This window comes from Nostoc sp. DedQUE02, from assembly GCF_034531035.1.
Lineage (GTDB): Bacteria > Cyanobacteriota > Cyanobacteriia > Cyanobacteriales > Nostocaceae > Nostoc.
Genome location: NZ_JAVRBY020000005.1, coordinates 115344 through 173014 on the forward strand (window position 1 = coordinate 115344; position 57671 = coordinate 173014).

Sequence of the window (57671 nt, forward strand, 5' to 3'; positions counted from 1 at the left end):
TGACGAGCAAGATTCGTCCAAGAACTCTTCATTAGTTAGAGGCGTTCCTCCCTCCAGCGCTCAATCTGCAATGGCGATCGCTGGTGACATTGTCAAAATTGAATTAGTTATCCATGAATTATTGGTTACTGCTTGTAACCGTTCTCAAACCGGTAGCAGAATTGATATTTGGTGTCGCCGTTTAGATGCGTCAAAACCCTTAGATATAAAATATTCTTCTTCTACAACTGGAGGGGCTGAACATCAGACATCCCTAGAATTATCGATCACATATAACGGTGCGATCGAACCACAGCTACTCACAGAACTACATGATAATACACCCAAGGATATACTTGTTCCCTCCAACCTTAATCAACCACCAGCTTTGCATCTGCTGATATGTCAAAACCTCATGCAGGAACTAGGAGGTGAGTTGAATTTCTATCAATTACCAGATAATCGGGTAGTCAGTCGCTTGCTGTTGCCGTTAGCTGTTCATGATTCTTAGTGTATTTTTCAAAATATTAGGACTCATATTTGATTTTTGAAAAATTTCAGTACAACTAAGAAGCCTTCTTTCCCATTACAAGAGTGCCTATTCCCTATTGCCTACTATTGCCTATCTACGCAAATCACTATGGCTACGCTCCCGTGAGGGATACAGAAATCAAAGCAGATTCGTATAAGTGTCTGAAAGTCAGCTTGAGTTAACAACAGACAGATAACTTAGGAATAAGTCTCTGGAGAGATTGACAACACATTTGTTCGCCGAAAGTAGCCTCCCTTTATAGCAAACTGGTTATAATTATCTTCCATCTCTTTCAGAAATCAAATTATCGTATAGACAGTATTTATATGGGACGTGTTCGTTCTAAATCTGACCTACCGACAAAAATTTGCCCGGTATGTCAACGTCCTTTCACATGGCGTAAAAAGTGGCAAGATTGTTGGGACGATGTGAAATACTGCTCAGAACGTTGTCGTCGTCGCCGTTCTGAAGCTCAAAATGAAACTAACTGCAACACAGACGCAAATAGCGCAAGAGATTAATGGAGTTACAGGTGCAACCTAAATTAATTATTCATGGCGGGGCTGGTAGTTCTCTCCACGGTAAAGGAGGATTGGAGGCGGTGCGCCGATCGCTCCATACAGTAATAGAAGAAGTCTATTCTCTGCTATTGTCAGGAGCAGCTGCCTCAGAGGCGGTGGTGCATGGTTGCCAAATGCTCGAAGATAATCCCCGCTTTAATGCTGGTACTGGTTCAGTATTGCAATCTGATGGGCAAATCCGTATGAGTGCTTCTTTGATGAATGGCGCGTTAGGGCGGTTTAGTGGTGTAATTAATATCTCGCGGGTGAAAAATCCCATTGAGTTGGCACAATTTTTACAAAACTCGCCAGACCGAGTGCTATCAGATTTCGGCTCGGCTGAGTTGGCACGGGAAATGCAACTTCCCAGCTATAACGCTTTAACTGATTTGCGGTTACAAGAGTGGATACAAGAGCGCCAGGATAATTTTAAAAGCGCAATGGCTGGCGTGGTAGCAGAACCCGAACTCGTAGAAACCAGCAATGCCGGACGCGGCACTATCGGTGTGGTAGCTTTAGATGCATCCGGTAAGCTAGCTGCTGGCACTTCTACTGGTGGTAAGGGCTTTGAGCGGATTGGCAGAGTAAGTGATTCTGCGATGCCAGCAGGTAATTATGCTACTAGTGATGCTGGTGTTAGCTGTACTGGCATTGGCGAAGATATCATCGATGAGTGTCTAGCTCCCCGGATTGTAGTACGTGTTACTGATGGGATGTCCCTGAAGGAGGCTATGCAGCGATCCTTTGGAGAAGCACACCAGAACAAACGGGATTTGGGAGCGATCGCTTTAGATTGTAGTGGAGCGATCGCTTGGGGAAAAACTAGTGAAATCTTACTCGCCGCCTATCACGACGGCGAAAAAATTGGTGATACTTTGGAATGGAATAATAGTGAATTGATTGGCTATTGTTGAATAAATTCTAGCGCCTGAGTTAAGATTTCTTCCTGGTTAACCATTGCAGCCAATTCTTGGGCTTCATAACGCCCCTCAAAAGCTTCTAGCGCCGCTCTTTTCAGTGCCACTTGATATCCTTGTTGCAGAATATCGATTAATTCTGCCTGATTCAAGTAATAATCACCAGATTTGCGGCGCTTGTTTATTTTGCTGATTTCACGCACTGTATTTTCTATCGAAACATCCAAAGAACGAGTAGAACGTTTTTCGGCCTTTTGTTTAATTAAATGGATGAGCAGAATTACACCATAACTATCAATTTTATTGATTTTGTCACCGAGGCTCATTTCTTCTAACTCATCCACCAACAGCAACGCCTCATGGATTTTGCCTTGTTCTAGAAATTGCCTAAGTTCTAGCAGTTCTTCCATACCAAATTGTGTTTGTCTTGCTTTGATGACTCAAATGGGACAAGCTAAAACTATACAAACCATTAGTACCTTTAGTTGAATCAGCTAATCTGTTGATTTAATTATCGCTTTATTGGCTTTTCTTGCGCCAAGATGGTTTCACCACCTGACGACTACGGGCAATCACCAGAGAATCATCAGGCACATCTTCTGTCACAGTAGAACCAGCTGCGATATAGACATCATTACCCAAGGTGATTGGAGCAACTAAAACGCTATTGGCTCCAGTTTTTGTGCGATCGCCTATTTTGGTACGGTGTTTCTTCACACCGTCATAGTTGGCAGTAATTGTACCTGCACCGATATTCACCTGATTACCAACAACGGTATCACCTATATATGACAGATGTGCCGCGTTTGTGCGATCGCCTAACTGGGTATTTTTCAATTCCACAAAGTTCCCCACGCGGCAACCAGCGCCCACTTCTACGTGACCGCGCAAATGAGCATAAGGGCCAATTCGGCTTCCTGCCTGCACAGTACTATTTGTTACTACTGAATATTGCACTGTGACATTTTCAGCCAACTGGCTATTTTCAATAAAACTCCCTGGGCCAATGTGACAACTTGATTGAATCACTGTATTTCCCCGCAGGTGAGTTTGGGGTTCAATAATTACATCTGGCTGTAATTCTACAGTTTCATCAATGGTGATGCTGGTGGGATCGATGAGAGTCACACCCGCCAGCATCCATTTTTCCTTGACTCGTTTTTGCAAAATCTCGTAGGCTGTTGCTAGTTGCAGGCGATCGTTGATGCCGAGAATTTCTTGGTAATCTTCCACATCCACTGCCATCACTTTTCCCACCTGAGTCACGGCATCGGTAAGATAGTATTCTTTTTGGGCATTGTTCGCCTGTAGGTGGGGCAGTACCTTTGCTAAATCTGGCCAGCGAAAGCAGTAAACTCCAGCGTTAATCCGGTTATTTTGTCTTTGGGCGGTAGTGCAATCCTTGTGTTCGACCATTTGCTGCACAATATTTTCATCGTTACAAAAGACGCGCCCGTAGCCTGTGGGGTCGGGTAGGTGTGAGGTAAGGATGGTGGCAGAATTCTGATTTTGGGCGTGAGTTTGTAACATCTGCTTGAGAGTTTCGCTGCGTATCAACGGTAAATCGCCGTTAAGTATCAGCAAATCCCCAGTGTAATCTTCCAAGTGGGGCAGTAACTGCTGGATGGCATGGCCTGTTCCCAATTGCACAGTCTGTTCGACGAACTCCAAGCTGGGAATTGAATGCATGGCGGCTTGCACTTCCTCAGACTGATATCCGACAATTACAATTCGCCGTGAGGGCGAAAGTGGTTCTACACTTTCGAGAACTCTCTCAACTAGCGATCGCCCACCCAAAGAATGTAAAACCTTGGGTAAGCGTGATTTCATCCGTGTGCCGCGTCCCGCCGCTAAAATTGCTACAACTACCATAAATTAGCTATCAGCTATCAGTAAAATTATGATGAATGCTTTTGGTACTTTAAAATATCGGCTCAAATCATACCAGCTAATCATAGAAGAGTGAAATATAAAAGGAGTCAGAATAACTACTTTTATGAAGAGTGCTGTTAACGGATAGCTAGAGTTAAGCCAGCGCTGAGTGAAAAGATCGGTTACAAAAAAAGTTGCTTTTGTCAAGTACATCAGTACTGAGTAAAGTCAAAAGCGGAGAATATAATACTAATTCGCGCTGATTACAGCAGCTAGAAATTTTTATTCCCTACTCCCTAACTAATCTTTTTCCTGGCACGAGCGAATAAACTCTGCAAACTGCTGCATTAGTTTGGGATTACGCCAACCGGAATCAGTTTCTTTTTGCATTACTGAAAGTGCTTCGGCTGAAGGAAAAGCTTTTTTATAAGGTCGTTCGCTGGTTAGAGCATCATAAATATCAATTAACTGAAATACTTGTGCCAGGTAGGGAATATCATCCCCCTTGAGCCTATCAGGGTAGCCTGAGCCATTCCAGCGTTCGTGGTGATGACGAATAATCGGAATTACACCCCGCATACTGCGTAGTGGCTGGCAGATTTTTTCTCCAATCAAAACGTGCTGCTGCATAATCTGCCAATCTTCGGGGGTGAGTTCGCCTTTTTTCAGCAGGACTGCATCGGGAATGCCCACCTTACCAATATCGTGGAGATAGCCACCCCACCTCAAATCTCGGATTTGGTAGCGTGAGAGGTTCAGATATTCACCGAAAAATTGTCCTAGATCCACCAGGCGTTCGCAATGGTTGCCTGTATTGGGATCGCGACTTTCAATGGACATGGCAATGGAAAATAGCACTTGTTCGGCATGGTCTAAATCTTCGTTCAGACGTTTCTGCCGTACCAAAGATTTTACACGCGCCGACAGTTCCACACGATCAAAGGGTTTGGTGAGAAAATCATCTGCCCCAACTTCAATTCCCCGAATGCGCGATCGCCTGTCATTTAATGCGGTAATAAAAATCACCGGGATTAGCCTAGTCTGCTCATCCTGTTTGAGTAATTGGCACACTTCAAATCCATCCATTCCTGGCATCATCACATCCAGCAAAATCAAATCTGGTTGTTTTTGAGTTACCAATCCCACAACAATGGAACCACTTTCCGCCTCAATTACTTCGTATCCTTCCATCCCCAAGAGGGCAACAGCAGTCATCCGACTGGCGGCATGATCGTCAACGACTAAAACCTTTGGCGGATCTAAATCAAAGCCATTCACTTTAGAACCTTTGGCTTGTAGTGTTCTAGAAACCAATGAACCATTACCACAATTAACATCAGTTTTTATCCAAGAAGACGCTGCTTGGCTATCTTTAAGCATAAGGTCTTCTTGAGATAAGTCTAAAGAACCCTCCGCATTTTGCAATTCTACGGCATGATTTGAACCAATACTCTTCACTATGCTAATAGGGTTTGACCCACTAGCAATTTCTTCTGTAAAGCCTGTATGGTTGGATTTCCATTGAATCACAAAGGCACTCCAAGTTTTTGCACAAGTTAACAGTGTTAGATTTCAACAACGAAAAAATTTAATATTCGACTGTATCTGAGCCAGAGTTTCCATAGGAATTATGCATGATGTCAAGCTGCCTATCTAAGTTTTTCGCAGCATGTATTTCTTCTGTTACGAACAAGTTGTATCTTGTTGTCACATTTTTTGCTTCTAATTCCAGTATGATCAATTGGTACAAGTGTTAAATCAGGTTTTTTACGGAGATTTTATAACCTAGCGGCATCAGAAAGCGTTAAATTTCTTGCTTTATTTGAGATATCGGGTTTTGAGTTTTAAGTTTTTATGGTAATCATTAGGTTTATATAATATGTTTTTACTTACTCAGTTATAGCAATACTCAAGTATCCTTCATTACTGTGTAATATTAAATACTATCATAGTATCAAACTATTTGGTTAAAATCAAGCTATTTGGTTTGTACAAACTTCTTGCCTGAGTATCTGGAAAAAAATCAGAAAATTTGGCAAAAAAATGTCTAACTTTTCTGAAATTAAGGTCTGAGAATCAGGTTTGCAGTTGCTTCACCTAATAGCTCGTCGTAGACATCGCAAGCGAACTACAAACTAGTTCCCATAAAATCCTTGCCTTGTGTTCCTAACAGCCACCTTTTTCGCCAATGGGAAGTAGGTTCCAGGGAAGAGGCTTGTTGTTCTTGTTGTCGCCGCATAATTATGACTTCGGTTGGATCGCTCAATTGAGGATCGCGATAGGGAATAGCGGCACGAGTTAGTAAATGTTCTTTTTCAGGTTGTGAGAGGGTGGTGAGTACGGACTGGCTTTTAGACTCAGTACTTCTAGAATGTGCTGCTAGAGTACCAGGCGATCGCCTTCCCACGGGAGGGGTAGAACCTATCACTAAGCCAGCAGACAAAAGTGCTGTGCGTACAGCAGCAGAACAAGAATAGGTGGCTAATAAACCATCTGCATATAAACACAATGATAGCTGTTTAATAAACTCAACAGTCCATAATTGAGGACATTGAGGTGGTGAAAAGGGGTCGAGGAAAATTGCATCTGCAAAGAAACCCAACTGATGTACTAAGCTAATCGTGGTTCTAGCATCGCCAATTAGTAGCTTTGCTTTCAGGCAAGGTGTTTGCACTTGATGCTCAAAAGCTAGCTCTTTCAAAATTTCAATATAGTTACAGTTCCAATTGTCGAACAAGTGATGAGCGATCGCGGCTTGTGGCACTGCTGGATTCAGTTCTAAACCGATGACTTCAACATAACAATTGGGATTCACTGCCCAAATTGTCTGCAAAGCAGCAGCTGTGTTATATCCTAGACCATAACAAACATCCAATAGTCGCAAGACTGGTTTTTGAGCGGCTGTAGCCAGTTGAGTAGGTTCGACAAACTTAGAAAAACTCTCCTGCTGCGCTCCATAATGGCTATGAAAGGATTCACCAAACTCTTGAGAGACAAAGGTGAAAGAACCATCCCCTGTTAACTTAGGTGTAAAATTCTCTAAGTTTGACATTTTACAAAAAACTAAATAATTACCAATATTTTTCAGGAGTCTTGTTAGCGGGGCGTTTAGCCCGTGCTGTGTGCTAAGTAGAAAATCTAACTTAAAGCAGAATTCAGAATTCTGAATTCAGGAGTAAAACACGCTTTCTACCTGGGTAACAGACGCGAGCTTGTGTACCTCACTTTCCTTAAAATCTGCTGTATTTACTCAGAACTCCCATAAAGAGGAAAAAAAGAACTGTTTTACCCAATGCCCTATGCCCAATTCCCAATTTGTTGTTTCGCCAGCTTGGCTGTTTGAACATCTAGAAGATCCGCAAGTCGTTATTGTGGATTGTCGCTTTTCTCTAGCCGATCCACAACTAGGAAAACAACAGTACCAAACAAGTCATATAGAAGGATCATATTACCTAGATTTGAATCAGGATCTTTCCAGTCCAGTTGGTAAGCATGGCGGGAGACATCCTTTACCTAACCCCAATGATATAGCTAAAAAATTGGCAGCAATTGGGGTAAATTATCAAAAAACTTTAGTTGTGGCTTATGATGATTCGCGCTTTGCTTTTGCGGCTCGTCTATGGTGGCTATTGCGCTATCTAGGACATGAGCAAGTAGCTGTACTGGATGGAGGTTTTGCTGGATGGCAAAAAGCTGGCTATTCTGTTACAAATATTATTCCTTCCCCGCGAATGGGTACGTTTGTAGCTCAAGTACAAACGGAAAAGGCGGTAGATATTATAGCAGTGAAAAGCCAGAAAGATAACCCTAATGTAGTATTAGTAGATTCAAGAGAAAGCGATCGCTATCGAGGTGAACGAGAGCCAATTGATAAAATTGCTGGGCATATTCCCGGTGCGATCAATTATCCTTGGCAAGAAGTTACAGACTCTTCCGGCTACCTACTCCCTCAAGAAGAACAACGCCGTCGCTGGGAAAAGCTAGAAACAGCTGAAGAAATCTTGGTTTATTGCGGTTCTGGCGTTACTGCTTGTGTGAATTTGCTTTCTTTAGAATTAGCTGGCATTCGCAAGGGTAAACTTTATGCTGGTAGCTGGAGTGATTGGATTTCTTATTTATAGTCATTGGTCATTGGTTTTTGACAAAAGACAAATGTCAAAACTGACCTAATTGCAAAGTGTAATTAATACTAAAGAACCAGCCATCAAAATCAATGTTTTCGACGGTTGAACTACCTAAACTTACTCCAGCCTGCATGTTCATATTAATGCTATCGGATATTTGGTAATTTAAGTACCCGAATAGCCGATAAAATTGATCTTCTCGCTCGCGCTGTGTAAAGTCTGATAAGCTCATTTGGTAGCTAACACCAACCTGGAGAGGCTTTTGCAAGTAGTAGTTTAGAGAAAACCAAAAGGTATTGATTATCCGATTACGGCTTGAAGGTTCAGCAAAATTTACACTCAATTCGTAGAGGCTATCTAGGGTTAATTTTGGAGTTAATGGGTCTCGCCGTCCGAAAGACAGTTGCAGGGAATTCTCGTTTAAAAAGCGATCGCCTGCTTTGAAGCTAGCTAGGCGATCGCTGTTGTTGGCATAAAATAACTGTTGATTACTCCAGCTGATTTCTCCAAACATTCGCTGAGATAACTGCTGGTAAATACTGAGATTAAATCTCACCTGGTTGTAATGATATTGTGACTGATTTATATAACGAATCAAATTGCCATCAATTGAGCCGTTTAAAAAAGTTTTAGATCCTAAAGGGAAATATGCAGAGGTTAGTGTCAGTCCAGAAAAAATTAAACCATCTTCTATGGGACTATGATTTGACGAAAAAATGTTACTCGTTTGGAAGTAGCCGACACGGCCATATAGAGAGCCTATGGGTTTAAACGTAGATACTATGGGTTGTTCTATCGGTGGTAGCTGCTGTTCTAGGGGCCTTAACCGCACCCGCAATCCCAATTCGCGATCGCTCTCAGACTCAGCTTGCTCTTTTGGCGATCGTAGCAGCTGTATTAACCTTTTTAGCCTTTGGGAGTAATTTATCTCAGGTGGATTTAATAGTTGCTCTTTTGAATCTGAAGGAGATATAGGCAAATTACTTGGCTGCGATTCTAGCTGTGGCGGGTCATCTTGCTTTTGAGTATCTCCAGGTGCTTCAGTTCGACCAGGGGTTTGAGTCGTTTCTGGTGTTTGCTGTGTCAGATTAAACGGCATCTGAGAGTCTAAAGGACGCGACTCATTGGATTGCTTGCACAAAGAGTTAATTGTCTCTTGCTTTAAATTCTGACATAGCTGCCCATCAGTTACCTGTATACTTGCTAAATTTTCAGAACGCCAAATATCTCTATTTGCAGATTCTACCGCATCTACTCTTATGCAATACCAGCTTCCACCACTGGATGCTAACAAAATACAAAAAAACAAATTCTTCCAGTTTTTGAGTCGCATCTGGTTAGATCGCGCCGATCGCATTTGGCAAATGTAGACCCACAAGCTGTATCCGAAGTTCCGCTTCAGAACATACAATTGAATGCATCTATTTTAGCGTTGTAGGTATATACTGAAACTACAAACTAAAATTGCTGCTTTTCGGATTTTTTCCTATATTGTTTTGTCAAACTGAAATGCCCGATAAAATTTTTGCTGAAATTTAATGAAATATAGCCATTGAGTAATCTCACAACAAATCCCTAACAATTTTTTATCATGTATAACTGATAACTCTATGAGTGAAATGATTAAAAAGGATTATATGTAAAGTACTACTTATTTAAAAAATTGTATCAAATACAAATTTTTAAATCTGCTATAGGACTCATATTTGATTTCTGAAAAAATTCAGTACAAATCAAAGAGGTTTATTGACTGTTGCTTATTGTCTATTGCCTCTTACCTCTTACCTACTACGCAAATAATTATGGCTATGCTCCCGTGAGGGATACAGAAATCAAAGCGGATTGCTATAGAGACTTTATGTCACACAATGTCAGCTTCAGAAATAAAACTTAAAGAAACTAAATACATATTAGGAATCCGATTTGATTCCTGAAGTTGCTTAGAGAATAAATAAGGAACAAGAATGAAGCAAATAGATGCTTACTTACTAACTTTTTTGATAAATCAAAGAAATCAAATATGAACCATCTAGTTTATTTATTATGTATTAAATTCAAATAAAATTCAAAATAATTAACCTAAAAAACTCTAACAATTAGCATTAACTTAAAGATTTAATTGTTTTGAAATTATTTGAAGCTTAAAAATTATCAAACTATGTTTTATAAATCGTTTCCATTATTGGTAATTGGTTTATGGGGATTTATAGTACTGCCTTTGCCAAATCGGGTAAGTGCCATAACTCCTCTAACGCGAGCAGAGATTCAAGACCTCCGCAACATCGTACAACTGATACCCAAAGATAAGTTGAAGAAACGCCCTGCACGCAAATTAGATGCAATGAGTCCTGGAGATGGGTTGTCAACTGGTCGAGCTTCCCTAGCAGATTTGCGTTTCAATGATGGCTCTTTGGCACGAGTTGGAGAACAAGCGTTATTTCAATTTTTGCCGAAAACTCGTGATTTTAAACTGTCAAATGGGACTGTGTTGCTGCTTATCCCGCCAGGAAAGGGGCAAACACGTATACAAACACCAAATGCAGCAGCAGCAATTCGTGGTTCAGCATTATTTGTACGCTACGACCAACAAACAGACACGACGATTGTGGGTGCGCTGACAAATAGCGGTATTGAAGTTTCTAACAAGGAAGCTTCTGAAACTCGGGTGCTGGAAGCAGGGCAAATGGTAATTATAATCAAAGGTGAATTTCAGAGATTATATGATTTTGATCTGAGAAATTTTTATGAAACAAGCCAACTGGTTCGGGAACTGGATTTGAACAGGCAAAGCCCTGTGCCTACAGCTGATCGTGCAATCACCAGTGTTCAAGCCGAAACTGCTGCGGCTTTGAAAGCACAGCCACCGATAAAAGGCGAGGGAGTAATTGAAAATCCCTCTTTTGTGCGGCTAACTCCTACACCCGTAACCTCAACAGAGACAAAACCCGTAACCTCGACTGAGACAACATCCGTCACTCCAACTCAGACAACGCCTGTAACCTCGACTGAGACAACACCCGTCACTCCAACTGACTCTCCAAGCAAATAAAACTGCTAATGGGGTTACGAGATGCTCTGTGAAAGCTAAACGCCTTTCGTTTTGTCATAATTTTGCATAAGCCCTGTGGGATTTAACTGCTTCAACACAGTAGCCCAGACTTATGCCCGACACCAGAGGCAGAAGCATGACAAATAATTGTAGTTACTGCGCCTACAGTTACTAAAGCAAAAAGTGATATTCCCTACGACCAGATAGCATCTGCTAACGCTAGATTAAATCAAGGACAGGACTTACACAGGGTTCACCAGATATCCTTATATAGTTCAATCACGTTCTGTGTGTCAGCTCCCAAGAACTAACTTTTTGCTAAAGAGAACATAAATTTATGACTTTTGATTACGACCTGTTTGTAATTGGTGCGGGTTCTGGAGGTTTGGCGGCTTCCAAACGAGCGGCTAGCTATGGGGCAAAAGTGGCGATCGCTGAATATGATTTAGTTGGTGGCACTTGTGTGATTCGCGGTTGCGTTCCCAAAAAACTTATGGTCTATGGTTCTCACTTTCCTGCACTGTTCAGTGAAGCTTCCGGCTATGGCTGGAAAGTGAGTAATGCGGAGTTTGACTGGGAATATTTCATTACATCTATAGATAAAGAAGTTCGGCGATTGTCGCAACTACACATCAACTTCTTAGAAAAAGCTGGAGTGGCACTAATTTCTGGTCGCGCCACATTGGTAGATCCCCACACTGTAGAAGTTGATGGACGTAAAATTACAGCAGACAAAATTTTAATTGCTGTTGGTGGACGTCCTGTCAAGCCAGATTTACCAGGAATGGAACATGGTATTACCTCCGACGAAATCTTTCATCTAAAAGAACAACCAAAACACATCGTCATTATTGGCGCAGGTTATATCGGCACAGAATTTGCTTGTATTATGCGCGGTTTGGGTTCTGAGGTGACACAAATTACCAGAGGTGAAAAGATTTTAAATGGGTTTGATGAAGATGTCCGCATAGAAATTGAAGAGGGTATGACGAACCACGGAATTCGCTTGATTAAGAATAATGTGGTGAAAGCAATTGAACGTGTCCCAGAAGGGTTGAAACTGACTTTATCAGAGGATGACCAAGAACCACTAATTGCCGACGTGTTTTTAGTAGCGACCGGTCGGACTCCCAATGTAGATGGATTAGGTTTAGAAAACGCTGGAGTTGATGTTGTAGCTAGTTCTATGGAAGGGCCTGGATACCCTACCACAAATGCGATCGCAGTCAATGAATATAGTCAAACTAGTCAACCGAATATTTTTGCTGTTGGCGATGTCACAGACCGAATCAATTTGACTCCCGTCGCCATTGGCGAAGGTCGCGCCTTTGCCGATAGCGAATTTGGGAATAACCGCCGCGAATTCAGTCACGAAACTGTTCCCACAGCCATATTTTCTAGCCCAGAAGCCGCGACAGTCGGCTTGACAGAAGCCGAAGCACGCGAAAAACTCGGTGATGCCGTAAAAGTTTTTCGCACTCGCTTTCGCCCCATGTACTATAGTTTGACTGATAAGCAAGAGAAAACAATGATGAAGTTGGTGGTTGATAGCAACACCGACAAAGTTCTAGGCGCTCACATGGTGGGTGAAAGTGCAGCTGAAATCATCCAAGGTGTGGCGATCGCACTCAAGATGGGCGCAACTAAAAAAGACTTTGATGCCACTGTCGGTATCCATCCCTCATCCGCAGAGGAATTTGTGACAATGCGCTAATAAAATTTAGGAGTAAGGAGTTGTGAGTTATGAATTATAAGTGAGCCACAACAAATGATAAATGTTTATTTATCAACACTCAATAATTTTTAACTCCTAACTATTTACAACTTTGGACTACATATATCTTCACGGATTTGCTTCTAGCCCTAATTCTGCCAAAGCGCGGGATATAGGCGATCGCTTTACCAAAATTCAGACAAAGCTGAAAATCCCCGATCTCAATGCTGGCAATTTTTCCCAGTTGACAATCACTCGTCAGCTCACTCAAGTTGCCGCAGAATTCAGCAATGATTCTACACCAGTAACGCTGATTGGCTCAAGTTTGGGTGGTTTGACTGCTGCCCACTTGGGACAGCAAAATTTACAAGTGCAACGCTTAGTTTTGCTAGCACCAGCTTTTGGGTTTTTATCCCATTGGTTGCCCAAGCTAGGAGATGAAGAAGTACAGCGTTGGCAACAAGAAAAATATCTCATGGTCTACCACTATGGTGAGCAGCGCCGACTTTCTTTAAGTTACAATTTCGTTACAGATGCTGCCCAATACCAAGAAAAGCTTTTGCAACGCCCTATCTCCACGTTAATTTTGCACGGAAAAAAGGATGAAGTCATTCCGATAGAAGCTACTCGGGACTTTGCGTGTTCCCGTCCTTGGGTGGAGTTAGTTGAACTCGACAGCGATCACGCTTTGGGTAATGTTATGGAAGAAATTTGGCAAGCAATTCGCCTCTTTTGCCAATTACCTTGAAGTTGTAAAATATTAAACTTACACATAACTAATGTCCTTAGTCATTTGTGCTTTTTTAGTCACTAATGACCAATACTTCTCTACGAGAGGCCGCGCCAACGACTACGCTCAGTACAAGTGACTAATGACCAATGACTAATGACTAAAACTATGCTTCCCTTCATCCGGTCAGATTTAGCGCAATTCACTGCTTATAAACCTCATCCCAGTAGCGATACAGCCGATTCTGTCGCCACACAGTTTGATCGGCTAGATACAAATGAAAGCCCTTACGATTTACCACTTGAGTTAAAAGAGAAGCTGGCGTGGACTTATCAGCAAGTAATTGAAACAAATCGTTATCCTGATGGCGGACATGAAACACTTAAGGATGCGATCGCACAGTACGTGAATCAGTCAGTCGTCCTTTCATCATCCTTGTTTACTGCTGCCAATATTTCTGTTGGCAATGGTTCTGATGAACTAATCCGCTCTTTATTAATCGCCACCTGTTTAGGAGGAGAAGGTTCAATTCTCGTTGCCAATCCTACTTTCTCAATGTACGGGATTTTGGCGCAAACTTTAGGCATTCCTGTAGTCGCGGTGGGGAGAAATGAAACAAATTTTGAAATCGACATAAGCGCCGCACAGTCTGCGATCGAACAAACTCAAAATCCCCCGATTCGCGTGGTTTTCGTAGTGCATCCCAATTCGCCGACTGCCAACAGCTTAACTGCGGCAGAGTTGGCATGGTTAAGAAGTTTGCCACAACATATTTTGGTAATAATTGATGAAGCTTACTTTGAATTCAGCCAAACTACTTTAGTAGGTGAATTAACACAGCATCCCAATTGGGTGATATTACGTACTTTTTCTAAAGCTTTCCGATTGGCAGCTCTCCGTGTTGGTTATTGCGTCGCTCATCCCGAAGCGATCGCCATCTTAGAAAAAGTTCGCTTGCCCTACAATCTCCCCAGCTTTTCCATAGCAGCAGCATTAGTTGCTTTACAAAACCGCAAACTTTTGCTGGAATCAATACCTCAAACTCTGAGTGAACGAGCCAAACTCATCGAAATTCTATCCCAGCAACCAGAACTACAAATTACTGCAAGTGCTGCCAACTTTATTTACCTGCGTCTTCAACCAAATCATTTTAATTCACAAGACGCTACATTAAAAATTTTACACCAGAAACTTAAGACACTGGGTACTATTGTGCGACACATTAGCGGCGGATTGCGAATTACCGTCGGAACGATAGAGGAAAACGCCCGTACCATAAATCGAGTTCAAACTGCTTTAGCAAATTTGCAATCTTAGCAATTTACTCAGTAATTAAACCTGCTGTTTACTTCACTGCCCAAACGGCGTACTATTCCAACTGTTTGTGGCAGCACACCCACTAAAAGGGCAAAGGCAACATCCGGCAAAAGCGCCACTACGTCTGGTGGAAAATATTGTTCAAATTGATCGAGAATCTTCTGAACACGCTGCCCAGGCACTGGGTTTTCAGTAATTTGTTTGATTAATCGAATCCACTGTCGCCTAATCAAGTAAGCTTTCTGGCGTTCTTCATTAGATTCGGGGGTTAATAAAGACAGATTACCTATAGGCAGTGCCCTTTGGCAATCACAATCGTAATCCCCACCCACGGCAGCCCCAGGCCCAGCAAACTCTGCATGGTAGCGTTTAAAGAGTATTAATCCATTTCGCCTACGACTATTGACGATTAAAACTTCTCCACTGTGCAAACGTGTAAGGATATCCGAGCCTTGCGAATGCTCAGTTCCGTCTGACATGATAAGAGAATCAAGGAAACTTGTTTCAGGGTAATAAGTTGATACCATAGAGGTCTGATAGCGTTGATGCTGTTCGCTATCCATGTTTTTTAAACTTTCAACGAATGTGGTTGTAGTATGCACTTCAAAACGTAAATAGGTGTTATATCAAATCAGGTTTTTGAATTTTTTTATTATCAAGATTTTTCTAGTCAAGTCAATTAAAACAGCAATATATAGGTAGGCGTTGCTTCAGTAATTGAGTGATTATATTTTATGAGATATAACTAGATTTGTCTGTAAACTATAGGAGTGTTTTCTTAAAGTTTTTATAAAGATGAATATCTTAATTACAAAGTTATTATGATGAATCAATGATTGGTTAAGCGTATTTTCGCGTATGTTGCCATTATAATCTATTTATTTATCTATATCTAATACTTTAAGATATTTGTTAACGATAAATCCCAAAATGCAAAATTTAACATTTTATAATATTAAAAGTTTTTACCAAAAAGCGATTTTTCTACAATAATCAATCAAGATTTTCGTAAGAAGTCTAAATAAAATATTCTTTTTAAAAAGAATTACCAGAAGCTATTTACTCGCTTTGTCAATTTATGTGTTTTACTTTTTATCTATAGCAATCCGATTTGATTTTGGAACTACTTTGCTTGGTGCGTGAAGCGCAGCGCAAGCGCGATAGGCAGGAAGTAAGGAATCAGCTTTTTAGAGTTGTCCTAAGTTTTTTCACACAATTAAATAGGAGTTATAAGTACACTGTAGCAAAAGTTTGCCTACCTTTTACAAGAGTTAAGCCCCTTGTTTTAATTGAGATAGTGCCTTAATCTCTGCCCTTCTGTACTAGATATTTAGCGAATATTAGCTACTAAATTTTTAATTAGGTTAATTTCAGTTTCATTACCGCTATGAATGACAAATTTTATCTACTTGACAATTGCCTAAAAAAAGTTCAGATAATAGAGTCAGCACTCAGGTGCTTGTGCAATAACATCTGGCTTGAGCGTCTTAGGAAAAATGTATTCCAATTGGATTCGACTTTATGCACCCGATATCCTAGCTTGAAATAAAGCTGTCTTGCTTGATGGTTATTTTCTAAAACATGGAGATATAAGTCTTGAAATCCCCACTCGCGAGAGACTCTTTCACAGCTAGTAAGTAATCCTGAAGCTACACCATGTCTACGGTATTTTGGGTGAACCGCTAAATTAGATAAGTAAGGAGAACCTACACCAGCCTGACTCCAGGAATCACTATAACGTACACCCAGTTCTACACTTCCTAATAGGTTATTAGTCTCACCAGTAGTAGCTTCAAAGGCGACTAAACAAACATGACGAGGCGTCGGTGATGCCATTCGATGCCTTAAATCTTCGTAAATACCTAGACGTAGCAATGGAAAAGCCCATCCCCATATACCTTTGTGGGAGTGAAAGCTTTCAGTAATAATTTGGGCGACACCAATCAAATCAGCAGGTGTCGCCGCACGAATTTGGAATTGGTAGGAAGCTGGATCGATTGGCTGTTGGTGGTATGGGTAAAAAAACCGATATTTCAAGGCTAGTTTAGTATTGATTTTATGCTACGAAAATTTTCTTAAATATCCTAAAAACCATTTTAACTAAATGAAAACTTAATTGCTGCCCAAGGGATTAAACTGACCCATATAGGTAATTTGCTTTTGCTTGTGGATCAAACAAAGTTTTACACTTTAGCTTGGGGTTTTATAACCTGCATTTTTGAAAAAGTCTTAGGAGTTACAGCTTCATAAATCTATAACCTTAAATTTAGTAGGTTCAGGTGCATCCCTTGTTTTCGGTGGACAGAATATCAGACTGATTAACACAAAAACATCTGTAAAGTTATACAGCTTTGGGTGATTGGGCAGAGAAATAGCATAACTTGTCCTTATATCGCATTTACAAAATCGTTAAGTAAGTACACCATTGACAAACTTTGGTTTAAAAACACCCTTGGTTGCAGTACTGAACTTGTTTTTGCATTTGCCGCTACACTGGCACTACTTTGCTACTAAGTTATATGAATAGGCTGTACATATACTGGGACAAGAATCTATACAGTTCCCTAATGCCTAATCTCTGACTCTCTTCAAATACCACTTGCTTTAATCATAGTTCTGATTGCTAAATTAGAAAGAGGTATTTGTCTAATAGTATACTTTGGCTTTAAATATTATTGTTTTAATTTGCTGACTCTACCATGACTACCATAAATAAAATTTACCTGCAAGTGTTAGTACAACTGCTGCAAAGGGAAAACTTAATATGCAGCTTCATCTGGATATTTCAGCTAGCTATGAGCGCTGTATGTGCTATCAGACAGTGCTCACAGGAGGTGAAAGAAGATTTGGCAAGCAAGCATCGACTCTGTAACACTAAATCAGACTATGAAAGCAATTACACTGCACCAAAGCAAACGGTAATCGGCACAAACCATTGAGACGAATTACTCTGAGCAAACGCTCCTACACTCAGCAGTCATGTAGCCAAACAGCCTTATTGGTCGAAATGCTCTGCTCTTACCTGACTCAGAAAAATCCTTACCTGATCAGATTATTCTTTATCCGACTGCCGTTGCAGCAGGAAAGCGGTGCATGAAATCCCAAGCAAACAGTAAGCCTAAAATTTTGGTTGTCGATGATGAACCAGACAACCTTGACTTGCTTTACCGCACTTTTTATCGCGACTATAAGGTGCTAAGGGCAAACTCTGGCCCTGCGGCACTCGATCTGCTGGCTCAAGAGGGAGAGGTCGCGGTGATCATCTCCGATCAGCGGATGCCGATGATGAGCGGTACAGAATTTTTGAGCCTGACAGCAACTCAATATCCAGATATTATCCGGATTATTTTAACTGGCTACACCGATGTCGAAGACCTGGTGGAAGCAATCAATGCTGGCAAGGTATTTAAATATGTAACCAAACCGTGGGAAGCGGAGGAACTCAAAGCAGTGGTACGCCAAGCTTTGGATACCCACAATGTTCTCAAAGCCAGAACCCGCGAACTTACCCGCACACTCCGTCAAGAATCGCTGCTGAATACCGTTACAAATACGATTCGCAGTGCTTTAGACTACAGACAAATTTTGCAAGCGATTGTAGATACAGTCGGTCACATGTTGGAGGTGGATGTCTGTCTGTTGCGTCCCTTCCAAGACGAGCAGTTAGCGGATAAAGGATTTATTTATCAAAAGCCTCTTTCTGAAGAAGCCCTTGAGCATAGCACTACAGGGGAAGTTGGAGTAAGTCTTTCTCCTCTACTCCCCATCTCCTCTCCTTCTCTGTCTCTTTTGGCTCAGACGGTATGGGAAACTCGCGAAGTCCAGGTGATTCACGATGCGATCGATGATGAGCGCATTCACGGTAATACTCCTGAACTGCGCGAACGTGAGGCAGCTTTTGCTGCTGCTAACATTTGTTCTAGTTTAGTTGTGCCCTTGATCTGCCAACAAGAACTGATGGCAGTGCTAGCACTACACCAGTGTTCTCTGCCTCGCTTTTGGGGCGAGGATGAGGTGCAGTTAGTGTTGATGGTAGCGGATCAGGCAGCCTTAGCTTTGTCTCAAGCTTATGCTTACGAACAAGTACGTGCCCTTGCCAAGCGAGAAGCCCTAATTAATACGATTACTAGCGCGATTCGCTCTAGCTTAGATCCCCAAGATATCTTTGCGGCGATCACCCAGCAATTGGGACAAGCTTTACAAGTCGATGGCTGTGTCCTGTCTTTGTGGACAGAGGAAGATGAGTTTGTCGAGTGTGTAGCCTTGTATGACAGTTTTCAACATTCAGAAAATCTACGTAGGCACAGCCCAATCCAGGCATCGCTAGCCCCAGACAATAATCACCTATCAACTCAGAGATTACCCTATTCTCAAGCATCTATCCAGGAGAATCCCATCCTCCAACAAATGCTACAGACACATGAACCTGTGGTAATTGGTAATGTGAGCCATTCTCCCTCAGATGTGCGGGGTTTTGATTTGCCTTTAAAAATGCCAGCGCGATCGCTAATGTTTGTACCATTATTAGCTGATGGTAAATGCATCGGTAGTATTACGTTACATGAAGGTAAAAAAGTACGCCAATGGCTGCCATCTGATATCGATTTGGCGAAAGCAGTAGCAGCTCAAGCCGCGATCGCTGTGCAGCAGTCACACTTATATCAAAAAACTCGCCAACAAGCTGAACGCTTACTGGAATTAGACAAACAAAAAACCGAATTTTTTCAAAATATTTCCCATGAGTTTCGCACACCGATTACCTTGATTCAAGGGCCTTTAGAGTCGGCGGTAGCGGCTGGCGAAGGATTATCTTACTCTCAAAGTGCGATCGCCCTGCGTAACTCCCGCCGCCTGCTGCGACTGGTAAATCAACTCTTGGATTTACAACGCCTGAATGCGGGGAGAATGCAGCCTAGCTTCCATCCCTGCGATTTAGTGGAATTTGTCAGCCAAATAGTGGAATCTTTTCGTCCCTACTGTGAGAAAAAGAGACTCCATCTCATTACCCAGTTAGATGAATGTTCTACCGTGTACTTGGACATGGAAAAATTTGACAAGGTGGTTTATAACCTCCTGTCAAATGCCATGAAATTTACTTCCGAAGGTGGGACGATCAGTGTCAGACTAAAATCTGAGCGCGATCGCTGCATATTACAAGTACAAGATACTGGAATTGGCATTGTTAAAGAACAAATTCCTCACCTATTTGAGCGCTTCCGCCAAGCTGAAGGTTCAGCAAACCGCTCCTATGAAGGCAGTGGTTTGGGTTTAGCTTTAGTTAAAGAATTGGTCGAATTACATGGTGGTCAAGTCACTGTAGAATCAGTTTACGGTCAAGGCACTACTTTTAGTTTATGGCTTGTGACTGGAAATGCTCATTTACCCGCACAACAAGTACTAGAAACGCCCACCGAACTTAATACGAGCCGTGCTAGCGTAGAATTGGCTGATTTAGAACTGATAGAGTCAACAACAGACAATATTGAAGATATTACAATAAACTCCTCCCCCAGTATTGATAATCAAGACTCAGCACTTAAAACTCAGCACTCAATTTTAGTTGTAGATGACAATCCAGATTTGCGAACCTATGTATCTGAGATTTTCCGCCGCAACGGCTATCATGTGCAAACAGCTCGCAACGGTTCTGAAGGGCACAGTAGAGCTAAGGAAATTATACCCAGCTTGATTGTGACTGACTTAATGATGCCCTTGGTAAGCGGACTTGAAATGATTCAGCTGATCCGCAATGAGGAGAAGTTGAAAGGAATACCAATCATTCTGCTGACAGCAAAAGTTGACGAGGAAACCCGCATCGAAGGTACAGAACATGGCGCTGATGCTTATTTAGCAAAACCATTTAATGATCGGGAACTTTTGGCGGAAGTTCGGAATCTTTTGGCATTGAAAGAAAATGAACGGCGAATTGTGGAGTTAAATACTTATCTAACAGAATCGGTGCTAAAGCGCTTTTTGCCTGCTGGATTGGTGCAAAAAGCTGCAACCGGAAATTTAACGTTAGATTTGCGCCCAGAACCACGCTTAATTACAGTTTTGTTTAGTGACATCGTGGGTTTTACACAGCTATCAAATACTCTCAGATCCCGACGAGTCGCAGAATTGCTAAATGAATATTTAGAAGCTATGACCAAGGTTGTATTTGGCAATGGCGGCACTGTAGATAAATTTATGGGAGATGCTATCTTAGCTTTATACGGAGCGCCGGAAGAGCTAACCCCCAATGAACAAGTGCGTCGTGCCATCAATACAGCCAGAGCAATGCACCGCTCATTGGCGGACTTGAATCAGCGCTGGCGAAACCAAGGTGTATTCGATGGTGACAGACTTACTAACGTCCAGTTTCGATGTGGTATTCACCAAGGTACTGCTGTTGTAGGGATGTTTGGTAGCGCTGAACGTGCCGATTATACTGCCATTGGCCCAAGTGTGAATATTGCTGCAAGGTTGCAAGCTGCTGCCGTTCCCGGTACAATCCTGGTTTCTGCTGCCGTGGCAGATTATTTGCAAGAAGAAGAAATTACTAAAGGTAGTCCACTAGAACTCAAAGGAGTAGACGAAACAGTTTTGACTTTTGCTGTTACACCAGAGGTAATGGTTAATCGCTAAAATTTAGACTGGTATTTTCAAGCATTACCAATGAGTAACAGTGCCTAATCATATCCAGTTTATATAATATGACACCATCGGTTGCAGACAAAACTCCAATTCCAGCTAAGGTCTGGAGACGACACACTGATCCACCAGGTTTGTGGATTTCTGTCGTTGTAGGTTCAGTCTCTCTGCACTTGCTGGTGTTCTGGCTAATGCGCTCAACTAATGCATTTAGCCTGTGGTTTCCCCAGCAAAATCAATCTGCTGTTCCCATTGAATTGATAAACATTGCTCCTACAAAATCAATAATCAAATCAAATTCAACAGCCAAAACAGTTTCGTCAAAGCCACTATCTTCAACTCAAAAGTCTGTAGCAACACGTTCACTACAAACAGAACGAACTACGCCCAGAAATCAGGATTTTGATGCAATAAATTCTGCGGATTATCCCCAACAGAAAAGGCGAATTTATGTCTCTAAATCTAATAGCCAACCCTTTAAACAACAGAGAGTTCCTACACCCAGACCAACACCCACATCTACACCCAGACCGACACCCACATCTACAACCAGACCGACAACCAGACCGACACCCACATCTACAACCAGACCAACACCCACATCTACAACCAGACCAACATCAACATCTACAACCAGACCAACACCAACACCAACATCTACAGTTCCTGTCGGTAATCTACCTTGGAGCCCCCGTCCACCCCTCAACTTGGGAGAGGGAACGCCACTACCAACGAGTTTTCCATCAAATCCACCAGTTTCGGAACCTGAAAACAGAGAAACTCCGCCAACTCCGAGTAGAGAGACTACACCAGCTCCTACTGGAGGAGCATCGGTAGCAGTAGTAGCTCCTTTATCTAGAGATGAAGTGATTAGCTTGATACAATCAAGAGGATTTCGACAAGATGCTTTACCCGACGTTATCGCTTTATATAAAGGAAGCAATACAAAACAGTTAGACTCAAGTTTTCTTGTCCAGAATTCTGGGCTTGAACCAGCGCAGCTCTTAGCTAGCTTAATAATTGATAACAATGGTAATTTTAAACAGGCTGTAGTTCTAGAAATAGAACCAGCAACACTGGGAAGTGAAAAAAGCACATACGAGAAAGTCCTCAATGAAGTTTTTAAAACAGAAAACTTTCTTGCTGCCCACAATAACGATGGTACAAAACCAGAATTGAGCAATCTGTATGTCAAGATAAAAATCCAACTTGCCAATTCAAACTAAATACTTGAATTTTTGCAGAAACTGTGTTAGGTTTATAGGGTTGGAAATTTGCGGGCGTAGTTTAGTGGTAAAACTATAGCCTTCCAAGCTATTAATGCGGGTTCGATTCCCGCCGCCCGCTTAGAAAAACTCTCAAATACACTAGTGTAATAAGCAAGTCTAAACCTTGGTAAAATAACTAGTTAAACAGCAGTTTGAAAGTGTACATTAGTGGCGCACAGATAGACGCTACTAATGTACAAGCAGTTTGGGATAATTTATTTTTTGGAACTCCCTAATTAAACCTATAGTGTAGTGTTAGCGAGTATTTTTAGCATCGGGCCAGAGTCTTCCACATCTAGAAATTGTTGCGTTATGGGTAAGGTATAAATTCCCATCTATCACAAGTCAGTACCATAAAAATTAGCCAATGCGTCTCGATTTTTGAATTTAGAATTGCTTGCTAATTAAGATTTTCTAGGCGAATGCGTGGATCGGCTGCTTTGAGCATTAAGTCGGCGATTAAATTGCCAACAATCAGCAGTACTGCGCCCATTAACAAGCTTGCCATTAATAAGTATAAATCTTGAGCTTGTAAAGCCTGTAAAGCCAATCTCCCTAAACCGGGCCAGTTGAAGAAAAATTCGGCGATGAAGGCACCATTTAATAAACCGGCTAATTCAAAACCCAATAAGGTAATTAAGGGATTTATGGCGTTGCGGAGTGCATGAACGTAGATGACGCGGTTTTCTGGTAGACCTTTGGCACGAGCCGTTTGGATGTAATCTTGACGCAGCACATCCAATAATTCGCCACGAGTGATGCGTTGCAAACCAGCAAAACTAGTAATTGAGAGTGCGATCGTGGGTAAGATCATGTGCCAGCCTATATCTAAGATTCTGCCAAACCACGACAGTTCCGAGTGATTGATGCTAGTCATACTACCCACTGGGAATAGTGGCGAGGTGATTTGGGCTAGAACCAGCAGGGCTAAGGCGGTGATGAAACTGGGAAAGCCTTGTCCGGCGTAACTAATCACCTGTAGAATGCGGTCTGCTGGCTTATTTTGTTTAACGGCGGCAAAGATCCCTAGAGGGATAGCGATCGCCCATGTGACAATTAAAGATGCGATCGCTAATAACAAAGTTGCCGGTACACGTTCCCACAACAGTGATGCCACTGAACGTTGATAAATAAAACTCGTGCCAAAATCCCCTTTGGTCAAGATTCGCCATAGCCACAGCCAAAATTGCTCTGGCCAAGACTTATCCAGACCAAACTGCCGTTTGATTTCCTCTATTCTTTCTGGAGATATCTTCGGATTTTGTCGTAGCGTGTCTACATAATCACCGGGAGCGAGTTGAATGATAAAAAACGACAGCGCTGACGCCAACAATAAAGTCAGCAGTGCTTGCAATAGCCGCTTTCCCACATAAACAAAAGTTTCGCTCGTGACTAGCCTGATTAGCCAATCCCGACCTGTCTCCAAGGAAATTTTCGTAGATGTCATTTATCTTTTGTCCTTTGTCTTTTGTCATTTGTCCTTTGTCCTTTGTCTTTCATCATTTGTTATTTGTCAGTTGTTTTTCTACTGACCAATAACTAACGACTAATAACTAATGACTAATGACTAATATTCAATTAAAGAAATAATCGGCACGTCCGGCAAATATGTACGCCCTTGTAAATCCCGTAGTTCGATAATAAACCCAAACCCTACTAGTTCGCAGCCAATTTTCTGCACCAACTTTGCTGTGGCACTGGCAGTTCCACCTGTGGCAATTAAATCGTCCACAATTAAAACTCGGCTACCTTGGTGTAAAGCGTCTTGATGTACTTCTAAGCAGTCTGTACCATACTCTAGTTCATATTCAATTGAGTGAATGGCTGCTGGTAACTTCCCTCTTTTGCGGACGGGAATAAAACCAGCTCCTAATTTATAAGCCAGAGGTGAGCCAAAAATAAATCCCCTTGACTCTATACCTATGACATAATCCACAGTTATTTCAGCTTCATTGCATTTTTGTGTTAAAAAGTCAATAGTGTAGCGCAGTCCCTCTGGATCGCGCAGCAACGTAGTAATATCCCGAAATAAAATTCCGGGTTTCGGGAAATCTGGGATGTCACGAACGAGAGACTTTAAATCCATAAAAGGGGAAATGGGGAGTAGGGAATGGGGAATAGGGTATGGGGAATGAAGGAGATAAATTAATAAGCAATGCCTAATACTTCTCTACGAGAGGCTGCGCCAACGACTATGCGGTAGTTGAATCTCGACTCACTTCGACTGCGCGATAGTTGAATCTCGACTTCGCTCGATTACCGCGTAGTCGAAACTCAGTGCAAGTCGCTCGATTACCGCGTAGTCGAAACTCAGTACAACTGCCCCATGACCAATTTCAGATACCTGAAAAATCGTACACTATAATGTCATACGCTGGGGGTCAAGTGGAAGTCGAGGCTGAAGCTTCACCCTTCATTGACGATAATTAGAATCTAAACCAAGCTAGAAAAGGTATCGCACTAAATAAATGAGGTGAATTTAGTTATGTTTTAAAATTTTGATTTAAATATAGGGAAAACTTTGAGTAGAAAGAGTTAAGTAATGTATATATCAGGTAGTCATGCTACTGCTAGAAGTCTAACGCTCAAGTCTTGACTACCGATCTTAAATTTGTTTTATCTAGTCTGTTGGAACCGCATAAGGTATTTATAGAATGAATGTTTCAGCAAGTTTAACGCCGTTCAACAGTCCAACCCAAGACTCACTGCCGATGATTCTGGACACTTTACCAGATCCTGCGATCGCTTCCAAAACGTGTCCTCGAAGAACCAGGCTGCAAATTGACCTGATTTTATTGGCAATTGAAGCTTTAGAGCTTGGTGGTTCAGAAGCAATCTTGGCTTTTGCTCAAGAGTTGGATCTCAAAGGAATTGTTAAAGACAGGGTGAATCTATGGCGGATGCGTAGCTCTAACCCGCTACGAAGAGCGCATATGCGCCGTCCCTTAACTATTATGGAAGCCAAAGCTTTGGTGGTCATTGCTTGCTATATAGCACGGCGTTTAACTGTTGTTATCCGCCAGTTATTAATGATATGTCAACAAATGGAAGAGAAGCAGATTCCATTAGAACAGAATTTGCGGCTATCTAATTACCTAGAGCGATTTAGAGCGCATTTTAAAAGCCGGATGAATGCTCGGCGTTCAGGTGTACTAGCATTAACTTCTGATGAAAAATTAGATGCGTTAGCGATAAATTTGTTAGGACAATTACTATTTTGTACTGGTACTGCTGGAATGCAGAGGTTCTGGATTAGTCTTTTTGACGGTGAAGTGGAATGAATATTCAACGTAAGTACAGTCTACCTAATTGTACACTTCTTTTAGAAGGGTTAAGTGATGTTACTAGGGCTGCACAGTTCCAAGAAATGCGCCCGGAATTGTCAATATTGGTAAATGCAGAATGCTATTTATCTGGTTATAATCAACCTCTAACAGGAGGACGAGAATTTTTTGAAAGTTTGGTAAGGGCTGTTAGTGGCTATGCCCAAGAATTTTTGAGTAATGTACCCAATCCGCAAGCACACAATCAGGAATCGGAGCTAGTAGAGTTTCAGAAAATTGACAGCAACCGACACAGGTTAATCATACATTCAGAAGGTGCTCCAGAAGGATTCGAGTCTCATTCTCACAATTCCAAACGCCCACCGATTGAAATAGATTTGAATACGGTGCAGTTGTTTGATTTAGTAGAAGCAGTAGATCAGTTTTTTGCTGATAGCCAGACTTTACCAGAATTATCCTTAGAACTACAACCAGTTACTAGACGCTATGGCGGCGCTAGTCAGGCTTTGATCAAGCAGGCTGTTCCTGCTGCTGTGGGAGTATCAAGTTTAGCAGTAGCAGCGATCGCATTTAACCTGATTCCACCTCCCCAAATTCGTCCACCGCAGCCTAAGACGGATGAGCAAACTAGCTCTACAACAAAGGCCCTCACATCTCCAGCATCAGCAGCAGCAACACCCATTGCTGCTGCAACACCCACACCAACACCCGCAGCTACTACAAAGCCAGCAGTTAAAGATTTAGAAGCACTTTTAAATACAGTTCCAGAAATTACCGATCCATCTCAGTTGCGTGCATTGAATCGTCAAGTGTATAACCAAGTTCATCCAGCTTGGACTAAGCGTTCAGGATTGCAACAGGATTTGATCTATCGTTTAGGTGTAGCTGCCGATGGAGCGATCGTTGGTTATAAAGCAGTGAATAAAGAGGCAAATCAACAAGTCGGGCAAACTCCTCTGCCCAACCTACTTTATAATCCTGCTAACCGCCCTCCCATTTCCAATGAACCAATCGCCCAATTCCGAATAGTGTTTACTACAAATGGTGTGCTGCAAGTTAGCCCTTGGCGCGGATATGCTAGGACACCAGAAGTAGTCGGTGCAAAAATTACTGACTCTAATATAACTAAAGGTTTAAATCAAAAGCTTTATAATACAGTTCGCCAAAACTGGAGTGGTACTCCCACCTTTACGCGAGATTTGAAATATCGGGTAGCGGTCAACAAAGATGGTGTAATTGCTGACTATGAACCACTTAATCAAGTAGCCTTTGACTATTTCCGGGAAACACCTCTTCCCAAGATGTTTAACGCTATCTATGGTTCTAATGTAGCTGCTCCCAATGCTAAAGAACCTCTGGCTCACTTCCAAGTAATATTTAAGCCTAGTGGCACGTTGGAAGTCATTCCTTGGCAGGGATATCAACAATAATTGGGGATTGGGTATCCCTTCTCTGCGAGATGCTACGCGTAGCTTGCTTCCCCGGAGGGGTAAGGCTTCTCTCAAGGCAAGTGGGGATTGGGGATTGGAAAGAATCAAGTTTGAATTTCCTATTCCCCATGCCCTATACTTCGACTGTGCTCAGTACAAGTTCCCTATTCCCTATTCCCTATGGATTTTAGATAAGGATTGAACTTGGGTAATAGTTCATCAAGAATTGGTTTGAATTTGTTTACCTGTTCATTTACCAATAATTGTCTGGCGTAGGCTAACCTCAACCGACTGATAGTTTCATACAAAGACCCTCTGGCAATCTTGACAAAACGTCGATTGTCTTGGTCGTTGTACCTACCTCTACCTTCTGCAATATTCGCACAAATACTATCAGCAGATCGAGCAATTTGCTTACCCAGTGTATCTTTAGTGAAATTGTCCCATCCTTGAACAATATGCCAAATTTCATTAGCAAGCTTTTCAGAATGTTGATAAACTTCTAAGTCCTCAAAATCAAGTCTTCTCACAAAAGCCCATTGATCAATAAATGATCAGTAGTTCCCAATTCTCAATGCCCAATACAACTCTTAGAGAGGCTGCACTTCTCTACGAGACGCTCCGCGAACGACTTCGCGGAAATCGAGCGAAGTCGAGATTCAGTGACCACGCCAACGGCTTCGCGGTAATTGAATCTCGACTCACAACAACTGCGCGGTAGTTGAGCGTAGTCGAAACTCAGTGCAAGTCGCTCGATTACCGCGTAGCGATGCACTGAGCGGCTTGCCCTGAACGGAGTCGAAGGGAGTCGTTGTGTCGAAACTCAGTACAAATGCCCAATGCCCCTTTACCTTGTAATTCTCCGCATATAATTTCCCCACAACTGAGCTGCTTGAGCGCTGCTGCCAGATGTCGGGGAATTATTGTCGTTTCCCAGCCAGACACCAGTTACAAGTCGCTGACTGGGGATAAAACCAATAAACCATAAGTCAACGTTTTTATCAGTGGTGCCAGTTTTACCAGCTTCCCCTAGTCCAATAGCAGCACTACGACCAGTACCTCTTGCGATTACACCGCGCATCAAACTAGTCATCTCATCGGCGACACCATTTGTCAGCACTCGTTTGTTAGCAGCTGGATCTTGGTCGAAGGAGTAGATTACACGACAGGTTTTGATATCATTGCGATCGCTGCAATCACCACTATCCAAAATTCGGTTAATGGCATGGGGAGGATTTGACACACCGCGATTACCAATAGCGCCAAAAGCACCAGTCATTTCCAAAACATTGACAACGCTTTGACCCAGTACCAAACCGGGAACCGGATCGAGGTTTGATTTTATCCCCAAACGTCGCGCCATTGCCACAACTTTATCCAGCCCGACTTGTCTGGCAACTCGCAAGGCGATGGGATTTTCTGAAAGCGCTAGCCCGGTGGCAATATCTAAACTAGTGTCAGCACCCGCACGACAGGGTTTATAAGTAAAGCCTTGCCAAGTTAAAGGGGCGCAAGAATAACTGTTGGATGGTGAAATTCCCTGTTGAATAGCGGCAGTGTAAGCAAAGATTTTGAAGGTGGAACCTGGCTGTCTTTTGGCTTGAACAGCACGATTGAACTGACTTTTTTTGTAATCAGTCCCGCCCACCATTGCCAGGATACTGCCTGTACTAGAATCAAGAGTGACTAGTGCCCCTTGAGAAAAATTAAAATTTCTACCAGAGTTGTTAACCGAATTGCTCAATGCTGCTTCTGCTTGTCTTTGTATGGCTGGATCGAGCTTGGTTTCAATGATATAGTTTCCCTCTTTTGCAGCTCCCTCCCCCAAAATTGATTCTAGTTCAGAGAAGACGTAACTGTAAAAATAAGGTGCGATCGTTTTAGCTTGCTGTTCGCAGACTTTAGGACTAATTTGAACAGTGGAACGTCTAGCTCGGTTGGCATCCTCTGGTTTAATTTTGCCCATCTCCAGCAATCGCTTAATCACGCGATTCCGGTATTCAGCCGCTTCTAGCTTATTTGGCCCATCGCCACAAAAATCGAAGGCGTTGGGAGCAGGTAAAATTCCGACTAATGTGGCTGCTTCTGCCAAAGTTAATTCTTTAGCTGGCTTCTCAAAGTAATATCGGGCTGCATCCTCAAAGCCAGAGGTATCTCCTCCCAAAAAAACCCGATTTAAGTACATCAGCAAAATATCATCTTTGCTGTAAAAGGTTTCCAGTTTTAGGGCGACAACTGCCTCGCGTAATTTGCGTCCAAGGGTATCCTGTCTGCCTACGTACTCGCGGAACAAACTGCGGGCAACTTGCTGGGTTACTGTACTAGCTCCTTGTTGCACATCTCCGGTGCGGCTATTAATCAACACGGCTCGTAAAATCCCCAGAGGATCAACCCCAAAGTGCCAGTAATAACGACTATCTTCTGAAGCCACTACTGCCGCAGGCAAATAAGGACCAAATTCCTCTAATCGTTTCATGTCTACATGAGAGGTAGTCCGAGGTTCTCTCAGGGGAGTGGCTCCATCACGGGCGTAAACAACTACTGGAGCGCGTGTCGCTGTTGGTAGAGGTTTAACTTTAAATTTCAGCCATTCAACGCCAATGACTAATGTTAACAGGGCAGTGACGCCACCGACACCATAAGCTGTCCAAGTTGCAGCTTTGACATACCATGCTGGTGGATCGACATATTGCAAGCGTACAGAAGCGGCGAGTTCTGGGGGTCCTAGAGTCAGAATATCGCCGTGACGCAGTTCTAGAGAAGTAACACGACGCTTGCCACGATAAATCCCATTGGTAGAGTTTTCGTCTTTGATCGTGAAAACTGGTGTGCGCTGAGTAGAATTTCGCGATAGTGATAGGTGAATTTGGCTGACAACAGGGTTACGGATGACGATATCGCTGGATTTGGAGCTACGACCGAGAATATAGCGATCGCCCAACAGTGGATATACCTCTGCTTTATCCGCCCCCGCATCCTGCACCCAAAGTTCCGGTACTTTGGCATTAGGCTTGAGCGCCAATTTAGAAAAATCGACCCTAGCTTGAATCGTGTGTACTGCTTGAGTCAGTTGACCTAGTAACGTTTGTGGCTTGTGAGGCGGTTGGGGAGAACTCATCGGCTATTCACATCACAGTTTTTAGTGAAAAATCGGGCGAATTACAATCAATTTTAGATGTTAGTCTTTCATCATTTTACTCATAAGCCAAAGCATAAATTAGCTATACGTAACTTTTTTGAGCTAATTTATACTTAAATTTATATTACGATGAACAATAATTTGTAATTTTAGTCACTTAGTTTATAGAATAGCAAATTTGTTTTCATTCTCAAAGACTTATATAATCTAGTATTACTAGTTTTATAACTACAACCATAATTTTTTATTTTGTCTTTTTAAATACTAATTACTAATAAACAACTGATTTAATTTTTACCAATTTTACATATCCACACATTCTGAAACAAACCTAAATATCTTCATTTAGGAAGATTTTCTAAATCTTAGTTATCTGCTTTAATGAGGCGAGTGTTCTGTTGAGGTTAATTTCAAGAATGATGGGAAAATCTCTGACCCTGATTGGTACAGCTTTATCTTTGGCATTTACCACTAATATTGCTGTAGCTGAATCCAGTAAATCCCCCATAGCCCAATCTAGTAGCGACTCCACTAGTGCACCAGCGGAAATTAAGATGTCGCCAGAAGGGATGAAAATTCTGTGCGAGAATTTTCCGCTAAATTCACGCTGTCCTGGCGGCACAGCACTCACCCCTAGCGCTCCTAGTAGGACTACAACACCAGCAGAAACCACAACGCCTGGCACAACCACTCCTGATAGCACAACTGCACCAGGAAGCAGCACCCAACCTGGATCTGGATCTGGCACTCCCGAAAGCACTCCAGCACCTGGCGGTCCTAGCAACTTAACTCCAGCACCAGGTAGCCCAACCACACCTGAACAACCTGGCGGTCCTAGCAACTTAACTCCAGCACCAGGTAGTCCAACTACACCTGAAGGCGCTCCTAGCGACTCAGCTCCAGCACCAGGTAGCTCAACTACACCTGAAGGCGCTCCTAGCAACTTAACTCCAGGACCAGGTAGGTCAACTACACCTGAACAACCTGGCACTCCTGGCAGCACTACCGAACCAGGTAGCTCAACCACACCTGAACAACCTGGCACTCCTGGCACTCCTGGCAGCAGTATCGACCCAGGTAGCTCTCCTAGTACTCCAGGCTCGAGTTCGCCAAAAACTCCTACCACAGGTAATTAAATTAAAAGCTGGGGCATAATCTGAATATTAGTTTGCCTTCAGCGATCGTCGGTGCATCTTTCTTGAACTCTTGCACCAGTTATACAAACTGGTGTCAGGTAACAAATAAAAATCACTGAAACCTTATAGATAAAGTCTTCGCATATAAGACTAAGCAAGGGTTTGACTAAATCAATAGCCTGGGACTAATCATCCCAGGCTTAATAGTTTAATGCGATCTCCCAGTTGAAGTCGGTGTTTTTTGCAACGAAGCAATTAACAAGCAAACAATACCGATACTAATAAATGAATCTGCCACATTAAATACAGCAAAGTTAATCAAACGAAAATCAAGAAAATCAACGACATAGCCTAAAACAAAACGATCAATACCGTTACCCATAGCTCCACCTAAAATTAAGCCATAGCCTAACTGATCCCACAAATTTAACGTTGGACCAAACAAGGCCAAGGCTATCAATACCAAACTCACTCCTAAAGATAGCCAGCGCAACCACTCTACTTTCCCACTTAACAGACTGAAAGCGGCACCAGTGTTAGTCACATAGGTAAAGTGAAATATCCCAGGTAAAAGTGGTAGTGTCTGTCCCAAGCTAAAGGTTTGCACTATCCAGTACTTTGTTATTTGGTCTAAGAAAAAAGCGATGAAGGCAGCGATCCAGAAAAGACGATTTTTTAAATGCATGGCGAATTAGTCATTGGTCGTTGGTCGTTGGTCATTAGTCATTGGTCATTGGTCATGAGCTTTTGACAAATGACAAAGGACGAAAGGCAATGAACTAATAAAACATTAAGTGACGCAATATATATGCTATTACAGTAACTGCACAGACCACAGTTAGCTGACCTGGTAGTGCAAACCACGAGTATTTAAGGATTGCTTGCATCAAGGGTAGATTTTCTGTACCTTTCCACTGAAAAAGATAGCTAATAATCAAATAAGTAATACCGCAGATGTGGAGAGTTAACAAGCCACAGATGCAACTAAAGGCAAGAGTTTCTAGTCGAGGTCTAGCTTTAAAGGCGAACAAGCCACAAATCCAAGCTCCAGGAATAAAGCCTAGTAGATAGCCAAACTGAGATAGCTTGACATAACCAATACCGCCGCCATCAGCAAATACTGGTAGTAAGGTTAACCCCATGACTAAATAGGCAATTTGCGAGAGCGCACCTGCATTTTTGCCCCCTAAACAACCCACCAACAATACTGCGCCAATTTGAAAAGTGACACCTAAAGAAAAAGTCTGAATTCCGTGCTGACTCCAAGTCCAAGGTAAGGTGATGCCATAAACTTCTAGGAAGGTGCCACCCATTGTCAGGAGTAAGCCAATCATAGACCATAGTAATTGATTGGAAGCAGCAAACATTTATCAGGCAACCAAGGAAAAGCAAAAGGGAAATCCAACAGCAACTAGTATATTCATTAATATAGAAATGAAATTTGTGCTGACATCTTAAGAACTAGCATATTTTCTTTTGCCTTTTTGGTATGTAATTTTTCAGTTTTACGAATTGCAGCTTAGGTGTCTATTGTCTAATTTTATTGACTGAGGCGTGTTCTGAATTCTGGTATTTGACCTAAAATATAGTAAAATCTATATTATTTAGCTTGGTATTTATACTATTTTTTCAGATAATTGCCTAAATTGAGCTACAAAGTGCTTAATATTTATAGTGTTTCTCAGTTGAGTCTAATACAGACTTAACAAGAACAGCCACTTCCCTAAGAAGTGAAATAAGATTCACAGCCTTTATCCTTTTAGGAGAGAGGTATGAATGTATTGTATGCAAAGCAAAAGCACTATTCTATATTAAAATTTTTTCACAACTGAGCCAATGAATTTACTTTAATAATAAAGTTTTGTAAATACGTGTAATCCGCTTAACCTAGTGCTATATGTAACTTTAAAATCAATTAAGAGTATAAAATTTATCAAACAGAACTAAAAATAAGGGTTTGTTCTTCATCAAAAAAAAACAAGCATTTTTTGTTCTATTAACCTATTATTAATCTTTATTGCTGTCCTTTAGGAGTATGTTAGAAACGCTCACCTGAAAAGTTACTAAAAAATTGATAGCGATGCTCTCACGTCTTAGTGCAACAAAAACTCATCGCCTCACAGGTTCAATTTCAGTGTTAGCACTGACAATCAGCCTAGTAGGTTGTGGCGGACAGCAAACTCCAGATAGTACAGCCAGTAAGGATACGTCTTCTGGCACTGCTACAGATACTACTGCCTCTAGCACAGCTAAATTAGACCTTGGTGGAACCATAAAGTTAAGTGGAGCTGGTGCGTCTTTTCCAGCACCACTGTACGATACCTGGTTCACAGATTTAAACAAAAAATATCCCAATCTGCAAGTTGACTATGCATCAGTTGGTAGCGGTTCTGGAGTTGAGCAATTTATCAAAGGCACCGTAGACTTTGGTGCTAGCGATGTGGCAATGAAGGATGAAGAAATCCAGAAAGTACCAGCTGATAAGGGTGTTCTCTTACTGCCTGTGACTGCTGGTAGTATCGTGCTGGCTTACAACTTGCCTGATGTTCCAGAACTCAAGCTCCCACGAGCCGTTTACGCTGATATTCTACTAGGCAAAATCACATCTTGGGATGATGCCCAAATTACTAAGGCTAACCCAGGTGCAAAGCTTCCGAAAGAGCCAATCACGGTTGTTTATCGTTCCGATGGTAGCGGAACTACGGGTGTTTTTACAAAACACCTCAGTGCTATTAGCCCAGAGTGGAAGACTAAAGTTGGTGAGGGCAAAACTGTCAACTGGCCTAAGGGAGTAGGTGCTAAGGGTAATGAGGGTGTTACCGCCCAAATCCAACAAACTCCAGGTTCCATTGGTTATGTAGAGTACGGCTATGCCAAACAAAATAGTCTCAAGTTTGCTGCCTTGGAAAACAAAGGTGGTAAGTTTGTTGTAGCTAGTGAGGAATCAGCCTCTAAAACTCTCGCATCAGTACCTCTACCTGCAAATCTCCGCTCCTTCATTTCCGATCCCGAAGGGGCTGATTCCTATCCCATCGTCACTTATACCTGGATTTTGGCTTACAAGAAATATCCCAATGCGGCAAAAGCTAAAGCAATTGAAGCTGCGATCGAATACGCTTTAACTGATGGTCAGAAGCAGGCTAGTGCGCTAGGGTATGTTCCCCTGCCCGAAAACGTCATCACCAAGGTAGCTGCGGCGGCTGACCAAATCAGTCCAGAGTACAAAATCTCTGTTGCCAGTGGTAATAGCGCTAGCAAGTAAGCAATCAAACAGGTCTATTCAATAGTAATTTTGAACACAAAGCTACTGTTGTGTCAGTTTAAATAGATGATGAGGCGACAATTTTATTAATCTGGTTGCCTCCCATATTTTTCTCTGATTTTATTGTGAAAGTCGGTATTCATGACTACAAATTCTCAAAATCTGTCATCGGCGATGAAAAATCGCTCTGGCGCAGAAAAATCCCTAGATCGGGGTTTTATTTGGCTGACTAAAATTTTCGCCTTTGGGGTTGCTGGTACTTTATTATGGATCGGGTGGCAAGTTGCAATTGGTGCTTGGCCTGCCATCCAAAAATTTGGTGCTAGCTTTTTAGCCAACACCACTTGGAACCCGGTTAATGATAGCTATGGGGTGCTACCTCAAATCTATGGAACTCTCTTAAGTTCTTTTATTGGTCTGCTGATTGCAGTACCAATTGGAGTTGGGACTGCTGTTGTATTAAGCGAGGATTTTTTGCCCGCTAAAGTAAGACTGGTACTGGTTTTTGCAGTAGAACTGCTCGCAGCTATTCCCAGCGTTGTCTACGGCGTGTGGGGTATTTTCGTTTTGGTGCCAATCTTAACCAACTTGGGAAAATGGCTCAATGGTTACTTTGGCTGGCTGCCATTTTTTAGCACTTCTCCTACAGGGCCAGGAATGTTACCGGCGGGAGTCATATTAGCGATTATGACTTTGCCCATCATCACAGCCTTATCCCGCGATGCCTTGATTTCTGTACCCCCCAGTTTACGTCAAGCCTCTATAGGGCTAGGAGCAACGCGCTGGGAAACAATTTTGCAAGTTCTCATCCCAGCAGCTTTTTCAGGCATAGTTAGTGCTGTGATGCTGGGACTGGGCCGGGCAATGGGAGAAACAATGGCTGTAACGATGTTAATTGGCAACTCCAACAACATCAGTCTTTCTCTTTTAGCACCAGCTAATACGATTTCTTCTTTACTGGCAAATCAATTCTCAGAAGCTAGTGGTTTGCAAGTTGCCGCTTTAATGTATGCGGCTTTAGTTCTATTTTTCTTGACACTGGTAGTCAATATTCTGGCAGAGTTGATCGTTCTGAGAGTCAAGCGAATATAGCTTAGTTTTTGGTTAAATTATGACTTCTAATTTTCCAGAGCGCAGTTTAACTCGCTCCCCCATGTCTCAGAGGACACTGTTTAATACAGTGATGACCGTAGTCGCTTTTATTTGCGGAGTATTGGCACTTTTACCTTTGCTAGCAGTACTCTCTTATGTGATTATTAAAGGCTTTAGCAGTCTGAATCTGGGCGTGTTTGTGGAACTGCCACCCAAAGCTCTCCAAAAGGGAGGAGGCTTTGGGAATGCAATCTTAGGCACGCTGCTGATGGTAGGAATTGCCGCCTTGATTAGTATCCCCTTTGGAGTTTTGGGGGCAATTTACATCACAGAATTTAGTTCGGCGAAAGTAGCTAGATGGGTACGTTTTGCGGCTAACGTCCTGAGTGGAGTCCCCTCAATTATTGCTGGGGTATTTGCCTATGGAATTGTAGTTTTAACACTGGTAAAATTGAACTTAGGATCATATTCAGCTCTGGGTGGAGGGTTTGCACTGGCAATCTTGATGTTGCCCATTATTCTGCGAACCACTGATGAAGCGTTGCAGTTAGTATCGCAAGATTTGCGACAAGCATCTGTAGGATTGGGAGCAACTAACTTTCAAACGGTGAGTCAAGTAGTCTTACCAGCAGCTTTACCAGCTATTGTAACTGGGGCAACGCTAGCGATCGCCAGAGCATCTGGAGAAACCGCACCTTTGCTATTTACTGCTTTATTTTCTAACTTTTGGCCAGATAGCTTATTTCAACCGACAGCTTCTCTGGCTGTCTTGGTTTATAAATATGCCATTTCTCCGTTTAAAAATTGGCAATCTCTAGCTTGGGCAGCATCTTTGATTTTGGTATTGATGGTTCTAATCACAAGTATCATTGCTCGCTGGGCAACTCGCAAAAAAGTTTAGTAAACAACCAATCACAGTGCAAATCCCATCGCTTAAACAAACACTAGATTTAATTTATGGCTACCAATACTAGGACAGTGAATGACACTGATACCGTTTTACGCACTGAAAATCTCAACGTTTACTACGGCAAGTTTTTAGCTTTACAGAATATTTGGCTAGATATACCGAAAAATCAGGTGACTGCTTTTATCGGCCCTTCTGGTTGTGGTAAAAGTACGTTGTTGCGCTGCTATAACCGTCTCAATGACCTGATTGAGTCATTTCGGGCAGAAGGTAAAATACTTTTTTATGATAAAAATTTGTATGCATCCGACATCGATCCTGTAGAAGTGCGTCGGAGAATTGGGATGGTATTTCAAAGACCAAACCCATTTCCCAAGTCAATTTATGACAATATTACTTTTGGAGCCAAAATCAACGGCTATAAAGGTAATTTTGATGAATTGGTAGAAAGCAGTCTCAGAAAAGCAGCTTTGTGGGATGAAGTCAAAGATAAACTACAGCAAAGTGGCTCGTCTTTATCTGGTGGACAACAACAACGGTTATGTATTGCGCGGGCGATCGCAGTACAACCTGAAATTATACTGATGGATGAACCTTGCTCCGCTCTTGACCCTATTTCCACCTTGCGTGTTGAAGAACTGATTCACGACCTTAAAGAGCAATATACTATTGTCATCGTCACTCATAACATGCAGCAAGCAGCGCGTGTTTCTGATAAGACAGCCTTTTTTAATGTTCGGACTTCAGAAACAGGAACTCGTAGCGGCTACATGGTAGAGTATGATGCAACAGAAGTAATTTTCAACAATCCTCAGCAGGAAGATACCAGAGATTACGTCAGTGGCAAATTTGGATAAATATTTATTTTACATTGTTGATATTAAAGCAATGAGGGATACTCGGAAATTAAAGTTGTACGATATTCCTCTATGTTTTTTTTATTTGAAGGACTTTTTTCCTCTCAAACAAACGTCATCTCCATGCTGTCTGAAGTCTATTACTTAGTGCGTTCAAAAACTGACGGTAATTACCTCATCGCTCGTCCTGATGCTGAAACATCGGGCTATTTATTGCTGTTTCAAGAAAACTTTGACGCCCTTAGCTATCTCAACACCCACGCAGCAGAAGTGGCAAATCGCTTTGCTGTGGAATCTATTGCGCGTACACAGTTGGGAAACTTGCTCAAGCGTTGGGGTTTTAGCGGTGTGGGTATTGTAAGTGACCCGTTATTGCCAAAAGTTGAGTTTTTACAACACAATTAACTAATTCGTAATTCGTAATTCGTAATTCGTAATTTTATTAATTAAATAGTTGTGCGATCGCACAACTAAAATCAGGCAATATAGATGAACTTAATTCATCACCATTGAATAACGTAGCAACTAACTTTAAACTCGCTTGTTCGCGTCTATATACTTCCACCTCTTGCTTACGCCAATCTACAATCCAATATTCTCTGACACCTCGTGATGAGTAGAGCTTAAGTTTTAGTTCTCTATCCCGCTTTTCATTTTCACTACCAGCAGATAACACCTCTACAACCAGTTCTGGCGCACCAGTCAAATGCCCCGCCTCGTCTAAAAGTAAAGGCAATCTCTCGTTACTAGCCCAGACAACATCGGGAATAACATTATCATTATCGCCAAAAATTATTCCTGGAGCAGCCACAACTTCTCCCAGACCAGTAGTTTGTGACCAGTTATCCAAAGAAGTGCTAATTCTGACACAAGTTTTTTGATGCTTCCAGTGGGGCGCTTTAGTCACAAACAATTCTCCGTCGATAATTTCATAGCGATTCCCGTTATCTGGAAACAACTCTAAATCGGCAGTAGTCCAGCGCACTCTCTCAGATATCGGCTGGTTCATAAATCATCTCTGTTAGGGGATTTACCTATTTTAGCCTGGGTGGAAATTGAACGTTATAGCGTTTTTTGTTTGTATGCAATACAGTTTAACCTCTCTCCTTTTAGGCTTTGAATCTTACTCTCCAACGCTAGTAGGGAAGAGTTGGGGGTGAACTCAACTCAGAAGCGCTATATAGGCTTTGTCTAACGCACCATTTTTATGACTCAATGTTTTATTATCTTAGTTGCACTCCCGTAATCTATACAATATTCCTTTAAGAGAATAATGCAATTGACATTCGTTGTAAGGAATATTATACTTTGAGGTAGCAAGTGAATTGGACTTGGGAACTTTATCAAGATATCAATGGGGAAATCCCCAAAGATTTGCTTGCTTTTTTCATTAGGATGATTCCTGAAGAGGAACAACCAGAAAATCCACCAAAGCCATTACTGAGTCCTTCCGAAACCAGGCGTTTGCAAGTTAACCTTGGCTACCTGTGTAATAAAGGACTCGCATCACTCAGCAGTGCCATCTTTGAGAAACTCGAAGATGATCTGTATGAATTACGTATGACCAAGAGCGAACATAATCCAAGGTTTATTTTAACGGCTGCAACTCCTCAGCGATTTGTTGTGCTGCACGCCTTTATGAAGAAATACGACAACGCTATTAAAGATAGAGACAAAGAGGCTGCAAGAGTGAGATTGCGTGAATTGCAGCAGAGGGAAAAGTCATGAAAAAGCCTAATTTTCAAGCTTGGTTGCAGCAGAAGGTAAGCGACGAACCAGAGGTGATTTTGGCGGGAAAGTTAGAGTATCTGCGCCTATATCTTACCGATGCTATGCGGGAAATACGTAATAAAGCAGGATTGACTCAGGCACAGCTAGCGCAAAAACTGGGAGTCAAGCAAGCGGCTGTGTCCAAGTTGGAGTCGCCCTTAAAGGAACATGAATTGGAATCGGTGTTGCACTATTTACATACCTTGGGTGCAGATTTGCTGGTAGCTGTCAAACAAGGGGATGACTTATATCAAGCTAGTGATAACGAAGGTGTGTTGCTGGTAGATGTACCAGATGTAGTTTTCCAAAAAGCATTGGCGGCAAACATGAGTGTACGGGAATATGTGCGTGTCGCCGTTGAGAAGTTTTCTGACGAGGATAATGAACTGAGAACAGCTTTAGTAAAACTGCTCGAAAGTGACGATTCGGTAGCGGTGAAAGTAAGAGCGCGTTTAGGTTCAAGGACAATCCAAGAGGTTGCGGCTGAGTTGGAAAAATGTTTGAGTCTATCTGAAGAAGATAGAATTTTTGCTGTGAAAAATGTTTTGGCTGCTAATGTGGCGTGTGGAGAAAGTAATCGTGGAAGTAGTGATGAAGTTGATGAAATTGAGTTGTTGGATTTAGCTGAAGAATTGCTAGAAAAATTGGCAGATATTTAGGATGACAATAAAAGTTAAGTCGATTAATTTGATATTGAGCAAATTGCTCTCAAGCAATGTGTGTTAGTGGTAGGTAATGTACTTCAAGCTGTGAAAAATCTCTAAAAAGGTGCTATAAGTCCAGTTCTCACTACAACTAACTAGCTTGCTTGATCTACAGCATAGTGCTACTGGCTTGCTGTGCCAAAATTTAGAGTGAGTAATTCAGGAATGGACAAACAACGAATAAAATCCTATTTCAATTTTTTATTTAAAATATTGAATACAATCTCGGTAAATTGGGGCAACTCACAAGCATTATACTCCCTGCTCCTAAATAACTTAGAAAAACTAGATGACAATTTTGCTCAAGTACTGCAAATTTGGGCAACAGATGAACTGTTTAAAGTCGAACCATCAAGGGCAAAAGAGATTGCATTGGTGATCTCTGAGTTCAGCATACTAATCCAGTCTTTTCCATTTGGCAGCAGAGCAACCAATTTAGAGATTGCCCTCACAGGGAACAAGATGGCACTAACTGTTTTCACAAGAGAAGCTTCCTCACAGCAGTGGCATATAGAACATTGGGCTGTGTTGCAAACTAACCTTGCTAATGTTTACTGCGATAGGATTAAAGGAAACCGATCAGAAAATTTAGAGGCTGCTATCGAGGCTTACCAATTAGCCTTAAAAGTCTTTACACAGGAATCATTTCCAGAAGAGTGGGCAACAATAATAAATAATCTTGGTACTGCTTACAATGAGCGGATACTGGGTAATAGAGCAGAAAATCTGGAATTAGCAATCAATGCCTACAAATTAGCATTAAAAGTCCGCACTAGAGAGAGATTTCCTGAAAAATGGGCTAGTACTCAAGATAATTTGGGTAGTGCCTACGAGCAACGCATTAAGGGAGACCAAGCGGATAATATAGAAGCAGCTATCGAAGCTTATGAATTGGCTTTACAATTTCGTACCTTGGAAGAATTACCCCAAGAATGGGCTAAAACTAAGTTTAATTTAAGTAGTACATACGTTCGTCGTATTAAAGGAGATGGCAAACAAAATTTAGAAGCAGCTATTAAGGCTTGCGAAGCAGCTTTACAAGTATACACACAGCAAGATTTCCCAGAATTATGGGCTAAAACTCAAATAAGTCTCGCTATTGCATATCGTCAACGATTGCATGGAAACCGGATACATAATTTGCAAGCTGCTATGAAGAGTTACAAATCAGCTTTGCAAGTCTTTACAAGAGAAGCGTTTCCAGCCGATTGGGCTTCACTCCAATATAACTTGGGTAATCTCTACAGTGATTCAAATCAAGAGAAACATACACAAGATTTGAAAGCAGCTATTCAGGCTTATCATTTAGCTTTACAAATATTTATAAGGAAAGAATTTCCAGCGGATTGGGCAATGACTCAATTTAGTTTGGGTAACACTTATCTACTACAAGGAAAAATAGATGAAGCTATCGAGTGTTTCCGATTAGGTTTAGAAATTTATACCCCTATTTCTCTTCCTCAAGAATGTTTGAAAGGTTCAAGAAAATTAGCAAACATAGCCTTTGCTATTAAATTATGGAATGAAGCTATAAAAGGCTACACTAAAGCTATTGATTCTGTTGAACAAATCCGTACTTGGGCAAAATCCGAATCACGCCGTCAGGAAATTTTAGAGGAAGCTATTGATGTTTATCACAACATGGTGCAAGCTTGCATCAATGCTGGACAAATAGAAAAAGCTTTTGAATATTCAGAACGATCGCGCTCCAAACTTCTTTTAGACTTAATGGCAAGCTACAACCTCTCTCAAGGCGAAGAAATCCCCCCAAAAGTTCAAGAATTATTGCAGCAATACGAACAACTGCAACAGCAAATTGAGCAAGAACGCCAACGGCATAAATCGCAAAATAATCGCGGTGAAACACGCGCTGTATGGGAAGCTTATAATGAAGCGATCGCCACTTTAGAAAGACAAAAACAACAAGTTTGGGAAAATATCAGACGCGAAGATCGGGTGTTAGCTGGAGAAATTCAAGTTAACCCCCTCAAGTTATCAGAAATTCAAAAACTAATTGACCAATCAAATACAGCTATTGTCAGCTTCTATACCACCAACAGCGACACTCATATTTTTGCCGTGCAACAAAACCAAATTACTCTCCACACCTGCACAGGACAAGGATTAGATACGTTGCAAGGTTGGATTATGCAGAATTGGTTATTGCCTTATATAAATGATTCCAAAAAATGGGAAACTCAAATTAACAGTATTCTGTGCGAACTAGCTGAACGGCTGCAAATACCTGAACTCATTTTTCAACATCTTCAAGGAATAGAAGAATTAATTTTAGTTCCTCATTTATTACTACATCAGATTCCCTTTGCTGCTTTGCCCACAGGAGAATATCAGGAATATTTAGGAGATAAATTTCTGATTCGTTATACCCCAAGCTGCCAAATTTTAGAATTTTGTCAACAACGCAACAATGTAGAAACATTTAATGGAACATCTTTACAATATGGAACTGTGGAAGATGCCGAAGATAACCTTCCCTGTGCCAGATTTGAAGGCGAACAACTCGCCCAAATGTATAACATTCCACCAGAAAATAGATTAATTGGTAGCAGTCAAGCCACTTCCAAGAACTATCGACAATTAGCACAACAAGTTCAAGTATTTCATTCCTGTCACCATGCCCAATCTCGCCTCGATAATCCCTTAGAATCACAGTTAAAATTAGCTGATGGTAGCATCACCTTGGGGCAGTTGATGACACCAAGCTGGCGTTTACCTCAACTTGTAGAAGTATTTCTGTCTTGCTGCGAAACTAATTTAGGTACTCCTTCTCTAACTGATGATATTCTTACTCTCTCTACAGGTTTTTTGTGTGCTGGTGCTAGAAGTATAGTTAGTACTCTATGGTCAGTCAATGATTTAGCTACAGCACTATTTTCCATTTTTTACTACCAGCAGCGACAAGAAGGTAGAAACCGTCCTGAAGCTTTACACCAAGCCCAAATTAAGCTAAAGGAATTTAAAAAAGTAGACCTTAATAAAATATTCCATGAAGTAGAAGCAAGGGAAAAAGAACTGATAGTAAATAGAAAAAAATATTCTTTAGATTCTATCGAATACCAACAATGGAAGGGCGAATATAATATGTATGCCAAATTGAACAGACGAATTAAAGAAATCGAAAACTCTACTCAACAATTTCCCTTTTCCGCTCCTCATTACTGGGCTGCTTTTATTTGCCACGGTTTACGGTGAGAAAATAATATTAAGGTAATTACTCGCCCTTTTGGGGGAAAGGTTTGGTATTTTCCCTTTCCCCTTTAACCTTTTCCCACCTCTTGCAAAAAGCACTTTTGCAAGAGGTCTACTGTTCGTAGTGAGCGATGAATCGCTCATAGCAAGATTTGTTACGACTAAAATTCTTACTATAAACTTTAATTTATTTACGCCTAATTACTAAAAAAATATTGTGTGGCGCGATGCCTACGACGGCAAGCTACGCACCACACAATATAAAATCATCTAAAATCTAATGACTAATTCGCTACCTCAGCCACTTCGATAACCCGTCCTTCATAGTCCTTGACCAAAAAATTCAGGGGTTTGTGGTTACGAATCTTGAATTTCAAACCGCGCGTTTCGACTCGCATTAAAATCATTTCCAGGCAGTCGTGGTCAAAACAAACGTGGCGTTGCTGATTTTTGCTACCTAAACTCGCGCCAGTAATGACGTGTAGCTGGGTGTTTTTCTTCAATTGATACCACAGCCCTTCGCTGGCATTATTCATCATTTTACTAGACAAGCTTGGCCCAGTAGACATATATAGTGGATCAACGCCAGTTGCGCCTATAGTTTGTTCGTAATTGTAGTAGTAGTGCAATGGCACCTCAGCTGCTGGCAAATCTAGCAGTCCTTCATACAACTGTCGGGCAATCTCCAAATCTGACACCATTACAGTGTGTACTTTTGGGGCACTGGTGAGAAACATCCACATAGCACCAGCATAAGCTGCTAGCAGCATTACCATAATGCCTTGGGTGGAGAAGAGGCTATCTAAGGGCAGGGAAGGCAGAAAGGAGCCTAAAGTAAGGGGACTGAGCAGGAACGATATGACACTAACTGCTATAACCATGAACAAATAAGGATTCTATAAGGGAGTTGATTTTATGACTGTCGATTAAGACTAAAATTAAGTCCTTGTTTCTAGTTTATCAATACTCAAGTAGTCTTAGTCTCATCTACAAACTGAGCAACACCAAGATATTATGCGATTAACTAGTAGTTCGCCAAGTTTCCTTGGCGGGGTAAAGGGCAAGGGGGAAAGGGAAAAGATGTTTACTCCTTTAACCTTTAACCTTTAACCTTTCCCCTTTTCCCAGCCTTCACTTAACAATTTTGGGTTGGCAGACTACTAGGGGAGTGCAATTCCCAAAACTATTTTAACAACTATCAACTCAAAGACTTGTGCAAATTCCTCATTTTCCCGAAGCTAATCACCCGCTAGTGAAGTCACTATTCCATCACAGTGACCATGAACTACTGACTCTGTTTCAGCGCTATCCAGACGCTGGAAAGTACTTTACAGTGATTTTTTGCCGCTATAGTCCCATAGTCTATACCTTAATTCGGCATTCGGCGCGATCGCCTGTGCAAGCAGATTATCTGTTTGCCCTCACCTGGCGGCATATCTACTATGAACTCGGTGGACTAAATTTAATCGGCTCTGAATCAGGCGAGGAAGCCTTAACCATGCAAAATTGGTTAATTAATATGACAGCCTTCTGTATTAATGAGATTAAGCTACCACCCACAGAAGCAATTCATTATTCTCTGCAAGCGACTTCGCCGCCGCTATGGTGCTATGTAGAACAGGCGTTAGACCAACTACCACCAGTTTTGCGATTAATCGTGCTAATGGCTCAAACTTTCCACTGGAGCGAAACTAGAATCGCTGCCTACCTCCAAGCTGAAGGAGAAGCGATCGCCCCTACTGAAGTAGCCAATTTTCTCCAAGAAGGCTATCGTATGCTAGAGGACAAATTGCCCACAGATATCCGCGCTATATACTTTGGGGAAGATTCTGCTCAATCATAGCTTAAGTATAAACGCGTATAATAAATGTCTTCAATTTAAAAACTTAAAACTTCTTCTTAGACCTTCTACTTAAACCCGCAATACGGGTAATTTTTATGAAACAACGGCTTGTATTTCCCTGGCAAAAGGTAGGCTTAATTTGTGTAGCTCCAATTTCTCGTCCCCAGATACTTTTACAGAGCTTTTTACTGTTTACTTTTTTATTTAGTCCTCTAGCTGCGGGTGCAGTTGATATTACGCAACAACTCCACCGCCCTTTAAATAGTTCCGTTGGGCGACAATCAAGAGATGAAGCAGACGGTTTGTTGCGTATTGCTGAACAACAATACACTTCAGGACATGCCGACAAAACAATTGCGTCTTGCTTACGGGCATTAGAACTATATCATTCCATTGGCGACTTGAAAGCACAAGGTATGACGTACAATTTGCTTGCGAAAGCTTACGTTCAGCTTGGTAGTTCAAAAGAGGCGGAAGATGCTTTAAGACGAGGATTAGCGATCGCTCGTGATACTAAAGACTTCCAAGCTCAGATTTTTGTGCTGAATAATATCGGTACATTTATGCTGCAACAAGGCGAATTTGCTGCTGCTGGTAAAATAGTTGAAGATGCACTCGCGATTGCTGATGGTGTCAAAAATATTGAAGGTGAAGGATTATCTTTGAGTAATTTGGGACTAGTCGCAGCCAGATTGGGAGATTACAACAAGGCGATTAAACTGTACGAAAATGCTTTAACTTTCCGCCGTCAGACTGGCGATGCCATCGGTGAAGCAAATACCCTGAATAATTTAGGTGATGCTTATTTAGCATCTGGAAATTATCAAGATACCATTGCTACTTATGGTGAAGCAATGCAAACAGCTAAAACTAATCGCGATCGCACTAATGAATTACGCGCAATTGACGGTTTAGTTACAGCTCACACTGCTGTAGGACGTTACGAACGGGCTTTTGATTTACTAGAGCAACGTTTAGCACTCGCTAAGGAATTGCAAAATTTGCGAGAAGAATTAAAATCTTTTGAATCTTACGCTCAGTTATATAAGCAACAAGGTAATTACTTAACTGCCCGGAATTTTTACGAAAGGGCGATTATATTGGCGCGGACATTGCAAGACAGCAAACAAGAAGTGCAATTGCTAGATCAGCTAACTAAAATGCTTCAGAGGAAGTAGCACAAAGATACCGGAAATCTTTTGCATCGTTAAAAGTAGGGGTAATTCATGAATTGCCCCTACTGTTTTGCGTAAGTCTGATAAAATTTAACCCACGTTTTGTCCCTACTAATTTAGGAACACTGAACCGTTTCGTTCAATTCTCATAGCACTTCTACCTTGTGCTGCATTCGTGGCTTCCTTAAATGTAACTTCTAAATTTCCTGCCTCTGAAGAAGCTTGTGGAGTTACTATCAATTGTCCGCCATCTTCTCGTTCAAATGTCACTGTTACTGGTGCTTTTAGACCTTGCAGTGTGACACTTGACTTACCTGCTAGCGATCGCGGTGCTGTATCGCCAATTACTTGGAAAGTTACATTAGCCGCAGTATTATTCGTCAATGTGACATTAACTGTACCATTAGCAAGTGCGATCGTCGCATTTGGGGTTTGCCGTGGTTGCAGGAGTTGTTCTTGGTCAGTGGAAACCGCGCTTGATGAGGGCTGTTGAGTTTGAGCTACAGGGGCTGGGCGTGGTTGTGTGACACCTGGTTCTGGACTTTCACCGCCGACACCCAATCTTATTTGCTCTTGTGATGGGGTAGCTGGTACTGGAAGAAGCCCTTGAGCAGCTAGCCTTTGTGTTAGCGCGTTGGGAGGACATCCTTGTGGAACTACAACCTGACTGTTATGTGGTTCTTCGTAGAAAATACGAGGACAAGGATTAATTTTGGGAGTAGATTCTTGTGCGACTACTTGAGGAATTGCTGGCAGGCTAATCAGCAATCCTCCGCAAAGTGCGCCAAATAACTCAGCAGATTTGCGAAATTTTTGAGATTTCATATTCATGATTGACTCCTAGAAGAAAAACATCAGAATTATTTTTTTCAATAATTTATAAACAGCATATTTTGATAAAAAGTTATGCTTCAATCTCTCAATAGATTACGACTATTATTTTATTAATTCGGTCTATTTTTTGCATCTAACCAGAGACTAGTAAATAATTTCAATATTCATTCTTAAGGATGAATATTGAAATTATTAGTGAATAATCCCAACATTAACAAAATAATAGACTTCTTGGCATTTGTCGGGAAAAGGGTAAGGGGGAAGGTGAAAAGGTTCTGTATTGTCCCCTTCCCCTTTAACATGAACCCCTTTTCCCCCTCTTGCAAAAAGCACAAATGCCAAGAGGTCTAATAATGAGCTATGATAACTACTCAAGTAAAGAAATAAGAGTAGAAATATCAAACTGTAGCAATTAAATTAATAGCTAAATATTGCAACTATGTATTATAGAAAGTAGTAAATTTGTTTATCTTTCTACCTCTATCACAAGAAGCAAAAATTTCTTGTCGAATTAAGACTCAAGAGTTATCGGTAGAGTCACAGTAAATGTCGTGCCAAAGCCTTGGGTACTTTCAACTTGAATATGACCCTGGTGATGTTCGACAATAGCTTGAGCGATCGCTAATCCTAACCCTGAACCAGTCGCGCTGGCTGTAGCTGTATTCCCAGTCCGATGAGTACGTGCCGGATCTACCCGATAAAAACGGTCAAACAAGCGTGGTAGCGCTGACGCTGGAATTCCAATTCCGGTATCACTTACCTTAACTTGCAGATGAGCATTGGTGTTACGTAGCCCAGAAACGCGATTTATTCCCTCTATCCGCGCCAATTCCACTTTCACCCGTCCACCTGCTGGAGTGTAATGCAAGGCGTTAGCAATTAAATTTGTGAACAGCCGCACCAGTTGATCCCAATTGCCCACAAGGGTAAACCAATTTTCCAGTAATTCGGGGCTAGTTTCAAAGGCAGGAGGATCAACTAAGTCCAGAGAAAGAGCGATTTCTTTTTCAGGAACTAACAATTGTTGTTCTTCAACAACCTCCATCAGCAAAGCATCCAGTGGACAAGGTGAAAACGTATCTTTGTTAATACCACTATCCTGGCGTGCTAAGAAGAGTAAGTCATTGACTAACTTACCCAAACGCTGCGTTAACCGTTCCACCACCTTTAATTGTTGCCGATACTGCATAGAAGTAGTCGTTTCTGTCTCTGCTAAATCCAAGTCAGCAAGAGCAACTTGCACATTAGTTTGAATCAAAGTAATGGGACTTCTAAGTTCGTGGGAAGCATCAGCAGTAAATTGTTTGAGGCGTTGATAAGACTCACCTACAGGTTCCATCGCTTTACCCGAAAGAAACCAGCCACTTGCGCCTACCGAAAGCACCATTAACCCAATACCTAGCGCTAAATCAAAAATTAACTGACGACTGGGTTTAGTGACTTCAAACCAGGGATGACTAACGCGCAGATATCCTAATACTTGCCGTCCCACTTCCACCCGTTGGGTGACTTGTCGCAATAAGAGTGGGGAACGTGGGGTCGCCTCTGGGGATAAGGAGGAACGGGAAGTTAGGAATTTTGAATTTTCACTTTTTCCCTTGACTACGCGCACAGTTTCACCAGTGCGGTTAGCACGAATGGGAATATTTAGGGGTTCAGATAACGTTGACCAAAGTAATTCACCAGTCGGGCTAAACCATTCTAGGTCGATGTGGTCATCTTCTACAGAGTCAGTATTATCACGAAAACTAGCTTCTACATTAATACGAAATTTATCTGCATCAAGATTAATTGGCTCAAATATTAACGTAGATGCACAACGGCTGGTTGTGAGACAACGCTCCACTATTTCCACTACATGGTTAAGGGTATCGTCAATCCGCTCTATCAGTGTACTACGGACGTATAAATAAACGCCACTGGCAAACAGTAGTAGTAATACAGCAGTGACGGCAGTATACCAAATTGCAAGACGGCGGCGAGTAGCCTGAAACATATTTTTTCACCTAATTTTTTGATTGAATATCTTCACATTACGTGTTTATACGGCTAAAAAGTAAATCATTTTTATTGCTCTGGTGATTTTGCTGAGGTCTAATTCGTTCTGAAGAATTAGACTCTTGTTGCAGTAAATCTGCTTAATACTCTTTTATTTTTTATAAACAAAAGAAGAAAATCAATTTTCTTTGGCTACCTACATTAAATTAACCAAAACCATTTTTGAATATATTTTAATAAATCAAGAAAAGATTAAAAGTTTTTGATAATTAAAAATTTATTTTTGGAGTTCAATAACGTAATATTCAATTTTCAATAATCAAGTTTTTATTTCTATTATTGCTTAAACAATTAGCATATTTATATGGTGAAAACCTGTAAAATTTCAACTCCAAAAATTGTAAGAATCTCACCAATAAGATTCAAAAAAAATATAAAAATAATTTCATTTTGGTTTTTATACTCAACAATTTTTTTCAAAATAATCCTAATTCATTTTCCTGCGATCGCTTTACAAATTGACAGACAAAATAATATATTTTTAGATGTAAAAGACAAGATAAATACTAATAATTCGTATAATTTGGATAAAGTAAATAACTCACTAAGTCAAGTTTTGTTAAAAAAAACTTTAAAAAATGCTAGATATAACTTGCATAAAAGTAAACAGTTATCTGAATTCACCATAGCTGATATTATTCCAATTGAACAATATAAAGTAGAACCTCCTAAACCACCCGATCAAGGCGAAGAAGAGACTAAACCAACTATAACTAAACCAAATATAACTAAACCACATACAACAACACAACAGATACTAATAGAAAAACTACGTCGTTCAAAAAAAGAACAACAGCAAAAACAAAAACAAATAATTATTGATGCTCTTACGCTTAGTGCCAATAAATATCCTTGGATTGTTAACCCAACAGATAATCTTACTTTTTCCACGGAATTATTTAAGCCAAATGAAGATGAAAATTATATAGATACGGACATAAGTATAAAATTTTCTGGAGAAAATCAGATTATTGATAAATTTACTTATGCTAAATTTCCTAAGGACGATCAGTTTTACTGGGTTCTCGACAACAATAGAGTAGTAGTTGAAACTAAAGGCTCCCAAGCCGGTATCATCTATCAAGGAAGACACACTAATACTTATATTACCCAAAATGTTACCTCTCAACAGGCATTTTGGGGATTGCAAACCCTGTTTGCCATACCTACAGATTTTCAGAGTTTAGCTGGAGAAGTTGGTACTGAAAATTTTTCTGTAACTTCAATAGCAGGACAAGTAGTAAATCCTGAAGGTGTACCTGCTGGCAGAGTTGTTATTAATAGTGGAATTGACTTAAACAATCGTAATGTAACAGTTCTCAAAAATCCTGCTGCACTTATTGGTAGTGGCTCTACCTTGAGTGTTGATGGTGGACAAGCTTTATTTCAAGCTTTAGATGCTATTAATGCTCCCAAGATTCTGCAAGGCTTTCCAACTACGAATTTACAACCTTTACTAGATGGTGGAAATGTCCAACTCCAGGAAGGTGCAATTATTCCTAAAAGCGCTTTAGAAGCTTCTGGCATCTTCTGGGGAGATATTTTGACAGGAGAAGGTTTTGGTTTTAATGCTCCTATCTCTTCATTTCCAGGTATTAAGGTTGCTCAACTGGGAAAATTTGATAACTTTGATTTGTTAAACGTAGCAGTAAATCCTTTTCTTTCTCAACCGGAGAAAGACTTTCATTATCTTAACTCTTTACAATGGCTATCTTTAGGAAGAAGACAACCTGTATTTAAGACACTATCTGAAACTGAAGAAACTTCTGATTGGCACAGAGTTTATGTTAGCCATCCTCATAATCGCACCTTAATTCAATATGACCCAGTTGTTGCTAAAGCTACTTACACGAATATTTTTTCTGCTCCCGGATTATCTCTAACAGCTAAATTCAGCGATATTAGCATTGATGCTATACAATCAGTTAACTCTACATTAGGTTTGCTATTAGGTGAAGTTTTTGAAGCTATTAAAATTGATAATATTCAACAAGGTTTAGAAGAAGCTAGACAAAAGTTAAAAAATGGAGAAGGTTTTACTCCTTTAAATACACCTGCTACTGCTGACCAAAGAAGACAAATAAATAACAGACTGAATCGTACTTTATCCTATGCTAATTCATCCAGTGGACTAGAGCAGGTATCTGGAACTTATACACTTCCTAGTCAAGTTACTCCTAAGAAATCTAGTATTTTGCAAGTAAGAACGGGAAACCACAAACGAGCAGTTCAGTTTCTTGAAAGAAATATTTCTATTTTAGATGAAGGTGATACTTTCTTTTCCGATCTTAGGCTCTCTAATAAAAAATTTGGCCCTTTAACTTACATTGGTGTCCCAATTCCTTTAAATGATACTTCCATTATTCCTGTTAACGAATCCTCTGCTGTAGAAGTAATTTTAACAAACCCCCAAGGGCAACAATTTGTACAAAAATATAATTCAGCAGATACTACGATAGTACCGCTCCAGGTACGAGCAGCTGATTTAGCATTCGATTATATGGAACTCACTAGAGTTGATAAAATAGGTGTTAATTTTAATAATTTTAACGGTTATCTATCTTTACCTACAGTTGAGTTATTAGCAGCAGGTACTTCTGGAAATTTTAACTATAGTGCCAATTTAGGAACGTGGTTTAATGTAGATGCAAACTCAGCACCAGGCGTTTCCAATAATAATTTAGGAATAGAAGAACCAACTTTAGGTATTTATACTAATATACTCCTCAACTATATTAAAACTGATGTACGGTTCAATTCAGCTAAAAAGCCCGTAGCTATTAATACTCATGTACCCTATTTTAGACTGAGTTGGAATAGTGCCTCTAATAAAAATAATCCTTTTTCTACTTATTTAAGTTATTACTTTCAGCATCAAGAAAGAAATTTTGGTTTTTCCTTAGCTCCTGCGATCGCTTTTATTCAGGATAATGGCAATGGTGAATTTTTAGGTCTTTTCAATGGTGAATTTAGTACTAGTCATGGTTTAAATTTGAAGGCAAACCTGGAAATAGGCAAAGAATTTTTCTTTGAATTTCAAGGATTACACAGAGTCAGCAAAAATATTTCTGGCGGTGTTTATCTAAAAAATTATAGTGTTAATAATGTGGGTTTAGGCAGCCGAGTTTCTGGTTTCAACTATGGAATCATTGTGAGGCACAATTTTCCAGATAATGGTGTGTTTATCGAAACTCAAATTGGTACAGGTGAAAATGGATTTGACCTTAAGGTTCAAGGTGGTTATCGATTTTGATGGTATTAATGTAACGCACCAAAATAGAGATGTTGCATTGCAACATCTCTATTTCATTGAATATCAAGATTGCCAATCTGAAAAGTTGGAAGTCTAAGTCTTTCAATTGGTAAGTCACTATCTAATCTAAAGCACCCAAGCCATTATTAGCAGTGCCTGCTCGGATTATAGTTGTCATATCTTCAATTGATGCACCATTATTTAAGAAATTCGCTGTTGTATCAATAAATGAATTTGGGTTAGATACTGTAGTAGTTTTAACTACTCCAGGAGTTATAGTCAGACTAGTTATAGTTTCGTCATTTCCGCCTATTACCCCCCCGTATTTAGGTGTAATTGTTAAGCCACCGTCAAAGTATGAGCCAGAAGGTAAAATCACCTCACCACTGACACTGAGAAAAGCCCCAGAAGGTCTAATCAAACTAACAGCACCACGAGCAGTAGCTTGTTGTGCATTTGCTGGCGCGGCTAAAAAATTTCCTACACTCACTAAACTGAATAAACAAATACTTCCTCGAAGAATTGTAGATAATTTCTTAGATAAAGTATTCATAATTTTATTAACTCCTTATACTTTTTCGCCTTAGACTCGTTCCCAGATGTTGCTTAGGGATGCAGACTTAACCTCGACCAGGAAACGTAAAGGCGTAATTTTTTTATTTCTTTATACAAATAAAAATATATAACTCTTGCTATGAGCATTTTGTTAAAAATGAACATTTTTAGGGTTCGTATTGTTACGCAAACGCTCTAGCCATTTTTCTGTCGGTGTTTCAGTGTTTATATTGATATCACTAAAGCTATGTAAAGAGATGATGAGGAGCCGAATGGCAATTTACCAACGCTTTGATTGCATTTGCTGAGGGGTTAAAGAATAAAATTTAATCTTTGTATAGTAATCTGATTTGATTCTTGTTCGCGTAGCGTGGCGTAGCCATACTTATTTGCGTAGGAGGCAATAGGCAATAGGCAATAGGCAATAGGCAATAGGCAATAGGCAATAGGCAACAGGCAACAGGCAACAGGCAATAGGCAATAGGCAACAGTCAAGAAGCCTCTTTGAGTTGTACCAATACTTTTCGGATAAGCCTAACAATTTCTCTTTTGGTCTGGGAAAAGGTTAAAGGGTAAAGGTGAATTAAAACCTTTCCCTTTCCCCTTTCCCCTTTCCCCCTTAACCGAAAAGTATTGTGAGTTGTACTGAGTTTTTTTCACGCAATCAAATATGAGTCCTATATAGGGGAAGCTGCTACGTTTCGTGTAGAACACAAGATAGAGGCAATTCGGCAGTGGTATGAATTGAGGTGAGCGGGGGAAGTCGGGCGGAATTTTTGAAGTTGCCAAATCATCTTGCTTTCTCTACAACGTCGGCAATTCTTCAAAATAAGGCTAAAGATAAAAGAAAAGGAAACTCAGATTTAATCTGATTTCCTTAAATAACGAGTTAAGTAAGTAGGTGAGCATAAATCAAAGTAGGTTATGCGTAGTTTGTCTACCCAAAACGGTAGACTATAAATCTTCAATTATTTACGCTGTACTTACTGTTTTCGTAATGTTAGCGATCGCATGAGTATGAATTACAAATTGTATTAAACCTTTACCAACACCGTCTCCCGAAGCTTGGCAATCACATCATTCAAATTACCTGTGTTCAGGCGGTAACTCAAAGGATGGGCAATCAACCGCGCTGTGCTTTCATACAAGGTAGCGATTTCAATCAAACCATTTTCGCGCAAAGTCCGCCCTGTAGAAACCAAATCCACGATCGCTTCTGACATTCCAGTAATTGGGCCTAGTTCTACTGAACCATACAATGGCACTATTTCCACAGGCAAATCGAGACTGTGGAAATATTCACGAGCGCAATTGACATATTTTGAAGCAACTCTACCATGCGGTGGTAAATCTAAAGGCGATGCATAAGAACTAGATGCTTTTACCGCCACAGACATCCGACAATCACCGAACTGTAAATCTACCAAGTGGGCAACTTGCGGCTGCTTCTCTCGCAGCACATCGTAACCGACAATCCCCAGTTGTGCCTGACCATATTCCACATAAACAGGTACATCCTGCGCGCGCACTAGTAAAGCTTTCGCAATTCCCTTGGTATCAGGAATTTGAAGTTGGCGAGTTCCTGAATCTAAAAAAGCACTAAAATCTAATCCCACAGCTTGTAGCAAGCGGATGCTATTTTTAAGTAGTTCCCCTTTTGGCAATGCAACAGTCAGCATTCTTTTTCTTAGTATCCTTGGCGTTCCGACAGTTGAATAATATTGAGAATATCTCTCTATGCTTACCACAAGCAGTATGAGAATTTTATTAGTTGATGATGAAATCGAACTAACTCAACCCTTGAGTCGCTTGTTAACTCGTGAGGGTTACGCTGTAGATGCCGCTTATGATGGGACATCTGGCAGCGAACTTGCACAAGCAGGTAGTTATGACCTACTTATTTTAGATTGGATGCTGCCAGGAAAAACGGGGTTAGAGATTTGTCAGGAATTGCGACGCCAAAGCAAAACCACTCCCGTGCTGTTTCTCACAGCTAAAGATACTCTTGATGACCGCGTAGAAGGTTTAGATGCTGGTGCGGATGACTACTTGGTTAAACCTTTTGAACTGCGAGAGTTACTAGCCAGAGTCCGCGCTTTATTGCGTCGTTCCGGTTCTCAAATCTATGAAACTACCACCGGACGACTGACTGTCGCTGATTTAGAACTCGATTGTGACAATCAAGTAGCTTATCGCCAAGGAAGAATAATTGAGCTATCGCAGAAAGAAAGCCAGTTGTTGCAATACTTTATGGAACACACTGGACAGCTATTAACTCATGCCCAGATTATGCAAAATTTGTGGCAAGAGGAAGAACCCAGTAGCAATGTGATTGCGGCATTAATTCGTTTACTGCGGCGTAAGATTGAGGTAGGTAAGGAAACTACGCTGATTCACACAGTTTATGGTAAAGGCTATCGTTTTGGTGCTTCATCTGTGGAGTCAGTTACTAACGGATAAGCATTGGTAACGAAACAGGTTTCGTTTCGTTTATTGCCTACTATAACAATATTGTTATAGTAAAAGGGGATGCTGTGCCTGAAACCCGTATTGTTTTCTACCAAGAAGAGGAAGAGGAAGGGGAAGTTCCTGTCCTTGAATGGCTGACACGACTTTTGAAAGAAGACCGCAAAGGTTATGCAAACTGTGTTGCTCGAATCAAACAACTTGCGGCTTCAGGCTACGAACTCCGTCGCCCGGCTGCTGATTACTTGCGCGATGGCATATATGAGCTTCGGGCAAAGCATATCCGTGTGCAATATCGCATTCTGTACTTCTTTCATGGTCAAAATGTGGCAATTCTCGCTCACGCTATCACAAAAGAAGAAGCATCTGTACCACCAATTGATATTGAACGGGCGATCGCTCGAAAGCTTTTATTTGAAGAAAACCCAGAAGTTCACACCCACGTAGAGGAGCAAGAGGATGGTTAAGACTAGCGATGCTATAAAAATCATTGACAAAATGACTAGCAGCGACCCTGAGCTTGAGGCAATGGTGGCAGAAGCTTCAATCAATGCAGAAGTGGCACAGTTGATTTATGAAGCTAGAACAAAAGCAGGGTTAACACAGAAACAACTGGCTGAACTTGTTGGCACAAAACAGCCTGTGATTGCACGGCTGGAAGATGCTGATTACGAGGGACACTCTCTGTCAATACTCCAAAAAATCGCTCAGGCTCTTAATCAACGGGTAGTGATTCATTTGACTCCATTGGAACATGAACAAAGCGCATAATGACATATAGGTGACAACGCCAAATCAGCCTAATTTTCTGATGTGAGTTTTTGTACAGTGACTTTTTATTTGTCGTGATACCAAATTACTGTCATCAGGGCTGTGAAGCTTGTACTCAAAGAGCGTTAAGCTTAAAAGTAACAGTGAAAGTTACAAGCTATATCAACAGCAATAATTGCAAGTTTAAAGTGGGTAAGGCTTGCATTGATGACGTAAATTTGTCTCAACGCCATTTAATTTGTCACTGTATACCCAATTTATCGGGGGATTTAGAGGGATCTAAAACTTTTTGTTACCCAGAAGAGGACTTTTCAAACAGCCTCTTTAGATTTACCCAAAAACTGATTAATTTGAAGTTGCAGTTTTTCTCGTAATTGTTGTGCCTGTTGATAAGCTGCTGTACGGTCTTTCTTTGAGTGGGTGTCTAATCCTGCTAATTCTAAAGGCTGAATAACGCAACGCAAACGAGTTCTCATCGCCCAAATTCCCATTGAGGGAAACAGGAGTAAGACCAGCATCAAAGGCGATAAAGGCAAGAATGGTAATTTAACTAGTCGTTGTAATTTTTTGAGATTAATAGTCCAAGGATGCAGAAATTCACTACCGATGCAAACTACTGGAAGAATCGGAATATGATAGCGATCGCTCAACTGAATAAAACTCACATCAAACTTTTGTAGTTGATAGCGTCTTCTCCATCCTTTCCTAAGCCCACGGATACCTTCGGGTGCATATAAGAGAATTTTACCTTGAGCCATCGCTGTCTCAAAATCATCTAATTCGGCTCGCACACCGCCTAAAACCTGCGACCATTTAGACGGTAGCCACCAAATCATCCAAGGATGCTCAAATAATGCTGGACTTGCTATCGGTTGTACCACCCATCCTTTTGCTTCAGTTAATAAATATCCCAAGGTCAAAAAATCCCAAGGAAAACACATACCGGCATGATTCATTGCTACAATCAATGGCCCTGTTGATGGCAAGTTTTCGACTTGTTGCAATTCTCCCCGAAAATAATATTTAACGATGGGGCCAATAATTTCCGAGCCAAAAGCTTGTTGATATTTGGGATCAAATTCACCAACTTCTTTTCGGGGTGAACGAAAACCCAGACGCAACCAGCGACTCAGCATCGCTAGATAAAATCCGCCAGGAATTAAAAATAATCCATATTCTAACCAATTCCAACCATCTGGATCTGTGTGATAGTGCTGCCAATGGCGATTG

47 protein-coding genes and 1 tRNA gene (2 of these 48 cut by a window edge) are annotated in these 57671 nt (G+C 41.2%); 27 read left to right on the top strand and 21 right to left on the bottom strand.

The features are described 5' to 3' along the window. The 3 genes from RMX98_RS07160 to RMX98_RS07170 all read left to right on the top strand — a co-directional run. Window positions 1-490 carry the 3' portion of a GAF domain-containing protein gene (locus tag RMX98_RS07160; RefSeq protein ID WP_322678008.1) on the top strand. It extends 2432 nt beyond the left edge of the window, so 490 of the gene's 2922 nt are visible here — the last part of the coding sequence; the start codon falls outside the window, past its left edge; it ends in the stop codon at window positions 488-490. A gap of 347 nt (window positions 491-837) precedes the next feature. After that, entirely contained in the window at window positions 838-1032 is a 195-nt protein-coding gene (locus tag RMX98_RS07165) for a DUF2256 domain-containing protein (RefSeq protein ID WP_322675267.1), read from the top strand. Further along, a complete protein-coding gene (locus RMX98_RS07170) occupies window positions 1032-1985 on the top strand; it encodes an isoaspartyl peptidase/L-asparaginase (RefSeq protein WP_322678009.1) in 954 nt (317 codons plus the stop codon). Before RMX98_RS07165 ends, RMX98_RS07170 begins: the two co-directional genes overlap by 1 nt. Here the strand turns inward: RMX98_RS07170 and RMX98_RS07175 are convergent. From RMX98_RS07175 to RMX98_RS07190, 4 genes are all read right to left on the bottom strand, one after another. After that, a complete protein-coding gene (locus RMX98_RS07175) occupies window positions 1976-2398 on the bottom strand; it encodes a DUF29 family protein (RefSeq protein ID WP_322678010.1) in 423 nt (140 codons plus the stop codon). The genes RMX98_RS07170 and RMX98_RS07175 overlap by 10 nt on opposite strands. A gap of 109 nt (window positions 2399-2507) precedes the next feature. Further along, window positions 2508-3860 (bottom strand): bifunctional UDP-N-acetylglucosamine diphosphorylase/glucosamine-1-phosphate N-acetyltransferase GlmU, encoded by a 1353-nt coding sequence (glmU, locus tag RMX98_RS07180; protein ID WP_322678011.1) that lies wholly within the window; start codon window positions 3858-3860, stop codon window positions 2508-2510. 300 nt (window positions 3861-4160) lie between these two features. Further along, window positions 4161-5390: a two-component system response regulator gene (locus tag RMX98_RS07185; RefSeq protein ID WP_322678012.1), complete on the bottom strand. Its 1230-nt coding sequence runs from the start codon at window positions 5388-5390 to the stop codon at window positions 4161-4163. A 598-nt stretch (window positions 5391-5988) separates the two neighbouring features. Further along, window positions 5989-6912: a tRNA (5-methylaminomethyl-2-thiouridine)(34)-methyltransferase MnmD gene (locus RMX98_RS07190; protein ID WP_322678013.1), complete on the bottom strand. Its 924-nt coding sequence runs from the start codon at window positions 6910-6912 to the stop codon at window positions 5989-5991. 247 nt (window positions 6913-7159) lie between these two features. On the opposite strand from RMX98_RS07190, the gene RMX98_RS07195 reads away from it, so the two are divergent. Next, window positions 7160-7981 carry a sulfurtransferase gene (locus RMX98_RS07195; RefSeq protein ID WP_322678014.1) on the top strand — a complete coding sequence of 274 codons (822 nt, stop codon included), beginning with the start codon at window positions 7160-7162 and terminating at the stop codon, window positions 7979-7981. 34 nt (window positions 7982-8015) lie between these two features. On the opposite strand, the gene RMX98_RS07200 is transcribed toward RMX98_RS07195, so the two are convergent. Further along, window positions 8016-9317 carry a hypothetical protein gene (locus RMX98_RS07200; RefSeq protein ID WP_322678020.1) on the bottom strand — a complete coding sequence of 434 codons (1302 nt, stop codon included), beginning with the start codon at window positions 9315-9317 and terminating at the stop codon, window positions 8016-8018. 825 nt (window positions 9318-10142) lie between these two features. On the opposite strand from RMX98_RS07200, the gene RMX98_RS07205 reads away from it, so the two are divergent. The 4 genes from RMX98_RS07205 (at window position 10143) to RMX98_RS07220 (ending at window position 14794) form a co-directional block, all read left to right on the top strand. After that, window positions 10143-11033 (top strand): FecR domain-containing protein, encoded by an 891-nt coding sequence (locus RMX98_RS07205; RefSeq protein WP_409881259.1) that lies wholly within the window; start codon window positions 10143-10145, stop codon window positions 11031-11033. Window positions 11034-11370: 337 nt separating this feature from the next. Continuing rightward, on the top strand, window positions 11371-12747 hold the full coding sequence (gor, locus tag RMX98_RS07210; RefSeq protein ID WP_322677281.1) for a glutathione-disulfide reductase: 1377 nt from the start codon (window positions 11371-11373) through the stop codon (window positions 12745-12747). A gap of 112 nt (window positions 12748-12859) precedes the next feature. After that, on the top strand, window positions 12860-13495 hold the full coding sequence (locus tag RMX98_RS07215) for a YqiA/YcfP family alpha/beta fold hydrolase (protein ID WP_322677282.1): 636 nt from the start codon (window positions 12860-12862) through the stop codon (window positions 13493-13495). A 150-nt stretch (window positions 13496-13645) separates the two neighbouring features. After that, the gene (locus tag RMX98_RS07220; protein WP_322677491.1) at window positions 13646-14794 is read left to right on the top strand and encodes a histidinol-phosphate transaminase; all 1149 of its coding nucleotides are present in this window, start codon (window positions 13646-13648) and stop codon (window positions 14792-14794) included. 8 nt (window positions 14795-14802) lie between these two features. On the opposite strand, the gene RMX98_RS07225 is transcribed toward RMX98_RS07220, so the two are convergent. Both RMX98_RS07225 and RMX98_RS07230 read right to left on the bottom strand, forming a co-directional pair. Further along, window positions 14803-15357, bottom strand: coding sequence for a hypothetical protein (locus tag RMX98_RS07225; RefSeq protein ID WP_322677283.1), 555 nt, complete (start codon window positions 15355-15357; stop codon window positions 14803-14805). An 868-nt stretch (window positions 15358-16225) separates the two neighbouring features. After that, complete coding sequence (locus RMX98_RS07230; protein WP_322677284.1) at window positions 16226-16831, bottom strand: GNAT family N-acetyltransferase; 606 nt, start codon at window positions 16829-16831, stop codon at window positions 16226-16228. 1056 nt (window positions 16832-17887) lie between these two features. On the opposite strand from RMX98_RS07230, the gene RMX98_RS07235 reads away from it, so the two are divergent. From RMX98_RS07235 to RMX98_RS07245, 3 genes are all read left to right on the top strand, one after another. Continuing rightward, on the top strand, window positions 17888-21421 hold the full coding sequence (locus RMX98_RS07235) for a response regulator (RefSeq protein ID WP_322677285.1): 3534 nt from the start codon (window positions 17888-17890) through the stop codon (window positions 21419-21421). Window positions 21422-21489: 68 nt separating this feature from the next. Beyond that, window positions 21490-22653, top strand: a complete 1164-nt coding sequence (locus tag RMX98_RS07240) for a hypothetical protein (RefSeq protein WP_409880743.1) — start codon at window positions 21490-21492, stop codon at window positions 22651-22653. 50 nt (window positions 22654-22703) lie between these two features. Then, window positions 22704-22774 (top strand) — tRNA-Gly (locus tag RMX98_RS07245). A gap of 321 nt (window positions 22775-23095) precedes the next feature. On the opposite strand, the gene RMX98_RS07250 is transcribed toward RMX98_RS07245, so the two are convergent. Together RMX98_RS07250 and RMX98_RS07255 are read right to left on the bottom strand one after the other, a co-directional pair. Further along, window positions 23096-24142 carry an ABC transporter permease gene (locus RMX98_RS07250; protein ID WP_292841196.1) on the bottom strand — a complete coding sequence of 349 codons (1047 nt, stop codon included), beginning with the start codon at window positions 24140-24142 and terminating at the stop codon, window positions 23096-23098. Between the two features lie 120 nt (window positions 24143-24262). Further along, the gene (locus RMX98_RS07255) at window positions 24263-24781 is read right to left on the bottom strand and encodes an adenine phosphoribosyltransferase (protein WP_251956046.1); all 519 of its coding nucleotides are present in this window, start codon (window positions 24779-24781) and stop codon (window positions 24263-24265) included. A 568-nt stretch (window positions 24782-25349) separates the two neighbouring features. Between RMX98_RS07255 and RMX98_RS07260 the strand changes: the two genes are divergently transcribed. After that, complete coding sequence (locus RMX98_RS07260; RefSeq protein WP_094350233.1) at window positions 25350-25976, top strand: DUF3038 domain-containing protein; 627 nt, start codon at window positions 25350-25352, stop codon at window positions 25974-25976. Next, window positions 25973-27409, top strand: coding sequence for a DUF4335 domain-containing protein (locus tag RMX98_RS07265; RefSeq protein ID WP_322677287.1), 1437 nt, complete (start codon window positions 25973-25975; stop codon window positions 27407-27409). Before RMX98_RS07260 ends, RMX98_RS07265 begins: the two co-directional genes overlap by 4 nt. A gap of 164 nt (window positions 27410-27573) precedes the next feature. Here the strand turns inward: RMX98_RS07265 and RMX98_RS07270 are convergent, their stop codons facing one another. The 5 genes from RMX98_RS07270 to RMX98_RS07290 form a co-directional block, all read right to left on the bottom strand. Continuing rightward, the gene (locus RMX98_RS07270; protein WP_322677288.1) at window positions 27574-27939 is read right to left on the bottom strand and encodes a four helix bundle protein; all 366 of its coding nucleotides are present in this window, start codon (window positions 27937-27939) and stop codon (window positions 27574-27576) included. Window positions 27940-28256: 317 nt separating this feature from the next. Further along, window positions 28257-30527: a transglycosylase domain-containing protein gene (locus RMX98_RS07275; RefSeq protein WP_322677289.1), complete on the bottom strand. Its 2271-nt coding sequence runs from the start codon at window positions 30525-30527 to the stop codon at window positions 28257-28259. Window positions 30528-30906: 379 nt separating this feature from the next. Beyond that, window positions 30907-31674 carry a hypothetical protein gene (locus RMX98_RS07280; protein WP_322677290.1) on the bottom strand — a complete coding sequence of 256 codons (768 nt, stop codon included), beginning with the start codon at window positions 31672-31674 and terminating at the stop codon, window positions 30907-30909. A gap of 218 nt (window positions 31675-31892) precedes the next feature. Beyond that, window positions 31893-32369 (bottom strand): signal peptidase II, encoded by a 477-nt coding sequence (gene lspA, locus RMX98_RS07285; protein ID WP_322677291.1) that lies wholly within the window; start codon window positions 32367-32369, stop codon window positions 31893-31895. Window positions 32370-32463: 94 nt separating this feature from the next. After that, entirely contained in the window at window positions 32464-33051 is a 588-nt protein-coding gene (locus RMX98_RS07290) for a biotin transporter BioY (RefSeq protein ID WP_322677292.1), read from the bottom strand. A gap of 713 nt (window positions 33052-33764) precedes the next feature. Here RMX98_RS07290 and pstS point away from each other — a divergent pair. The 5 genes from pstS to RMX98_RS07315 all read left to right on the top strand — a co-directional run bounded on the left by pstS (window position 33765) and on the right by RMX98_RS07315 (window position 38207). Beyond that, window positions 33765-34946, top strand: a complete 1182-nt coding sequence (gene pstS, locus RMX98_RS07295; protein WP_322677293.1) for a phosphate ABC transporter substrate-binding protein PstS — start codon at window positions 33765-33767, stop codon at window positions 34944-34946. A gap of 141 nt (window positions 34947-35087) precedes the next feature. Further along, window positions 35088-36038 (top strand): phosphate ABC transporter permease subunit PstC, encoded by a 951-nt coding sequence (gene pstC / locus RMX98_RS07300; protein ID WP_322677294.1) that lies wholly within the window; start codon window positions 35088-35090, stop codon window positions 36036-36038. A gap of 19 nt (window positions 36039-36057) precedes the next feature. Continuing rightward, entirely contained in the window at window positions 36058-36939 is an 882-nt protein-coding gene (gene pstA / locus RMX98_RS07305) for a phosphate ABC transporter permease PstA (RefSeq protein WP_322677295.1), read from the top strand. Window positions 36940-36995: 56 nt separating this feature from the next. Further along, window positions 36996-37802, top strand: coding sequence for a phosphate ABC transporter ATP-binding protein PstB (gene pstB, locus RMX98_RS07310; RefSeq protein ID WP_322677296.1), 807 nt, complete (start codon window positions 36996-36998; stop codon window positions 37800-37802). 123 nt (window positions 37803-37925) lie between these two features. Next, the gene (locus RMX98_RS07315; protein WP_322677492.1) at window positions 37926-38207 is read left to right on the top strand and encodes a hypothetical protein; all 282 of its coding nucleotides are present in this window, start codon (window positions 37926-37928) and stop codon (window positions 38205-38207) included. A 37-nt stretch (window positions 38208-38244) separates the two neighbouring features. Here the strand turns inward: RMX98_RS07315 and RMX98_RS07320 are convergent, their stop codons facing one another. Continuing rightward, window positions 38245-38811, bottom strand: coding sequence for a Uma2 family endonuclease (locus RMX98_RS07320; protein WP_322677297.1), 567 nt, complete (start codon window positions 38809-38811; stop codon window positions 38245-38247). Between the two features lie 311 nt (window positions 38812-39122). Here RMX98_RS07320 and RMX98_RS07325 point away from each other — a divergent pair, with 311 nt between their 5' ends. The 3 genes from RMX98_RS07325 (at window position 39123) to RMX98_RS07335 (ending at window position 43489) form a co-directional block, all read left to right on the top strand. Next, complete coding sequence (locus tag RMX98_RS07325) at window positions 39123-39530, top strand: type II toxin-antitoxin system RelE/ParE family toxin (RefSeq protein WP_322677298.1); 408 nt, start codon at window positions 39123-39125, stop codon at window positions 39528-39530. Then, window positions 39527-40231 (top strand): helix-turn-helix domain-containing protein, encoded by a 705-nt coding sequence (locus tag RMX98_RS07330; RefSeq protein ID WP_322677299.1) that lies wholly within the window; start codon window positions 39527-39529, stop codon window positions 40229-40231. The genes RMX98_RS07325 and RMX98_RS07330 overlap by 4 nt, the downstream gene beginning before the upstream one ends. A gap of 210 nt (window positions 40232-40441) precedes the next feature. Beyond that, window positions 40442-43489, top strand: coding sequence for a CHAT domain-containing tetratricopeptide repeat protein (locus RMX98_RS07335; RefSeq protein WP_322677300.1), 3048 nt, complete (start codon window positions 40442-40444; stop codon window positions 43487-43489). Window positions 43490-43770: 281 nt separating this feature from the next. On the opposite strand, the gene RMX98_RS07340 is transcribed toward RMX98_RS07335, so the two are convergent. After that, entirely contained in the window at window positions 43771-44367 is a 597-nt protein-coding gene (locus tag RMX98_RS07340; protein WP_322677301.1) for a glyoxalase-like domain protein, read from the bottom strand. Window positions 44368-44699: 332 nt separating this feature from the next. Here RMX98_RS07340 and RMX98_RS07345 point away from each other — a divergent pair, with 332 nt between their 5' ends. Both RMX98_RS07345 and RMX98_RS07350 read left to right on the top strand, forming a co-directional pair. Beyond that, entirely contained in the window at window positions 44700-45329 is a 630-nt protein-coding gene (locus RMX98_RS07345; RefSeq protein ID WP_322677302.1) for a sigma-70 family RNA polymerase sigma factor, read from the top strand. Between the two features lie 95 nt (window positions 45330-45424). Beyond that, window positions 45425-46507, top strand: a complete 1083-nt coding sequence (locus tag RMX98_RS07350) for a tetratricopeptide repeat protein (RefSeq protein ID WP_322677303.1) — start codon at window positions 45425-45427, stop codon at window positions 46505-46507. Window positions 46508-46615: 108 nt separating this feature from the next. Here RMX98_RS07350 and RMX98_RS07355 read toward each other — a convergent pair whose 3' ends face one another. Together RMX98_RS07355 and RMX98_RS07360 are read right to left on the bottom strand one after the other, a co-directional pair. Beyond that, window positions 46616-47335 carry a hypothetical protein gene (locus RMX98_RS07355; RefSeq protein WP_322677304.1) on the bottom strand — a complete coding sequence of 240 codons (720 nt, stop codon included), beginning with the start codon at window positions 47333-47335 and terminating at the stop codon, window positions 46616-46618. A 514-nt stretch (window positions 47336-47849) separates the two neighbouring features. Next, window positions 47850-49334: a HAMP domain-containing sensor histidine kinase gene (locus RMX98_RS07360; protein WP_322677305.1), complete on the bottom strand. Its 1485-nt coding sequence runs from the start codon at window positions 49332-49334 to the stop codon at window positions 47850-47852. Between the two features lie 366 nt (window positions 49335-49700). Here RMX98_RS07360 and RMX98_RS07365 point away from each other — a divergent pair, with 366 nt between their 5' ends. Beyond that, a complete protein-coding gene (locus RMX98_RS07365; protein WP_322677306.1) occupies window positions 49701-52649 on the top strand; it encodes a hypothetical protein in 2949 nt (982 codons plus the stop codon). Window positions 52650-52770: 121 nt separating this feature from the next. On the opposite strand, the gene RMX98_RS07370 is transcribed toward RMX98_RS07365, so the two are convergent. Both RMX98_RS07370 and hisG read right to left on the bottom strand, forming a co-directional pair. After that, complete coding sequence (locus RMX98_RS07370) at window positions 52771-53202, bottom strand: hypothetical protein (RefSeq protein WP_322677307.1); 432 nt, start codon at window positions 53200-53202, stop codon at window positions 52771-52773. Window positions 53203-54238: 1036 nt separating this feature from the next. Then, on the bottom strand, window positions 54239-54883 hold the full coding sequence (gene hisG, locus RMX98_RS07375) for an ATP phosphoribosyltransferase (RefSeq protein ID WP_322677308.1): 645 nt from the start codon (window positions 54881-54883) through the stop codon (window positions 54239-54241). Window positions 54884-54959: 76 nt separating this feature from the next. On the opposite strand from hisG, the gene rppA reads away from it, so the two are divergent. The 3 genes from rppA to RMX98_RS07390 all read left to right on the top strand — a co-directional run bounded on the left by rppA (window position 54960) and on the right by RMX98_RS07390 (window position 56441). Continuing rightward, window positions 54960-55664 (top strand): two-component system response regulator RppA, encoded by a 705-nt coding sequence (gene rppA, locus RMX98_RS07380; RefSeq protein ID WP_322677493.1) that lies wholly within the window; start codon window positions 54960-54962, stop codon window positions 55662-55664. Between the two features lie 74 nt (window positions 55665-55738). Next, entirely contained in the window at window positions 55739-56137 is a 399-nt protein-coding gene (locus tag RMX98_RS07385) for a type II toxin-antitoxin system RelE/ParE family toxin (RefSeq protein ID WP_322677309.1), read from the top strand. Continuing rightward, complete coding sequence (locus RMX98_RS07390) at window positions 56130-56441, top strand: helix-turn-helix transcriptional regulator (RefSeq protein ID WP_322677310.1); 312 nt, start codon at window positions 56130-56132, stop codon at window positions 56439-56441. The genes RMX98_RS07385 and RMX98_RS07390 overlap by 8 nt, the downstream gene beginning before the upstream one ends. A 311-nt stretch (window positions 56442-56752) precedes the next feature. On the opposite strand, the gene RMX98_RS07395 is transcribed toward RMX98_RS07390, so the two are convergent. Beyond that, window positions 56753-57671, bottom strand: the 3' portion of a protein-coding gene (locus RMX98_RS07395) for a 1-acyl-sn-glycerol-3-phosphate acyltransferase (RefSeq protein WP_322677311.1). The gene runs 125 nt beyond the window's last position; only the last 919 of its 1044 coding nucleotides appear in the window; the start codon falls outside the window, past its right edge — the gene reads right to left on this strand; its stop codon occupies window positions 56753-56755.

Bases quoted from the DNA above. Each gene is read 5' to 3' on its own strand.
- RMX98_RS07165 (WP_322675267.1), top strand. From the start codon at position 838: ATGGGACGTGTTCGTTCTAAATCTGACCTACCGACAAAAATTTGCCCG.
- RMX98_RS07170 (WP_322678009.1), top strand. From the start codon at position 1,032: ATGGAGTTACAGGTGCAACCTAAATTAATTATTCATGGCGGGGCTGGT.
- RMX98_RS07175 (WP_322678010.1), bottom strand. From the start codon at position 2,398: ATGGAAGAACTGCTAGAACTTAGGCAATTTCTAGAACAAGGCAAAATC.
- glmU (WP_322678011.1), bottom strand. From the start codon at position 3,860: ATGGTAGTTGTAGCAATTTTAGCGGCGGGACGCGGCACACGGATGAAA.
- RMX98_RS07190 (WP_322678013.1), bottom strand. From the start codon at position 6,912: ATGTCAAACTTAGAGAATTTTACACCTAAGTTAACAGGGGATGGTTCT.
- RMX98_RS07195 (WP_322678014.1), top strand. From the start codon at position 7,160: ATGCCCAATTCCCAATTTGTTGTTTCGCCAGCTTGGCTGTTTGAACAT.
- RMX98_RS07200 (WP_322678020.1), bottom strand. From the start codon at position 9,317: ATGCGACTCAAAAACTGGAAGAATTTGTTTTTTTGTATTTTGTTAGCA.
- RMX98_RS07205 (WP_409881259.1), top strand. From the start codon at position 10,143: ATGTTTTATAAATCGTTTCCATTATTGGTAATTGGTTTATGGGGATTT.
- gor (WP_322677281.1), top strand. From the start codon at position 11,371: ATGACTTTTGATTACGACCTGTTTGTAATTGGTGCGGGTTCTGGAGGT.
- RMX98_RS07220 (WP_322677491.1), top strand. From the start codon at position 13,646: ATGCTTCCCTTCATCCGGTCAGATTTAGCGCAATTCACTGCTTATAAA.
- RMX98_RS07225 (WP_322677283.1), bottom strand. From the start codon at position 15,357: ATGGATAGCGAACAGCATCAACGCTATCAGACCTCTATGGTATCAACT.
- RMX98_RS07235 (WP_322677285.1), top strand. From the start codon at position 17,888: ATGAAATCCCAAGCAAACAGTAAGCCTAAAATTTTGGTTGTCGATGAT.
- RMX98_RS07240 (WP_409880743.1), top strand. From the start codon at position 21,490: ATGACACCATCGGTTGCAGACAAAACTCCAATTCCAGCTAAGGTCTGG.
- RMX98_RS07250 (WP_292841196.1), bottom strand. From the start codon at position 24,142: ATGACATCTACGAAAATTTCCTTGGAGACAGGTCGGGATTGGCTAATC.
- RMX98_RS07255 (WP_251956046.1), bottom strand. From the start codon at position 24,781: ATGGATTTAAAGTCTCTCGTTCGTGACATCCCAGATTTCCCGAAACCC.
- RMX98_RS07260 (WP_094350233.1), top strand. From the start codon at position 25,350: ATGAATGTTTCAGCAAGTTTAACGCCGTTCAACAGTCCAACCCAAGAC.
- RMX98_RS07265 (WP_322677287.1), top strand. From the start codon at position 25,973: ATGAATATTCAACGTAAGTACAGTCTACCTAATTGTACACTTCTTTTA.
- RMX98_RS07275 (WP_322677289.1), bottom strand. From the start codon at position 30,527: ATGAGTTCTCCCCAACCGCCTCACAAGCCACAAACGTTACTAGGTCAA.
- lspA (WP_322677291.1), bottom strand. From the start codon at position 32,369: ATGCATTTAAAAAATCGTCTTTTCTGGATCGCTGCCTTCATCGCTTTT.
- RMX98_RS07290 (WP_322677292.1), bottom strand. From the start codon at position 33,051: ATGTTTGCTGCTTCCAATCAATTACTATGGTCTATGATTGGCTTACTC.
- pstS (WP_322677293.1), top strand. From the start codon at position 33,765: ATGCTCTCACGTCTTAGTGCAACAAAAACTCATCGCCTCACAGGTTCA.
- pstC (WP_322677294.1), top strand. From the start codon at position 35,088: ATGACTACAAATTCTCAAAATCTGTCATCGGCGATGAAAAATCGCTCT.
- pstA (WP_322677295.1), top strand. From the start codon at position 36,058: ATGACTTCTAATTTTCCAGAGCGCAGTTTAACTCGCTCCCCCATGTCT.
- pstB (WP_322677296.1), top strand. From the start codon at position 36,996: ATGGCTACCAATACTAGGACAGTGAATGACACTGATACCGTTTTACGC.
- RMX98_RS07315 (WP_322677492.1), top strand. From the start codon at position 37,926: ATGCTGTCTGAAGTCTATTACTTAGTGCGTTCAAAAACTGACGGTAAT.
- RMX98_RS07320 (WP_322677297.1), bottom strand. From the start codon at position 38,811: ATGAACCAGCCGATATCTGAGAGAGTGCGCTGGACTACTGCCGATTTA.
- RMX98_RS07330 (WP_322677299.1), top strand. From the start codon at position 39,527: ATGAAAAAGCCTAATTTTCAAGCTTGGTTGCAGCAGAAGGTAAGCGAC.
- RMX98_RS07335 (WP_322677300.1), top strand. From the start codon at position 40,442: ATGGACAAACAACGAATAAAATCCTATTTCAATTTTTTATTTAAAATA.
- RMX98_RS07340 (WP_322677301.1), bottom strand. From the start codon at position 44,367: ATGGTTATAGCAGTTAGTGTCATATCGTTCCTGCTCAGTCCCCTTACT.
- RMX98_RS07350 (WP_322677303.1), top strand. From the start codon at position 45,425: ATGAAACAACGGCTTGTATTTCCCTGGCAAAAGGTAGGCTTAATTTGT.
- RMX98_RS07355 (WP_322677304.1), bottom strand. From the start codon at position 47,335: ATGAATATGAAATCTCAAAAATTTCGCAAATCTGCTGAGTTATTTGGC.
- RMX98_RS07360 (WP_322677305.1), bottom strand. From the start codon at position 49,334: ATGTTTCAGGCTACTCGCCGCCGTCTTGCAATTTGGTATACTGCCGTC.
- RMX98_RS07365 (WP_322677306.1), top strand. From the start codon at position 49,701: ATGGTGAAAACCTGTAAAATTTCAACTCCAAAAATTGTAAGAATCTCA.
- RMX98_RS07370 (WP_322677307.1), bottom strand. From the start codon at position 53,202: ATGAATACTTTATCTAAGAAATTATCTACAATTCTTCGAGGAAGTATT.
- hisG (WP_322677308.1), bottom strand. From the start codon at position 54,883: ATGCTGACTGTTGCATTGCCAAAAGGGGAACTACTTAAAAATAGCATC.
- rppA (WP_322677493.1), top strand. From the start codon at position 54,960: ATGAGAATTTTATTAGTTGATGATGAAATCGAACTAACTCAACCCTTG.
- RMX98_RS07390 (WP_322677310.1), top strand. From the start codon at position 56,130: ATGGTTAAGACTAGCGATGCTATAAAAATCATTGACAAAATGACTAGC.